At 44.6% G+C, this 57,671-nt stretch carries 54 protein-coding genes, 1 tRNA gene and 1 rRNA gene (1 of these 56 only partly in view); 12 read left to right on the plus strand and 44 right to left on the minus strand.

Going from position 1 to position 57,671, the window contains the following annotated elements; all coding sequences use genetic code 11:
• Positions 1 to 309: 309 nt before the first annotated feature.
• From A5867_RS17135 to pth, 14 genes are all read right to left on the minus strand, one after another.
• Positions 310 to 382, minus strand: a tRNA-Ala gene (locus A5867_RS17135).
• 76 nt (positions 383 to 458) lie between these two features.
• A 16S ribosomal RNA gene (locus A5867_RS17140) occupies positions 459 to 2,017 on the minus strand.
• 662 nt (positions 2,018 to 2,679) lie between these two features.
• Positions 2,680 to 4,173 carry a lysine--tRNA ligase gene (gene lysS / locus A5867_RS17145; RefSeq protein WP_034858661.1) on the minus strand — a complete coding sequence of 498 codons (1,494 nt, stop codon included), beginning with the start codon at positions 4,171 to 4,173 and terminating at the stop codon, positions 2,680 to 2,682.
• A 96-nt stretch (positions 4,174 to 4,269) separates the two neighbouring features.
• Positions 4,270 to 5,283, minus strand: a complete 1,014-nt coding sequence (gene dusB, locus A5867_RS17150) for a tRNA dihydrouridine synthase DusB (protein WP_087628086.1) — start codon at positions 5,281 to 5,283, stop codon at positions 4,270 to 4,272.
• Entirely contained in the window at positions 5,284 to 6,165 is an 882-nt protein-coding gene (gene hslO, locus A5867_RS17155) for an Hsp33 family molecular chaperone HslO (RefSeq protein ID WP_005230756.1), read from the minus strand. It lies immediately after the preceding gene.
• 142 nt (positions 6,166 to 6,307) lie between these two features.
• Complete coding sequence (ftsH, locus tag A5867_RS17160; protein ID WP_010749000.1) at positions 6,308 to 8,416, minus strand: ATP-dependent zinc metalloprotease FtsH; 2,109 nt, start codon at positions 8,414 to 8,416, stop codon at positions 6,308 to 6,310.
• 73 nt (positions 8,417 to 8,489) lie between these two features.
• Positions 8,490 to 9,035 (minus strand): hypoxanthine phosphoribosyltransferase, encoded by a 546-nt coding sequence (gene hpt, locus A5867_RS17165; RefSeq protein WP_005230750.1) that lies wholly within the window; start codon positions 9,033 to 9,035, stop codon positions 8,490 to 8,492.
• A gap of 19 nt (positions 9,036 to 9,054) precedes the next feature.
• Positions 9,055 to 10,455, minus strand: coding sequence for a tRNA lysidine(34) synthetase TilS (tilS, locus tag A5867_RS17170; RefSeq protein ID WP_087628087.1), 1,401 nt, complete (start codon positions 10,453 to 10,455; stop codon positions 9,055 to 9,057).
• A gap of 100 nt (positions 10,456 to 10,555) precedes the next feature.
• Entirely contained in the window at positions 10,556 to 10,999 is a 444-nt protein-coding gene (locus A5867_RS17175; RefSeq protein ID WP_010748998.1) for a S1 domain-containing RNA-binding protein, read from the minus strand.
• 74 nt (positions 11,000 to 11,073) lie between these two features.
• Positions 11,074 to 11,520 carry a septum formation initiator family protein gene (locus A5867_RS17180; RefSeq protein WP_005230746.1) on the minus strand — a complete coding sequence of 149 codons (447 nt, stop codon included), beginning with the start codon at positions 11,518 to 11,520 and terminating at the stop codon, positions 11,074 to 11,076.
• An 83-nt stretch (positions 11,521 to 11,603) separates the two neighbouring features.
• Positions 11,604 to 11,870 carry an RNA-binding S4 domain-containing protein gene (locus A5867_RS17185; protein ID WP_005230745.1) on the minus strand — a complete coding sequence of 89 codons (267 nt, stop codon included), beginning with the start codon at positions 11,868 to 11,870 and terminating at the stop codon, positions 11,604 to 11,606.
• Positions 11,857 to 13,488 carry a polysaccharide biosynthesis protein gene (locus A5867_RS17190; protein ID WP_087628088.1) on the minus strand — a complete coding sequence of 544 codons (1,632 nt, stop codon included), beginning with the start codon at positions 13,486 to 13,488 and terminating at the stop codon, positions 11,857 to 11,859. The genes A5867_RS17185 and A5867_RS17190 overlap by 14 nt, the downstream gene beginning before the upstream one ends.
• A 15-nt stretch (positions 13,489 to 13,503) precedes the next feature.
• Complete coding sequence (mfd, locus tag A5867_RS17195; RefSeq protein WP_016608449.1) at positions 13,504 to 17,022, minus strand: transcription-repair coupling factor; 3,519 nt, start codon at positions 17,020 to 17,022, stop codon at positions 13,504 to 13,506.
• 11 nt (positions 17,023 to 17,033) lie between these two features.
• Entirely contained in the window at positions 17,034 to 17,594 is a 561-nt protein-coding gene (pth, locus tag A5867_RS17200) for an aminoacyl-tRNA hydrolase (RefSeq protein WP_087628089.1), read from the minus strand.
• Positions 17,595 to 17,949: 355 nt separating this feature from the next.
• On the opposite strand from pth, the gene A5867_RS17205 reads away from it, so the two are divergent.
• The 3 genes from A5867_RS17205 to A5867_RS17215 all read left to right on the plus strand — a co-directional run bounded on the left by A5867_RS17205 (position 17,950) and on the right by A5867_RS17215 (position 21,070).
• Positions 17,950 to 18,933 carry an L-lactate dehydrogenase gene (locus A5867_RS17205; RefSeq protein WP_005230720.1) on the plus strand — a complete coding sequence of 328 codons (984 nt, stop codon included), beginning with the start codon at positions 17,950 to 17,952 and terminating at the stop codon, positions 18,931 to 18,933.
• A gap of 284 nt (positions 18,934 to 19,217) precedes the next feature.
• Complete coding sequence (locus A5867_RS17210; RefSeq protein WP_087628090.1) at positions 19,218 to 20,615, plus strand: L,D-transpeptidase family protein; 1,398 nt, start codon at positions 19,218 to 19,220, stop codon at positions 20,613 to 20,615.
• A 155-nt stretch (positions 20,616 to 20,770) separates the two neighbouring features.
• Positions 20,771 to 21,070, plus strand: a complete 300-nt coding sequence (locus A5867_RS17215; protein WP_087628091.1) for a hypothetical protein — start codon at positions 20,771 to 20,773, stop codon at positions 21,068 to 21,070.
• Positions 21,071 to 21,132: 62 nt separating this feature from the next.
• On the opposite strand, the gene A5867_RS17220 is transcribed toward A5867_RS17215, so the two are convergent.
• Positions 21,133 to 21,501: a helix-turn-helix domain-containing protein gene (locus tag A5867_RS17220; RefSeq protein ID WP_016608452.1), complete on the minus strand. Its 369-nt coding sequence runs from the start codon at positions 21,499 to 21,501 to the stop codon at positions 21,133 to 21,135.
• A 133-nt stretch (positions 21,502 to 21,634) separates the two neighbouring features.
• On the opposite strand from A5867_RS17220, the gene A5867_RS17225 reads away from it, so the two are divergent.
• From A5867_RS17225 to A5867_RS17235, 3 genes are all read left to right on the plus strand, one after another.
• Entirely contained in the window at positions 21,635 to 22,477 is an 843-nt protein-coding gene (locus A5867_RS17225) for an aldo/keto reductase (RefSeq protein ID WP_087628092.1), read from the plus strand.
• A gap of 39 nt (positions 22,478 to 22,516) precedes the next feature.
• Complete coding sequence (locus A5867_RS17230) at positions 22,517 to 22,999, plus strand: VOC family protein (RefSeq protein ID WP_087628093.1); 483 nt, start codon at positions 22,517 to 22,519, stop codon at positions 22,997 to 22,999.
• A gap of 160 nt (positions 23,000 to 23,159) precedes the next feature.
• Entirely contained in the window at positions 23,160 to 23,489 is a 330-nt protein-coding gene (locus tag A5867_RS17235) for an SdpI family protein (RefSeq protein ID WP_016608455.1), read from the plus strand.
• Positions 23,490 to 23,522: 33 nt separating this feature from the next.
• Here the strand turns inward: A5867_RS17235 and A5867_RS17240 are convergent, their stop codons facing one another.
• The 8 genes from A5867_RS17240 to arcA form a co-directional block, all read right to left on the minus strand.
• Complete coding sequence (locus A5867_RS17240) at positions 23,523 to 24,218, minus strand: YoaK family protein (protein WP_015510508.1); 696 nt, start codon at positions 24,216 to 24,218, stop codon at positions 23,523 to 23,525.
• Positions 24,219 to 24,281: 63 nt separating this feature from the next.
• Positions 24,282 to 24,797, minus strand: coding sequence for a VanZ family protein (locus A5867_RS17245; protein ID WP_015510509.1), 516 nt, complete (start codon positions 24,795 to 24,797; stop codon positions 24,282 to 24,284).
• 204 nt (positions 24,798 to 25,001) lie between these two features.
• Positions 25,002 to 25,517, minus strand: a complete 516-nt coding sequence (locus A5867_RS17250) for an ArgR family transcriptional regulator (RefSeq protein ID WP_087628094.1) — start codon at positions 25,515 to 25,517, stop codon at positions 25,002 to 25,004.
• Between the two features lie 77 nt (positions 25,518 to 25,594).
• Positions 25,595 to 27,046: a YfcC family protein gene (locus A5867_RS17255; protein WP_010748979.1), complete on the minus strand. Its 1,452-nt coding sequence runs from the start codon at positions 27,044 to 27,046 to the stop codon at positions 25,595 to 25,597.
• A 63-nt stretch (positions 27,047 to 27,109) separates the two neighbouring features.
• Entirely contained in the window at positions 27,110 to 27,799 is a 690-nt protein-coding gene (locus A5867_RS17260; protein ID WP_005230704.1) for a Crp/Fnr family transcriptional regulator, read from the minus strand.
• Positions 27,800 to 27,840: 41 nt separating this feature from the next.
• Positions 27,841 to 28,776, minus strand: coding sequence for a carbamate kinase (gene arcC / locus A5867_RS17265; RefSeq protein WP_087628095.1), 936 nt, complete (start codon positions 28,774 to 28,776; stop codon positions 27,841 to 27,843).
• A 17-nt stretch (positions 28,777 to 28,793) separates the two neighbouring features.
• On the minus strand, positions 28,794 to 29,813 hold the full coding sequence (gene argF, locus A5867_RS17270) for an ornithine carbamoyltransferase (protein WP_087628096.1): 1,020 nt from the start codon (positions 29,811 to 29,813) through the stop codon (positions 28,794 to 28,796).
• Positions 29,814 to 29,832: 19 nt separating this feature from the next.
• Entirely contained in the window at positions 29,833 to 31,056 is a 1,224-nt protein-coding gene (arcA, locus tag A5867_RS17275; RefSeq protein ID WP_087628097.1) for an arginine deiminase, read from the minus strand.
• A 416-nt stretch (positions 31,057 to 31,472) separates the two neighbouring features.
• Between arcA and A5867_RS17280 the strand changes: the two genes are divergently transcribed.
• Entirely contained in the window at positions 31,473 to 33,278 is a 1,806-nt protein-coding gene (locus tag A5867_RS17280; RefSeq protein ID WP_087628098.1) for a M3 family oligoendopeptidase, read from the plus strand.
• A gap of 48 nt (positions 33,279 to 33,326) precedes the next feature.
• Here the strand turns inward: A5867_RS17280 and A5867_RS17285 are convergent, their stop codons facing one another.
• The 9 genes from A5867_RS17285 to A5867_RS17330 form a co-directional block, all read right to left on the minus strand.
• The gene (locus tag A5867_RS17285) at positions 33,327 to 33,794 is read right to left on the minus strand and encodes a TspO/MBR family protein (RefSeq protein ID WP_010748985.1); all 468 of its coding nucleotides are present in this window, start codon (positions 33,792 to 33,794) and stop codon (positions 33,327 to 33,329) included.
• Between the two features lie 126 nt (positions 33,795 to 33,920).
• Positions 33,921 to 35,276: a PTS cellobiose transporter subunit IIC gene (gene celB, locus A5867_RS17290; protein WP_015510511.1), complete on the minus strand. Its 1,356-nt coding sequence runs from the start codon at positions 35,274 to 35,276 to the stop codon at positions 33,921 to 33,923.
• A 7-nt stretch (positions 35,277 to 35,283) separates the two neighbouring features.
• Complete coding sequence (locus A5867_RS17295; RefSeq protein ID WP_015510512.1) at positions 35,284 to 35,787, minus strand: hypothetical protein; 504 nt, start codon at positions 35,785 to 35,787, stop codon at positions 35,284 to 35,286.
• 15 nt (positions 35,788 to 35,802) lie between these two features.
• Positions 35,803 to 36,117, minus strand: a complete 315-nt coding sequence (locus A5867_RS17300; RefSeq protein WP_015510513.1) for a PTS cellobiose transporter subunit IIA — start codon at positions 36,115 to 36,117, stop codon at positions 35,803 to 35,805.
• A gap of 13 nt (positions 36,118 to 36,130) precedes the next feature.
• Complete coding sequence (locus A5867_RS17305; protein WP_087628099.1) at positions 36,131 to 38,164, minus strand: BglG family transcription antiterminator; 2,034 nt, start codon at positions 38,162 to 38,164, stop codon at positions 36,131 to 36,133.
• 54 nt (positions 38,165 to 38,218) lie between these two features.
• Positions 38,219 to 38,536, minus strand: a complete 318-nt coding sequence (locus A5867_RS17310) for a PTS cellobiose transporter subunit IIB (RefSeq protein ID WP_015510515.1) — start codon at positions 38,534 to 38,536, stop codon at positions 38,219 to 38,221.
• A 296-nt stretch (positions 38,537 to 38,832) separates the two neighbouring features.
• On the minus strand, positions 38,833 to 39,672 hold the full coding sequence (locus A5867_RS17315) for a glycosyltransferase family 8 protein (protein ID WP_016608464.1): 840 nt from the start codon (positions 39,670 to 39,672) through the stop codon (positions 38,833 to 38,835).
• 226 nt (positions 39,673 to 39,898) lie between these two features.
• A complete protein-coding gene (locus A5867_RS17325; protein ID WP_010748987.1) occupies positions 39,899 to 40,420 on the minus strand; it encodes an NAD(P)H-dependent oxidoreductase in 522 nt (173 codons plus the stop codon).
• A gap of 36 nt (positions 40,421 to 40,456) precedes the next feature.
• Positions 40,457 to 41,062 (minus strand): NAD(P)H-dependent oxidoreductase, encoded by a 606-nt coding sequence (locus A5867_RS17330; RefSeq protein ID WP_074934160.1) that lies wholly within the window; start codon positions 41,060 to 41,062, stop codon positions 40,457 to 40,459.
• Positions 41,063 to 41,263: 201 nt separating this feature from the next.
• Between A5867_RS17330 and A5867_RS17335 the strand changes: the two genes are divergently transcribed.
• Together A5867_RS17335 and A5867_RS17340 are read left to right on the plus strand one after the other, a co-directional pair.
• Complete coding sequence (locus A5867_RS17335) at positions 41,264 to 42,136, plus strand: MarR family transcriptional regulator (protein WP_087628100.1); 873 nt, start codon at positions 41,264 to 41,266, stop codon at positions 42,134 to 42,136.
• A gap of 59 nt (positions 42,137 to 42,195) precedes the next feature.
• Positions 42,196 to 43,947: an ABC transporter ATP-binding protein gene (locus A5867_RS17340; protein WP_087628101.1), complete on the plus strand. Its 1,752-nt coding sequence runs from the start codon at positions 42,196 to 42,198 to the stop codon at positions 43,945 to 43,947.
• A 41-nt stretch (positions 43,948 to 43,988) separates the two neighbouring features.
• On the opposite strand, the gene A5867_RS17345 is transcribed toward A5867_RS17340, so the two are convergent.
• Entirely contained in the window at positions 43,989 to 44,354 is a 366-nt protein-coding gene (locus A5867_RS17345; RefSeq protein ID WP_081116429.1) for a hypothetical protein, read from the minus strand.
• Positions 44,355 to 44,516: 162 nt separating this feature from the next.
• Here A5867_RS17345 and A5867_RS17350 point away from each other — a divergent pair, with 162 nt between their 5' ends.
• The gene (locus A5867_RS17350) at positions 44,517 to 44,849 is read left to right on the plus strand and encodes a helix-turn-helix transcriptional regulator (RefSeq protein WP_015510522.1); all 333 of its coding nucleotides are present in this window, start codon (positions 44,517 to 44,519) and stop codon (positions 44,847 to 44,849) included.
• Positions 44,850 to 44,854: 5 nt separating this feature from the next.
• Entirely contained in the window at positions 44,855 to 45,331 is a 477-nt protein-coding gene (locus tag A5867_RS17355) for an ImmA/IrrE family metallo-endopeptidase (RefSeq protein ID WP_087628102.1), read from the plus strand.
• A gap of 68 nt (positions 45,332 to 45,399) precedes the next feature.
• Here A5867_RS17355 and A5867_RS17360 read toward each other — a convergent pair whose 3' ends face one another.
• The 5 genes from A5867_RS17360 to A5867_RS17380 all read right to left on the minus strand — a co-directional run bounded on the left by A5867_RS17360 (position 45,400) and on the right by A5867_RS17380 (position 49,631).
• On the minus strand, positions 45,400 to 46,212 hold the full coding sequence (locus tag A5867_RS17360) for a metallophosphoesterase (protein ID WP_010748973.1): 813 nt from the start codon (positions 46,210 to 46,212) through the stop codon (positions 45,400 to 45,402).
• 4 nt (positions 46,213 to 46,216) lie between these two features.
• Positions 46,217 to 46,999, minus strand: a complete 783-nt coding sequence (gene phnE, locus A5867_RS17365; protein WP_010748972.1) for a phosphonate ABC transporter, permease protein PhnE — start codon at positions 46,997 to 46,999, stop codon at positions 46,217 to 46,219.
• Positions 46,996 to 47,775 carry a phosphonate ABC transporter, permease protein PhnE gene (gene phnE / locus A5867_RS17370; RefSeq protein WP_010748971.1) on the minus strand — a complete coding sequence of 260 codons (780 nt, stop codon included), beginning with the start codon at positions 47,773 to 47,775 and terminating at the stop codon, positions 46,996 to 46,998. Before phnE (A5867_RS17370) ends, phnE (A5867_RS17365) begins: the two co-directional genes overlap by 4 nt.
• Positions 47,747 to 48,538 (minus strand): phosphonate ABC transporter ATP-binding protein, encoded by a 792-nt coding sequence (phnC, locus tag A5867_RS17375; protein ID WP_005230661.1) that lies wholly within the window; start codon positions 48,536 to 48,538, stop codon positions 47,747 to 47,749. Before phnC ends, phnE (A5867_RS17370) begins: the two co-directional genes overlap by 29 nt.
• 160 nt (positions 48,539 to 48,698) lie before the next feature.
• A complete protein-coding gene (locus tag A5867_RS17380; RefSeq protein WP_005230658.1) occupies positions 48,699 to 49,631 on the minus strand; it encodes a phosphate/phosphite/phosphonate ABC transporter substrate-binding protein in 933 nt (310 codons plus the stop codon).
• Positions 49,632 to 49,827: 196 nt separating this feature from the next.
• Here A5867_RS17380 and A5867_RS17385 point away from each other — a divergent pair, with 196 nt between their 5' ends.
• The gene (locus A5867_RS17385) at positions 49,828 to 50,499 is read left to right on the plus strand and encodes a cyclic nucleotide-binding domain-containing protein (RefSeq protein ID WP_087628103.1); all 672 of its coding nucleotides are present in this window, start codon (positions 49,828 to 49,830) and stop codon (positions 50,497 to 50,499) included.
• Positions 50,500 to 50,686: 187 nt separating this feature from the next.
• Here the strand turns inward: A5867_RS17385 and A5867_RS17390 are convergent, their stop codons facing one another.
• The 6 genes from A5867_RS17390 to A5867_RS17415 all read right to left on the minus strand — a co-directional run.
• Positions 50,687 to 52,558, minus strand: a complete 1,872-nt coding sequence (locus A5867_RS17390) for a beta-glucoside-specific PTS transporter subunit IIABC (RefSeq protein WP_087628104.1) — start codon at positions 52,556 to 52,558, stop codon at positions 50,687 to 50,689.
• 137 nt (positions 52,559 to 52,695) lie between these two features.
• The gene (locus A5867_RS17395) at positions 52,696 to 53,538 is read right to left on the minus strand and encodes a BglG family transcription antiterminator LicT (RefSeq protein ID WP_087628105.1); all 843 of its coding nucleotides are present in this window, start codon (positions 53,536 to 53,538) and stop codon (positions 52,696 to 52,698) included.
• Between the two features lie 278 nt (positions 53,539 to 53,816).
• Entirely contained in the window at positions 53,817 to 54,722 is a 906-nt protein-coding gene (rarD, locus tag A5867_RS17400) for an EamA family transporter RarD (protein ID WP_005230654.1), read from the minus strand.
• 156 nt (positions 54,723 to 54,878) lie between these two features.
• Positions 54,879 to 56,315 (minus strand): MDR family MFS transporter, encoded by a 1,437-nt coding sequence (locus A5867_RS17405; protein WP_236550388.1) that lies wholly within the window; start codon positions 56,313 to 56,315, stop codon positions 54,879 to 54,881.
• Positions 56,312 to 56,752, minus strand: coding sequence for a MarR family transcriptional regulator (locus A5867_RS17410; RefSeq protein WP_005230651.1), 441 nt, complete (start codon positions 56,750 to 56,752; stop codon positions 56,312 to 56,314). Before A5867_RS17410 ends, A5867_RS17405 begins: the two co-directional genes overlap by 4 nt.
• Before the next feature lie 150 nt (positions 56,753 to 56,902).
• Positions 56,903 to 57,671: the 3' portion of a tRNA-dihydrouridine synthase gene (locus A5867_RS17415; protein WP_087628106.1), read on the minus strand. It continues 218 nt past the right edge of the window; the window shows 769 of its 987 coding nt (coding positions 219–987); the start codon falls outside the window, past its right edge; it ends in the stop codon at positions 56,903 to 56,905.

The raw sequence follows: 57,671 nt of genomic DNA on the forward strand, positions 1-57,671 counted from the left end.
TGGGTTCCCCCATTCGGAAATCTCTGGATCATAGCTTACTTACAGCTCCCCAAAGCATATCGGTGTTAGTCCCGTCCTTCATCGGCTCCTAGTGCCAAGGCATCCACCGTGCGCCCTTATTCACTTAACCTTTGACCTTACGGTCGGTTTTGAGTACTTCTTCTAGCGATAGAAGGTTGCTCAAGAAAATAAGCGTTGAACTTATTAAAAAACTCTTTTAACATTTCAACTCGGTGTGTGTTACTTGTTTTGATTATTTCTTCGATATCCAGTTTTCAATGAACAAAGCTTAACGACCATTGTCGTTAATGGAGCCTAGCGGGATCGAACCGCTGACCTCCTGCGTGCAAAGCAGGCGCTCTCCCAGCTGAGCTAAGGCCCCGGGTATTTACTTGAGAGTAGACCTCTCAAAACTGAACAAAGGCAAACGATGTGTAGTCTTCCGAAATATTCCTTAGAAAGGAGGTGATCCAGCCGCACCTTCCGATACGGCTACCTTGTTACGACTTCACCCCAATCATCTATCCCACCTTAGGCGGCTGGCTCCAAAAGGTTACCTCACCGACTTCGGGTGTTACAAACTCTCGTGGTGTGACGGGCGGTGTGTACAAGGCCCGGGAACGTATTCACCGCGGCGTGCTGATCCGCGATTACTAGCGATTCCGGCTTCATGTAGGCGAGTTGCAGCCTACAATCCGAACTGAGAGAAGCTTTAAGAGATTAGCTTAGCCTCGCGACTTCGCAACTCGTTGTACTTCCCATTGTAGCACGTGTGTAGCCCAGGTCATAAGGGGCATGATGATTTGACGTCATCCCCACCTTCCTCCGGTTTGTCACCGGCAGTCTCGCTAGAGTGCCCAACTAAATGATGGCAACTAACAATAAGGGTTGCGCTCGTTGCGGGACTTAACCCAACATCTCACGACACGAGCTGACGACAACCATGCACCACCTGTCACTTTGCCCCCGAAGGGGAAGCTCTATCTCTAGAGTGGTCAAAGGATGTCAAGACCTGGTAAGGTTCTTCGCGTTGCTTCGAATTAAACCACATGCTCCACCGCTTGTGCGGGCCCCCGTCAATTCCTTTGAGTTTCAACCTTGCGGTCGTACTCCCCAGGCGGAGTGCTTAATGCGTTTGCTGCAGCACTGAAGGGCGGAAACCCTCCAACACTTAGCACTCATCGTTTACGGCGTGGACTACCAGGGTATCTAATCCTGTTCGCTCCCCACGCTTTCGAGCCTCAGCGTCAGTTACAGACCAGAGAGCCGCCTTCGCCACTGGTGTTCCTCCATATATCTACGCATTTCACCGCTACACATGGAATTCCACTCTCCTCTTCTGCACTCAAGTCTCCCAGTTTCCAATGACCCTCCCCGGTTGAGCCGGGGGCTTTCACATCAGACTTAAGAAACCGCCTGCGCTCGCTTTACGCCCAATAAATCCGGACAACGCTTGCCACCTACGTATTACCGCGGCTGCTGGCACGTAGTTAGCCGTGGCTTTCTGGTTAGATACCGTCAAGGGATGAACATTTTACTCTCATCCTTGTTCTTCTCTAACAACAGAGTTTTACGATCCGAAAACCTTCTTCACTCACGCGGCGTTGCTCGGTCAGACTTTCGTCCATTGCCGAAGATTCCCTACTGCTGCCTCCCGTAGGAGTCTGGGCCGTGTCTCAGTCCCAGTGTGGCCGATCACCCTCTCAGGTCGGCTATGCATCGTTGCCTTGGTGAGCCGTTACCTCACCAACTAGCTAATGCACCGCGGGTCCATCCATCAGTGACGCAAAAGCGCCTTTCAACTTTCTTCCATGCGGAAAATAGTGTTATACGGTATTAGCACCTGTTTCCAAGTGTTATCCCCTTCTGATGGGCAGGTTACCCACGTGTTACTCACCCGTTCGCCACTCTTTTTCTTTCGGTGGAGCAAGCTCCGGTGAAAGAAAAAGCGTTCGACTTGCATGTATTAGGCACGCCGCCAGCGTTCGTCCTGAGCCAGGATCAAACTCTCATAATGATTTGTTTGAATGACCATACGGTCATTAAGCTCATAAAAATTAACTTTGCTAGCTATTGCTTGCATGTATTTGTTTCAATAAATTGAAACGTCCTACACATTGGTTCGTTTGCTTGCTTTGTTCAGTTTTCAAAGGTCTACCGTGCTGTGTTAGCAACTTTTATATCATATCAGAGTGACATTTAATTGTCAACTCTTTTTTTAAAGTTTTTTTCGCTCGTTGTTTTTCAACTTCGTAGCGGCTGTCTCAGCGACTTAATTAGAATAACAAATGATTTGTTATTTGTCAACAACTTTTTTCAATTAATTTTGTTGATCTATCAACATCAATTAACTATTTTAAAATTGCGACTTCGTTATAATATCATCTGTCGAGCTGTGCGTCAACTACTTTTTTTCAATTCTTTTTAGGAATTCATTTAGTCATTTGGCACATGTAATAATATACCAACTAAATCCCTTGCGGTCAATCATTTTCTATGGCTTTTTTCAATTTTTACAAACCCGTCTAATCGCATTGGATCCAGCTTTTATCGTTCGCATTTAATCCGTTTTCTGGCAACTTTCGTGGCGTTTTTCCCTCTAATTCCTCGCTGTTTTTCTCCCTGATCCAGCAGACAAGAAAAAAAGCCGCCCACCTCTTGCGAGTGGACGGAGTTTTTTTATCTCATTGTTGGGAATAATAAAACGTCGCGAATCGATTGCGCATCTGTCAACAGCATCACTAAGCGATCGATCCCGATCCCTAATCCACCAGTTGGCGGCATACCGTATTCAAGTGCTTCTAAGAAATCTTCATCCACCCCATGGGCTTCATCATTTCCTGCTTCACGCTCTTTTTCTTGCCCTTCAAAACGTTCTCTTTGATCGATTGGGTCATTTAGTTCCGTGAAGGCATTCGCAAATTCACGACCAACAATAAATAATTCAAAGCGGTCGGTAAAGCGTTCATCTTCTGGATTCTTTTTCGCTAATGGCGAAACTTCCACTGGATGACCGAAGACAAAGGTTGGCTGCTGTAACGTTTCTTCAACAAATGTCTCAAAGAATTCATTGATGATATGGCCAACAGTCATGGCATCATTGATTTCGACATGATGTTCTTTCGCTAAGCTGCGGGCTTCTTCAACGGACATTGGTTGCCAGAAATCAACACCTGTTTGATTTTTGATTGCATCGACCATATGGATTCGCGCAAAGTCGCTAGCTAGATCGACTTCTTGTCCATCGTATTGGATCGTTGCTGTGTGCAAGACTTTTTCAGCAGCATTACGGATAATGCCTTCGGTCAGATCCATCACATCTTTGAAATCTGTATATGCCGTATACGCTTCTAACATCGTAAACTCAGGATTATGGGTCGTATCGATGCCTTCATTTCGGAAAACGCGGCCGATCTCATAGACTTTTTCCATGCCGCCCACGATCAATCGTTTTAAGTGAAGCTCAAGAGCGATCCGTAAATACAGATCCATGTCTAAGGCATTGTGGTGGGTAATGAAGGGACGAGCCGCTGCACCACCTGCTTGATTATGCAATACTGGCGTTTCGACTTCGATATACCCATGACCGTCAAGGTAACGACGAATTTCGCTGATGATTTGGCTTCGTTTCATGAAACGATCAAAGCTTTCTTTATTACTGATCAAATCCAAGTAACGTTGACGGTAACGTTGTTCTACGTTCGTCAAGCCATGGTATTTGTCAGGCAATGGACGCAATGCTTTTGATAAGATCACGATTTCTTTGGCTTTGATGGTCACTTCACCGGTATCGGTCTTCATGATTTCACCAGATACGCCGAAGAAATCACCTAAGTCTGCGTGTTTGAATACTTCGTAAGGTTCATCCCCTACTTGGTCTTTACGTACATATATTTGAATACGGCCTTCGCGGTCTTGTAAATGCGCAAAACCAGCCTTACCTTTTCCACGTTTTGTAACGATTCTTCCTGCAATGCTTGCTGAAAGATTCATTTCGGCTAATTCTTCTTTGGTTCTTTGATCAAATAACTCATGTAACTCGGCAGAATTATGGGTGCGTTCGAATCGCTTGCCAAAAGGATCAATGCCTTCTTCCCGTAGTTTTTCCATCTTTTCACGGCGAACCAACATTTGATCATTCAATTCTTCTTGTGTTTGTCGTTCCTCTGTCACGAGTTTTCCTCCATTCTTAACTTGGGTTTCCTTCTTATAATGCCAATGATGACGCAAAAAATCAAGCCGAACTTTCGAATCGACTTGATTTGTTTCTTATTCCTTAAGAGTTGCTAGCGGCTGTTTTTCGATCTTTTCCACAAATGCATCTAATAAATCAAAAATCGTCTGCTTATCTTCCGCTTGGTTAATTGCCGCTTTGACTTTGGCTGCCCGCGAAATACCTTTTAAGTAGTACGCAGCATGTTGACGAAATTCTCGCGAAGCGATTTTTTCCCCTTTTAGCTCAGCCAAACGTTCTAAATGAAGTTTCGCTGTCGAAATTTTTTCTCGCGGTGTTGGTTCTGGCAATAACTCGCCTGTCTCCAAGTATTGCTTGGTGCGGTGGATCATCCATGGATTGCCTAACGCTGCCCGTCCGATCATCACTGCATCTGCACCGACTTCTTCCAACATTCGCTTGGCATCTTCAGGGGTTTTGACATCGCCATTGCCCATAAAGGGAATCGTGATACTTTGCTTCACTTGTTTCAACACGTCCCAATCTGCCGATCCTTCATACATCTGTACACGGGTTCTGCCATGCATACCGATCGCTGCGGCACCCGCTGCTTCTGCGGCTTGGGCATTTTCAACCGCAAAGATGTGCTGCTCATCCCAGCCGATCCGCATTTTGACGGTAACGGGCTTGTCGATCGCACTGGAAACAGCATGGACCATTTCATAAACCTTGTCGGGATCTAAAAGCCACTTCGCACCAGCTTCTGCTTTGATGATTTTGTTTACAGGACACCCCATGTTGATATCAATGATATCGGCAGTTGTGTTTTCTGCGACAAATTGCGCTGCTTCTACTAAGGATGCTTTATTCCCACCAAAAATCTGAATACTAAGAGGATGCTCGGTCTCGTCAATAAATAGCATCTCAAGGGTCTTCTTGTTCCGCAGTTGAATCCCTCGATCACTGATCATCTCACAGACGACTAAACCCGCGCCAAATTCTTTGACTGTCACACGAAACGCAGAATTGGTGATCCCTGCCATTGGCGCAACGACGACGCGGTTGGGAATCTCAACCGAGCCGATCTGCCATGTTTGTCTATCTTTCACTTACGCTTCCGCCTCTTTCTTCAATGCCGCCAATTCCGTTTCATCAAAATGATACTTGTTGCCACAAAACGAGCAGACTGCCTCTGCCCCGTGGTCTTCATCGATCATCGCTTGGATCTCATCAGCCCCCAAGGTAATGATCGCCGTCGCAAATTTTTCTTTCGTGCAATCACAATGGAACTGGACTGGCATTTTTTCTAGTACTTCGATCGTCGTGTCTGGCAACAATGTCGCTAAGATCTCTTCTGGTGATTGTCCTTCATCGATCAAGGTTGATACTCGAGGCAATTCTCCCAAACGTTTTTCGATGGCATCAATGATCTCTTCACTGGCACCAGGCATGATCTGCAGCATAAAGCCACCGGCTGCCCGAATTGAATCATCGGTTTCTACTAATACACTCAGACCAACAGCAGAAGGAATCTGTTCTGACACTGCTAAATAATAAGTAAAGTCTTCCCCAAGCTCCCCAGAGACGATCGGTGTTTGTCCAGAGAAGGGTTCTTTTAGCCCTAAGTCTTTGATCACGGTAAAGATCCCTTGGTCACCCACTGCGCCCCGAACGTCCAATTTCCCTTGAGGGTTCAACGGCAGACTGATCTGCGGATTTTTTATGTATCCTTTTACGTCCCCACGGCCATTGCTGTCTACGACGATTGCCCCAGCAGGACCATTTCCTTGAATTTTGACGGTCAATTTGTCTTCCCCTTTTAAGGTACTGCCTAATAACAAACTTCCCACCATCGCTCGCCCTAAAGCAGCGGATGCCGTATTCCATGTTTCATGGCGTCGTTGTGCTTCGGCGATCGTTTCTGTTGCCGATACTGCATATGCTCGGACGAAGCCGTCATATGCTAGTGCTTTTACTAAATAATCCTTCATCTTGATTCTCCTTTTTATTCATTAATGAATCATACTAGGAAGCGCCGCTTTTTTCAACTGAATGTGTTTGAATTTAAGGAAAGTCTTCTTAAATAGAAACAAAAAGGCACCGAGTTTCCTCGGTGCCTTGATACGTCTTGTTTTAGGCGTTATCATCTTTGTTTTCTTGATCAGTCGGTTGACTTTCGCTATTGCGGCGAACGTCTTCCAATTGTTGATCAAAATCGTTTGATGGTGCATCTTCGCTGTGTTTTTCTGCAGCTTGCTTCTCTGCATCTTTTTCTTCCAGCGCACGTTTCGCTTCTTCAAACGTTTGAGCTTTTTCACTAGGATACTCAGAGCTTTCGGTTCCTTCAGGCATTTTGCCTTCTTCAAACAAGGATTTGATTGCTTTGGCATCTAATGTTTCATGTTCAAGCAGTTTTTCAGCGATCAATTTGTGCTGTGCACGGTGTTCTTCAATGATTTCATGGGCTTTTTGATGAGCATCCATTAAAATCTTGCGAACTTCTTGATCGATTTCAAAGGCAACTTGTTCAGAGTAAGCTTTTGTTTGACCATAATCACGACCAACAAAGACTTGATGGTTTCCTTCATATTGAACTGGACCTAACTTGTCACTCATTCCATATTCTGTCACCATACTTCTTGCAAGCGCAGTTGCTTGTTCAAAGTCATTGGAAGCACCCGTTGATTGTACACCGAAGATGATTTCTTCAGCCGTACGACCACCAAGCAACCCAACGATTTGTTCAAACATATCTTCTTTGGTCATCAAGAATTGATCTTCTTTCGGCAAGGCGATCATATAACCACCCGCACGTCCCCGAGGAATGATCGTTACTTTGTGTACCACACGGGCACGACTTAAGACTAACCCAACAATGGTATGTCCTGCTTCATGGTAAGCAACCATTTCACGTTCGCGTTTGTTGATGACCCGGTCTTTCTTCGCAGGACCAGCGATCACGCGGTCTTCTGCTTCATCGATATCTGAAGCATCGATTTTTTTCTTGTTACGACGAGCAGCAACTAATGCCGCTTCGTTCAAGACGTTTTCCAGATCCGCACCAGCAAAGCCTGGTGTTTGTTGGGCAACGACTTTCAAATCAACATCATCTGATAAAGGTTTGTTGCGGGCATGGACACGGAGGATCGCTTCACGACCTTTCACGTCTGGACGACCAACCAAAATCTGACGGTCAAAACGACCTGGACGTAGCAACGCTGGATCTAAAACATCCGAACGGTTCGTTGCGGCAATGACGATCACGCCTTCATTCCCATCAAAACCATCCATTTCAACCAACAACTGGTTCAATGTTTGTTCCCGCTCATCATGTCCGCCACCCATACCGGCACCACGTTGGCGACCAACTGCATCGATTTCATCGATAAAGATGATGGCTGGTGCATTTTTCTTCGCTGTTTCAAATAAGTCACGCACCCGGCTTGCACCGACACCGACAAACATTTCAACGAAATCTGAACCAGAGATCGAGTAAAACGGTACGCCAGCTTCACCAGCAACGGCTTTGGCTAGTAACGTTTTCCCGGTTCCTGGAGGCCCCTCAAGTAAGACACCTGCTGGGATACGAGCACCTAATTCAACAAAGCGTCGAGGATCTTTCAAGAATTCCACGACTTCGACAAGCTCTTGTTTTTCTTCTTCTGCACCGGCTACGTCTGAAAAACGCACGCGGTTGGCTTTTTTATCCGCTTCTTTGGCTTTTGATTTGCCAAAGTTCATCACACGGCCGCCACCGCCACCGCCGCCACCTTGTTGGCTCATCATCATGTAGAAGAAGAAAATGATGATCACAAGTGGTAAGAAGCTAACCAAAAGCGATAACCAAATGCCGCTGTTGGATTCTTCTTCGATCGTGGTTTTGACCCCTTCTGCCGAGGCCAAACTGGTGACTTCGCTTAGTGTGGAATCATTCGGTAAAATGATCGTTGAAAAGCGGGTCGAACTCGCCTGTGTATTACCTAAAACAGACAAGCTGTTGTCATTGCTGACGGTTTGTTCTTCATTGTATTCACCCACGATTCGATACACACCGTTAGCGGGTTGAACAGTAAACTGTTTGATCTTCCCGTCTTTCAGCTGCTCTGTAAACGTGGAGTACTCGATCGTTGGGGTCTGCTGATTGCCATTTCCAAAAATGAAATATACGACCATGACCATCGCCAACAAGACAAGTACATAATATAAGGTATTTTTTACCATACCGTTATTTTTCTTATTCATGCGTACCTCCCTGGCTATTTTGTTTTATCAATCCTGACCATTTAATTGTATCACAATTGATTTAGAACAGTCACTAATTTGACTGATAAACACTAGGTTTTAAGACGCCAACGTAAGGTAAGTTTCGATATTGCTCTGCATAGTCCAGTCCATATCCAACAACAAACTCATTTGGCACATCGAAGCCGACATAATCTGCATCGATCTCAACGACACGACCTTCTGGCTTATCTAATAACGTTACGATTTTCACTGATTTCGCTTTACGGTATTTGAATAGATCCACCAGATAAGCCAATGTGCGACCGCTGTCAATGATGTCTTCAACGATCAAGAGATCACGGCCCTCAACATTTGTATCTAAATCTTTGATGATCTTGACTTCCCCAGATGAAATCATGGCATTGCCATAACTTGAGACATCCATGAAGTCTAACTCCAAGTAACAATCCATCTCACGAACGATGTCTGCCATGAAAGGAACGGCACCTTTCAGCACACCTACGACTAGAGGATTTTTATCCGCATAAGCCGCCGTTAATTCTTGACCAAGTTCCACACAACGATTTTTGATTTCGTCACGGGAAATCAAAATTTTCTCAATATCTTTATCTAGCATAAAGTTCTCCTTCCAACTCTTACTCCTGGTATTTATAAAGAAGTATGTAGTGTATTTTATCAGTTTCTGGCGCAATACTCAAATAGGAAAATGTATGAGGTAGTAAGGCAATCACCTCTTTTTCAAGGTTTGTGACGACCCAACTTTTTTCTCGCACTTCATTAGGAATTTTTGAATCGATAAAAAAACGACTGATCTTTTTGGTCAGACCACGCGCCAAGCGGATTCGGTCTCCCGGCTGGCGCTTACGCACCACCAGCTCAGAGGAATAGTTTAGCGGTAAATCTTGGGAAAACTCTGACCAATTTGTGATTTTTTTGGGAATATGCTGTTCATTTATCGGAAAATACCCAATCCATTCCTTTTCAGAAAGATAGATCCCCTCCCCTAAAACCAGTCGCTGACTAACTTCTGTCAACGGCGCTGCAGGCTTTTGGGGAACAGTAACAGGTTCCAATAACAATTGGTCATAACTGCGCCGCAGCTGCCACTGTTTGTGCAACGCCAATTGCCATTGCCCTTTCTTTTCATCTAGCAGACGCAATAACTGCGGCAGCTGTTTTTGATTGAGGGGCTGTTTCGTAAAAGCCTCTGCTTGCTGTAAAAAACCCGCATAGAAAAAATAGCGTTGCGCTGGCGAAAACGTCGGCAGCTGCTGCAGATTGATCACTAAGCGAGCAGCTTGCTGTTGAACGAATGCAGACAACCATTGCTGCTGCTCTTGTTGGATCAGCTGATTGGCGAACTGTACTTCTTCAGAAAGCTGTTGAAAATGCGGCAGCAGCTGCGGATTTTCCGCTTTTAAGGCTGGCACTACTTGCTGGCGTAGTCGGTTTCGCAAATACAGCGGTTCGTGATTGCTTTCGTCTTCAAAGTAGGGAATCTGCTGTGCTTGCGCATAGTCGTAAATCGCTGCCTTGCTGACAGTAAGCAGTGGACGCAACAAGATCCCTGTGTGAAAAGGCTGCTGCTGTTTCATCCCGCCAGCCGATCGCAAGCGACCTTCTCGCATCATCTTCATCAACATCGTTTCTACTTGGTCATCACTGTGGTGAGCAGTCAGCAAAACATCATAGCCTTCTTGAGACATGACGTCGGCAAAAAATGTATAGCGAAAGTTTCGAGCGCTAGCTTCTACGCCGGTTTCTGGCGGATTTTCCCAGCACCGTTCATAAAAAGGAATACCGCGTTCTTGGCAGTACTGCCGTAAAAAAGCCGCTTCCTTGGCAGATGCTGGACGCAATTGATGGTTCACATGCGCCACACCAAAACATGGCTCTTTTTGCATTTCAGGAAACAACTGACAAAAGATCTGCAACAAGACCATCGAATCGACGCCCGTCGATACCGCCAGCAAAAAGCGGCGTTTTTTTTCAGGATCGATGGCAGTGAGTTGCGCTTGAACGGTTTGAATGACCATCGTTTGACCTCCTTCTCATTTGGTAATCCCACAAGAAAGAAAGCTGAAACAAAACGAACCAACAGTTTTGTTCCAGCTTTTTCCAACTTGCTATTCATGTTTAGTTACGGCGTCCGCCGCGGCCACCGCGTTTTCCTTCTGTATTTCGACGTAATGACGAAAGACGATCATCACTATCTTTTAGAAAAGAACTCATCAATGAATCGAAGTCTTGTTTATTTACATTCGTATTTTGATTGCGTGAAAAAGATTTTTTCGGATTTGGTCGATTGAATTCTTTTTTCGGGTATTCACGTTTTTCTTCCGGTTTATCTTCTGCTTTGCGGATCGATAGGCCGATTTTTCCATCGTTGCCGATTGCCGTAACAAGTACTGTCACTTCATCCCCAACAGACAACACGTCGTGAATGTCTTTGACGAATCCGTTTGATACTTCACTGATATGCACCAAACCAGTTTTCCCTTCACCAAGATCAATGAACGCACCAAAATTTGTAATACCAGACACTTTGCCCTTTAGTTTCGCTCCAACTTCGATTGACATATAAAAAATGTTCCTCCTAATTTTTACCCATTTAAAATAATTCAAACTACTGCGCTGAGTAGGTATGACATTGCTTAATCTTGTGACTCTGTGGATGATGATTCTTGTCCGCTTTGCGAAGAACGCTCATTGGTGTTTTGAGAATCCGTCCCGTCTGGCAAGACTGGATAGATTTTTTCGCCATCTTTTGAGTAGAAGAATCGGCTGCGGGCCAATTTTGCCACATACTCATCGTCTTGCAGCAAGGCAACGTCTCGCTCCAGTGAAGCCACCTTTTGTTCTGCCTCTTTTTGTTCGGCGACTGTTTCCGCCTTATATTCCTTTAGCTTTTGCAGGCGCATTTGATCGTTGAACATTTGAATCCCTACGATCGCAAATATCGCTAATGCCGCCACGAAAAACGCCACCAGCCGACGTCGGCGAAACACGACTTGCCGCCGCTCTTTTTCAAACTTGGCAAATTGCTCTTTCGCATAATCGGTCTGCAATAGTTCTATTTTTTTATTTGATTCTTTTGCCACCTGAACTCGCTCCCGTCGCTGTCTTTGTTTTTTACATTATACCAACATCCGCAAAGCTTGTCTAACTGAAAATGCCGTAAAAATCAAGCATTTTCTGAGATTCTTTCCTCTGAAACGATCTCATACATTTTTGCAGCGTCTTCTTTTTTCGTCGATTCATGCAATTCATTGACTTTTACTTCCAAGACCTTATTCCCGAATTGAATGCGCATGGTATCGCCTACTTTGACGTCACTGCTTGACTTGGCTAATTTGCCGTTGATCTGAATGCGTCCCTTGTCTGCCACTTCTTTGGCCACAGAGCGACGCTTGATGATGCGGGAGATTTTAAGAAATTTATCTAATCTCATGTTTTTCACCTCTTCTTAATAGTTTCTTTCCAAATGGAACTAACAGCCATTCGCGAATCGTTAACAATTTGATTTTGATCGCTGCCCCGATAAAGGCTGCGCCTCCCAGACCGACACCGCCTAGGCAAAAAAGCAGTGCCTGTAGTCGATGGGTCAAAGGACCGTTCAATAAGATCGCAACGAAGCTATAATATAAGAATAGCACGCTTGCCATGATCCCTAAACAAATAAATAGTTTTTTTCCATAATTTCCTTCATGCCAAAAGTGATTGATGCTGCTTTTTGCTCGACGCTGTTCGGAAACCACAAAACAGCATAAGGTCGCGCCTAACCCCAACAGCGTACTGATACTCGCTCCTGCAGTCCCATAAGAAGCAGTCAGCGGCCACATCGATAGACATTTGATCAAAAGACCGATCCCCGCAGCCAGCAAGCCGAAGGTATAGGTATTGCGACTTTGTTGAATGCTTTGATAGGCTTGGATCGTCGCCATCAGAGCGATGGAAAAGACAAACAATACCAGCGCCGCATTGCCAGAACCGTCTTTGAATAAGGCAAAGTTAATATAAGGCAGCAAAATCGCTAAGCCCACGGCGGAAGCCGAAGCAATCCCGATCGTCAGGCGCAAATACATTTTTGCCGACTTTTCAAACAGCTGCTGATTTTTCACCGTCAAATACTTGGTCAACGTTGGCAAAAACGTCGAGCTTAACGCCATCGCCACCACAAGACCTAGTTGGACGAGGGGTTGTCCGCGATCATAGATCCCTTTTGAAATTCGGGCTGCTTGTGCCGTCATCCCCCCCGCTTCCAGCGCATTGGTCAATAAAAACGAATCCGCTAACTGGAACAAGATCAAATAGCCGCTATAAATCGTCAACAGACCGCCTTCTAAGAAGAACCGTTTCTTCAACGAGGCGGATAAACCAGCGGGATTTTCTCCTGTACTGGTGACTGGTTTATGCCATAGCGATAGGCGTTTGCCGTTGATTTGTCGGCTATAATAACTTAAGATCCACCACGCCGCAAGGCCCCCGACTAAGGCACCCATCATGGCGACAGTCCCCGTTTGATAAATCGTCCAGCCCAATTGCTGGAAAGCTGCCGCAGCACCTAAAATCACACCAACTCTAAGCAGCTGCTCTACGACTTGGGAAACTGCTGTCGGCACCATTTGCAAATTTCCTTGAAACATTCCTCGATAAAAGGTCAAAGGCGGGACAAATAAGAAGGTAAAAGAAACGACTCGAATCAAGCCCGACAGTTGGTGGTCCCCCATCACTTGTGCGATCGGACCAGCAAATAAAAAGGTCACCGCCCATAAACCGATCGCAGACCAAAGCACGAAAGGCGTCAACGCTTGCAGCCGTTCCTTGCTTTTCAAAGGATCGGGTTCTTCAGCGACGATGCGGGAGATAAACTGTGGCAACCCTGACAACGCTAACGTCATCGCCAATCCATAAATCGGATAGACTTGTTGATACACATAAAACCCTTCGTCCCCTACCAGGTTCTGAAAAGGGACCCGATAAACGGCACTTAAGATTTTTGCGATAAAGGAAGCGATCGTTAAAATAAACGCCCCTTCCATCGTACGCTTCAATTGTGATTTCGGCATCCCGCTGGTTCCTTTCTAGCCTTGGCTGGCGTATTTTTGTTCCCGTAACGCTTTGACAAAATCTTGGATTTCTAATAGCCAGGTGCTTTCCTTCATCACTGGCGGAATCTGTAATTTGATGGTCATTTGCTCATGATCGACACCCATCGTGGCTTTTAATTTAGTAGCTTTCAATGCTTCAAACAGCTGCTCCACCGAATAATTTTTCGTGCCGACTTTACTCAAAGTAAACGACACCGTCTGCTGCTGCTTGCGGATAGTTTCTAACAAGGCACGATCGCCGTTCATTTTGATCTCGCCCACCGTTAAGAGATGCGCCACTTCTACAGGGTATTCACCGAAACGGTCTAACAGATCATCTTGAAGTTCATCAACTGCTTCTTGGGATTCCAGCTCACGAATTCGTTTGTAGATCTCGATTTTTTGCCGTTCGTCTTCAATATACGAAGTCGGTAAGTAGGCATCGATCCCCAGATCGATCTCGACGGTCGTTTTTTCTGTTTGGGTATTTTTCCCTTGTTTCCGAGTGACTGCTTCAGAAAGCATTTGCGAGTACATGTCAAACCCGACTGCATCGATAAAGCCGTGCTGCTGCGCCCCCAATAGATTTCCCGCTCCACGAATCGAAAGATCTCGCATCGCGATTTTGAAACCTGAACCTAACTCGGTAAAGTCCTTAATGGCTTGCAGCCGTTTTTCACTGACTTCATTCAACACTTTTTGCTGTTCATACATGAAATACGCATAGGCGACCCGATTGCTCCGACCGACACGGCCGCGCAGCTGATACAACGTCGAAAGCCCCATGTAATCGGCATTTTCCACAAACAACGTATTGGCATTGGGAATATCCACACCGGTTTCAATGATCGTCGTCGTCACCAACACATCGTATTGCCCTTCAATAAAGTCAAACAAGGTGTTTTCCAATTGGATCTCGGTCATTTGCCCGTGGGCATAAGCGATTCGTGCGTCTGGCACTAACGCCTGCAGTTCTTCGACTTTCCGCTCGATCGTATCGACACGATTATAGAGATAAAACACTTGACCTCCCCGTGCCATCTCCCGTTGGATCGCTTCTCGCACCGCTCCTGGATTCATCTCCATCACATAGGTTTGGATCGGGTAACGATTTTCTGGTGGTGTTTCGATCACAGATAGGTCCCGTACCCCCAGCATCGACATATGCAATGTTCGTGGGATCGGCGTTGCCGTCAACGTCAACACATCGACTTGCGAACGCAGTTGTTTCAAGCGCTCTTTGTGTTTGACCCCAAACCGTTGTTCTTCATCGATCACCAACAAGCCCAAATCAGCAAACTCGACATCTTTTGACAATAATCGGTGGGTCCCCACCAAAATATCGACTTGCCCTTTGCGCACTTGCTCGATCGTTTCATTCTGCTGTTTTTTCGTCCGAAAACGACTCAGTACCCCAACATTGACGGGGAATCCTTCAAAACGATCGACCATCGTTTCATAGTGCTGCTGCGCCAAGATCGTTGTCGGTACTAAGAAAGCCACTTGTTTGCTTTCTTTGATCGCTTTAAAAGCAGCCCGCAGCGCCACTTCTGTTTTCCCAAAACCGACATCCCCGACTAACAAGCGGTCCATCGGCTTTTCTTTTTCCATATCCCGCTTGATCTCTGCCGTACTGCGCAGCTGATCATCAGTTTCCGAATACGGAAAGGCATCTTCAAATTCTTTTTGATAGGCATCGTCTGGTTGAAAAGCATAGCCTTTTTCTGATTCGCGTTTGGCATACAATAAAATCAAATCATCTGCGATGTCTTCAATTTTAGCCGTCACTTTGCGCTTGGTCTTCGCCCACTCGCTGCCACCTAATTTATTGATTTTCGGTGTTTTCGATTCGGAAGCCACATATTTTTGAATCAAATTCAATTGGGTGACTGGAATAAAGAGCTTGTCTTCGTTTTGGTACAAGATCGTCATGTAATCTTGGTGGACGCCATCGACTTCTAAGGTTTCCATGCCGATGTACTTCCCGATCCCATGATTCGCATGGACGACATAATCGCCCGCTTTTAACTCATTGTAGCTTTTGAGCCGTTCCGCATTAGTGACATTTTGCCTGCGGGCTCTTTTTTTGTTCATCTTTTGGAAAATTTCTTTTTCCGTAACCACCACTAGCTTGTCTTGCGGCATTTCAAAGCCGCTTTGCAAACGTTCCACCACGATTTGGGTGCGTCCCGTAAACAGGCGATCTTGTTGCGTCTGCACGGCATAGATATCATGATCTCGCAGATCTTGCTCTAACTTCTTGGCCCGCTCTTGATCACTGACCAGAAAAATCACCGTCTGCTGCTGCTTCTCCCAGCGATCGATTTCAACTTTCAAGAGACCCATTTGGCTGAAAAACTGCTGCATCGGCCGGTATTGGAATTGATGGATCGCTTGGAAGCGAATGTTCCCCATTCCTTTTTGGAATAAAGAAAAGAAGCTGGTCACAAAGGTTTCTTTTTGCAGCAGCTGATGGACATCGATCCCGAATTGCTGTTCAGAAAAGACTCGCAGCTCCGCTAATTTTTGGGTATGCCACTCCGCCTCTTCCCGTTCGATCTCACGATTGGTCTCCATGATCCGAGCATAATCATCGATCATCAAAAAGGCATCTTCAGAAAAATAATCTAAGACACTCGTTTGCTGACGATACAGTAAATCCGTGTAATAACGGGCACTTTCACCAGGAATCCCCGCTTGCCATTGAGAAGCCAACTGGCCAAAATAATCTTCTAAAAAGGCGCGATCGGTTGCTTCTTTGGTGACTGCCAACCGTTTGTTCAATAATTCTTGCAGCTGCTTTTGCCCCGCAGCTAAATCTTCCGCTGAGAAAACCAATTCGGTAGTGGGTAAAATAGCCACTTGCTGCAGCGTTTCCACTGAGCGTTGCGTTTCCACGTTGAAAGAACGCATCGAGTCGATTTCTACATCGAATAACTCGATCCGTACGGGATATTCGGCGTTTAATGGATAAATATCGAGGATGCTCCCACGAATACTGAATTCGCCAGGTTTGCCAATCATTGACTGACGTTCGTAACCCATCAAGATCAATTGTTGCGGCAAACGCTCTAAATCGATCTCATCGCCGATCTGCCATTGAAATTGATTGGCTAACCAGGTTTTCTTTTCAGGCAAATACTTTCGCAAAGCCGCCACCGGCAACACATAGATCCCCGTTTTTCCTTGAGAAACAGCATTCAGCGCTGCCACGCGTTCTTCTCTGGCTTCTGGTGAAGAAAAAGCCATTTCGGCTGACAACACTTCATCCACTGGAAAAACGTAGACATCTTCCGTCACATTGCGCAGATCTTCGGCTAGTTGATTTGTATAATAGAGATTTGGTGTCACGACGATCACTTGTTTTTGAAATGCCTGATACACACCAGTGATCGCTAATGTTTTTGCCGATCCAGCTAGACCGGTCAGTAATTGCCGGGGGGCCTGTTCACGTAAACCTGTATGCCAAGCCGCCACTGTCGGCACTTTATTTATTAATTCAATTAAATCCATCTCGGCCCTCCTTAGTTAAATCGATTCATTGTGGCAAGAAAGTCGCCGTTGGTCAAGTAATCACTACTTGCCTCGACCGCTTTATCAATACTTTGTAAAACGATGGGCAGATCGTCTTTTGCAAAAGGACTCAGGACATGATTGACCACGGTTTGTCCTGAACGTGGACGATCGATCCCGATTTTGATACGGTTAAAGACTGTTGAATCCAAATGAGCGATCAAACTCTTGATCCCATTGTGGCCACCTGCACTGCCTTTTTGGCGCAAACGAATTTTCCCTAATGCTAAATCGAGGTCATCATAGACCACCACTAGTTCTTCTTGGTAGATGCCAAAATAGGTCATCAACGGGCCTACCGCACGACCGGATTCATTCATGAAAGTTTGTGGTTTGACCAAAAGGATTTTTTCACCATTCAAGAAAAACTCTGCCACCTCTGCTTCAAAAGCCGACTTTTTAAAGGTTGCTTGGTACTTTTGTGCCAACGCATCCACTACCATAAAGCCAACATTATGTTTGGTTTTTTCATATTTTTTGCCAGGATTTCCCAAGCCTACAATCATTTTCATTTTTTATTTACGCTCCATTATTTCTAGTTTCAAGCTGATTCTTCATCTATTTTATCGGTTTTCTTATCCAAACACAAAATACTGGGCACACAAATGCGCCCAGTTCTTTTGCTTAGGTAATTATAACACGAAATGGACTGTTATGGTGGCACCCTCTTGCTCAGTTTTTATCTTTCTTAACGAATCTTAATAAAACCTTGATATATCTTCTTTTTGACGTAATAACAAAGAAAGCATTTACAACTGAAACAGCGATATTTTGTGTAATATTGTTGTGCAAATCACATGACAAACATACTTGAAAATGGTAGGATGATAGCGAGTAAAACAATTATGCGGAAGGAATGATACACAGATGACTGCAAAAACGAACAAAAAAGATCACCAAAAGGTAATTCTTGTTGGAGACGGTGCGGTTGGTTCTAGTTACGCGTTTGCGCTGGTGACCCAAAACATTGCGCAAGAAGTCGGAATCATTGATATAAATACAGCAAAAACAGAAGGCGACGCAATTGACTTGTCCCATGCTTTGGCATTTACTTCCCCTAAAAAAATCTATGCCGCTTCTTATGAAGATGCACATGATGCTGATTTAGTCGTTATTACTGCTGGTGCGCCTCAAAAACCAGGCGAAACCCGTTTAGACTTAGTTCATAAAAACTTGAAAATCAACCGTGAAGTAGTTACCCAAATCGTTGATTCAGGCTTTAACGGAATTTTCTTAGTTGCAGCAAACCCAGTCGATATTTTGACTTATTCTACTTGGAAATTCTCAGGCTTCCCGAAAGAACGCGTTATCGGTTCAGGTACCTCATTAGACTCTGCCCGTTTCCGTCAAGCATTGGCTGAATTGGTCGATGTCGATGCCCGTAACGTCCATGCCTATATCTTAGGGGAACACGGCGATTCAGAATTCCCTGTTTGGTCTCATGCCAACGTAGCTGGCCTACAAATCTATGAATGGGTCAAAAACAACCCAGACATCGATGAAGAAGCAATGGTCAACATTTTCTTTAGTGTTCGTGATGCAGCCTACACCATCATCGAGAAAAAAGGTGCGACCTTCTACGGGATCGCGGTAGCCTTAGCACGGATCACTCGTGCGATCTTAGACGATGAAAATGCTGTTCTCCCATTATCTGTGTACATGAACGGCGAATACGGCTTAAACGACTTGTACATCGGTGCGCCTGCAGTCATCAATGCCCAAGGGATTCAAAAAGTAATTGAGATCCCATTAACAGATGGTGAAAAAGACCGGATGGCCGCTTCGGCAAAACAATTAAAAGATATTCTTGATGAAGCTTTTGCAAAATTAGATGCGGAAGACAATCAATAATTTCTTTTCCCTCGTGTTAGATAGTCAAATTTAGTTAGTCAATTATGCGACTGAACGAATCCTCTAGCTCACTCTTTTTCAGAACCCTTTGATCAAGATGGCTTGCTGCCGATTCGTTCAGTTTTTTTATCGTAAGAAATGCGTTTCTACAGCTTACCTAAAGATAGTTTAAGAATTTTCTATTTTTCATGGAAGTTTCATTTGCCATATTCGCTTTCCCGTGGGAATATGGTATGATTTAAGCGTTATTATCTATTATGCCATTAGAAAAAAGGAGTAGTTGAATGACTCGTTCAAACAAACATACTGACGCCAAGAATAATACGAAGAAAATTGTTCTGATCGTTGTGGCTGCTTTACTCGTCGTGATCGCTGGCGGCTATACCTACCGAAGTACATATTATGCAAACCGTTTTCTACCAAAGACTGAAATCGATGGGATCGACATCAGCAACAAAACCGTCGCTGAGGCCAATGCCCTGCTGCATGATCGCTATTCACAAGAAGACTTTACCATCAAAGATGGTGATAGCGAATGGAAAACAGTCAACCTTGCTCAATTTGGTTTGCAGACGGATTTCACCGATGAGCTGCAATCATTAAAAGATGAACAAAATCAGTGGAGCTGGGGAATGGCTTATGTTTCGGCTGCCGAAGAAAAGAAGCTAGACAATCTCTCAGTAGACCAAGACACCTTGACTAGCGAGACCAACACGATCCAAAAAGAACTCGAAACCTTAAATGAAGATCGTACCAAATCGGCTGATGCCACGTTGGAAAAAGGCGAAGACGGTTTTTCTATCAAACCAGAAGTTGACGGCGATGCCATCGATGTTGACAAAGCAGTGGCAGACTTGCAAGAAGCCATCGTCAGCGGCGAAAAGGAATTAAATCTCGTTGATTATGTCACAAAACCAAGTGTGACCGCCGATGATCCAGACTTAACGAAAGAAATGGATTCGTTGAATAAAATCGCCAAAGTAACTGGCAATTATACGATCAACGGAAATACGTTTCAAATCCCAAGAGAAACGATCATGGATTGGCTCTCTTATAAAGACGGCAACACAACGATCGACGAAGACAAAGTAAGAAGCTATGTCACATCGATCGGCGAACAATACAATACTAGCACCAATTCTTCGACCTTCAAAAGTACCAAGCAAGGCGAAGTGACCGTCCCAGCCGGTACTCTTAGCTGGACGATCCAAACCGATGCAGAAACAGAAGCCTTGATCGAGGCGTTAAAAGCTGGCGAAGACTTCACCCGCACACCGATCGCTCAAGGAAGCACCGATGCAGGCAGCCCGCTGTTTGGCAACACCTATATCGAAGTTGATCTAAAAAACCAACACATGTGGTATTACAAAGATGGCGAGTTAGTGTTGGATACGAAAATTATCTCTGGGAAACCAGCCACACCAACACCAACTGGCGTCTTCTATGTCTGGAACAAAGAAGAAGATGCAACCTTGACTGGTGAAGATTATGCATCCCCTGTTGATTACTGGATGCCCATCGATTGGACCGGTGTCGGTATCCATGATTCTGATTGGCAGACGGAATACGGTGGCGATCTTTGGAAAACCCGTGGTTCTCACGGCTGTATCAATACTCCGCCAGGCGTGATGAAAGAATTGTACAGCAAAGCCGAAGTCGGTACACCCGTGATCGTGATTTAATCAAAAAAAGAATCAAACCTTTTTATAGACGAACCAAAAGCTGCAAAAGAAAAATCTTTTGCGGCTTTTTTGTTGTCTCCCAAATGTTCCTATTTACAAAGAACGTTTTAATTAATATACTTAATTAACCATTTTAATTAATAAGGAGAATCATTTTGGAAAAAGTCGTTTTTATTGATCGTTCTACTTTGGCTGGAAGTCTGATCAAAATTTTCGCCCGCAACATCCAGCTGCTGTCCGAGGATCAAATCAGTGTAACTGTTGTGACACCAGAACGTCTGGCGAATTATCGTTTTGCGCAAGAAAAACTCGTTTTGGTCGATCCCTTGCTTTCTTTAACAGATCCGATGATCAAGCAGGCCATCCCACCACGCATCAATCGCCTTTCGTTTCCCGTCAATCATTACAGCGGGATGAATACTGAAGCCATTCTAGAATTGATCCAACAAGCATAACCTAAAAAGGCGGACGGAAACCAATGGTTTCTGCCGCCTTTTCTCATGCCACTTCCCCTTTGTTAGACAATCGCTTCTTCTTGTTCTAACAAAGTAACTTGCTCTCCTTTGTCTTGCAGTGCAGCAACGTGCATCGTGCCCCACTGGCAAAGAGTATCCAATAAGCCGCCTAAGGTTTCTCCATATTCACTCAAGGAATACTCAACTTTAGGTGGTACTTGATTATAGGACTTGCGAGTAACGATGTCAGACTCTTCTAATTCCCGCAATTGCTGGGTCAACATTTTTTGACTGATGCCAGGGATCTTCCGCCGTAAATCACTGGGACGTAATGCCCCATGGCGTAAATTACAAAGAATGATTGGTTTCCACTTCCCGCCGATGACATCCATGGTTGCTTCAACACCGATATTATAAATTTTTTCTGCCATTTTTTTCACCTCATTACGCTTGATACCACACAAAGGTTACCAAAAGGTGGGTATCAAACAAAAAAGTACGTACTATACAGTATTACCACCTCATTATATGATGATACCAGAAAAAAATAAAGGAGATGTTTTTATGATCGAAAAATTATCAGATACCGTCACCCTGAACAACGGCAGCGAAATCCCCGGGTTGGGGTTAGGTGTCTTTCAAATCCCTGAAGCTGACACAGCAGAGGTCGTGAAGCAAGCGATTATCAATGGCTATCGCTTGATTGATACAGCAGCGATTTACGGCAATGAAATAGGAACAGGGGCAGGAATCAAACAAGGCTTACAAGAAACGGGGTTGGCTCGTGAAGAACTCTTTGTCACTTCCAAACTTTGGAACGATCATTTAACTTATGATGAAACGATCCACGCCTTCAATGAAAGTCTGGCACGCTTAAACCTCGAGTATCTCGACTTGTACTTGATCCATTGGCCAGGAAATCAAGCATTTCAAGAGTCCCGGCGTGCCTTGGAAGACCTCTATGCGGCAGGAAAAATCAAAGCGATCGGGGTCAGCAACTTCCAGATCCATCATCTGGAGCAATTATTGGCCATTGCTAAGGTCGTTCCTGTTATCAATCAGATCGAGCTGCATCCCAAACTGACGCAGCAAGACCTGCGGGCTTTTTGTGGCGAAAAAGCAATTGCGATCCAAGCTTGGTCGCCATTGATGCAAGGCAAACTGCTGAAAGATGACACCGTCTTGGCGATCGCCGATGCACAGCAAAAATCAGCGGCACAAGTGCTTTTACGCTGGGCTATTCAACAAGGGATCTTAGTCAACGTCAAATCGACGCACCCCGAGCGAATGATCGCTAATGCAGCGATTTTTGATTTCCATTTATCAGAAGCTGACATGGCCCGCTTGAACGCATTAAATGAAGACTTACGAGTGGGTCCAGATCCAGACACATTCGATTTTCATTAACCAAACGATATACTAAACAAAACCTTAGGAGGAAGTATAATGACAAAAACAAACACAGGCTTTTCAATGGTTAACCACGTGGGAATCACCGTCAGCAATCTCGAACGTTCCATCCAATTTTATGAAGCATTAACGGGAAAGAAAATCGCCAATCAAGATACGATCGGTGGCAAACGCATGGCGCAAACGCAAGGATTAGCAGATACACTGATCAAATATGCCAATCTTCATTTAGACAATCTCAACATCGATCTTTTAGAATACGTCGAACCAAAATCCAACAAAGCTAGCTATTCCAATGAGCAAATCAGCGCGATGCATCTTTGTTTTGAAGTCGAAAATATTGATGAAGCCGTTGCTCGTCTAAAAGCCATTGGCGTTGAGCCTGACGGCACCCCCATCGTTTTTGAAGCACAAGACGGTTTGAAAAGCGGCTTTGGGACAGGCGTCGCCTACTTTACAGATCCAGACGGCACCAATCTTGAATTGATTGCACCAAAAGGCCCTTTTCAACGGGGATAAAAAAACGGATGGCGCTGCAAATCGCCATCCGTTTTTTTTGCTAGAAGCACGTATTTTTCGATTGTTCCCCTTCATAGAAGCGTTCATAGCGGATACAATAAGTATGTACTCATCTTTAGCGGCTTCACTTACTTATCCAACAAATCGCACGTGAAAGGTAGTGATCTCGATCGATATTGGACTTTTGTTGTTGATTTTTACGGGTATTTTTTTCATCGTCTTCTGGTGCTTTTACCGAGAAGAACCCAATTATGTATTCGGCTTTCGCACCAAGCGCAGTACAGCCAGTGTCAGCAATTGGCGTTTTGCCCAGCAGTGGTTCTCCCTGTTAGCGATGCTCTTTCTAGGCGGGGTCGTTTTATTGCAGCGCAACGAGCTGATCGCAGAGGCTTTTTACCAAGTAGCCGTTTTTGGCAGCTATCTTCTAGCAGCGCTACTCGTAGAAACGGCACTGTATCTCAAAGATTCACGCACAAGCACCAAAAAGTAAGACAAAAAAGACATTCCAGCGAATGTCTTTTTTCTATTGTTTATTTTGATGATGGATCGTGATCCCCAACACCAAGGCTAAAATCCCTGAAACCACCCAGATGGTGCGGTGGAATAAGAAAATCCCTAGCAAGCTGCTTAAGACTGCACCAAAAAAGAAGCCGCCGATGATCAAGGAAATAGAAATGATCTTGGGTGTCACTGATCGGTCCTTCTTAAACCAGCGCATGTACAAATAATCAGCCAGTGAACGTAAGTTGCCGGTGGTCATCGTGGTGGCATAGGGCATCCCTGCCAATCGACGATAGGCGGCATATTGAATCGCTGCAAAAAAAGATAACCCCGAATCGATCATGACATTGGGTAATGATCGAGCAAAAAAGCCCAGAACCAAAATACCGATTGCTTCAAAGATTAATGCGGCATTTTGCCACACGATCCAGCCCCCTGTCGGAAAATGATGCTGCAGATAATTCGTCACTACGATCCCCACTAAAAACATGAAGATTGGTGGCAGATATCGAAAGGCTTGTTCAAACTGCCCCGTTGAAAGATTGATCCCTAACAAAATGACATTCCCCGACTGCATACTTGCAAACACTTCCCCGTGAAACAAGTAGGTATACGCATCTAAAAAACCGCCCGCCATAGCAAGAAGAATCCCCACCGGTAAACTTTCATGCACGACAAACTCCGATTTGCTTTTGACACTGCTCAAACTTTTTTCCATTGGTTTCGCCTCTTGTTTTTATACTTTCTGACAGCTTACTGCTTAAAAAACGTCGACAACTCGTTATGTTTTGCGGCGTTTAGGTGACTTTTTCGATAGCTGACAAATCAACCACCCCAAAAGAACGGCGGTCAGTGCTCCCGCTGAATCCAGCATGACATCTTGAAAAAGCGGCGTCCGTCCTCCCGTCAGCATTTGATGGTATTCATCGATCCCAGCGTAGCCGGTGGCTGCCAACCAAGCAAAAAAAGCGGCTAGCCAATAGGGCGTACGGCGATAAACGAGAACGAAGAACAAACTGCCCCCTAAGACAAAATAAGTGAAGAAATGCGCACCTTTGCGAATGAAAAATTCCACAAATGAGAAATAGCCTTTTTCCGCAATACTGATCTCCGACCCAGCATAGGAAAAAGAGATCGTCTCCAACCAATCTTTCAATGGTTCGTTTTTTAAGATACGTGAAAGCAACCCGATTTGAGATTGCTGCTCATAGGTTTGTGAAGAGCTGATAAAGAGGATGACCATTACCGCAATTGCGATACAAAAGTAAAAGTTCGGTTCTTTCAGTAATTTTTTCATAGTTTTCACTCCTCATTTTCCTATCTTACCATTTTCATTTGGTGATGCAACTGTTTTTCCAGCAAACCGTGGAGACATTGCACACACAAAAAGAGTGCTTCCGTCAAGTTTAGAAGCACTCTTTCTTTTTAAAAATAGCCATCGGTATGAAAAGCCGTCCCCCGTTTGGTTGTGAGATCTTTGGGCTTGTGACGTTCAGCTTCCTCAACGATTCTCAGGGCTGTTTTGCGTTTTTTCTCCAGTAAATAATGACGAACCCATCTCGTAGCCTTCTACATAATGATTCAACCGCTCGACGACCTCTGCTGCCGCTTCTTGTGACGGCGTGATGATCAATAAAATATCAAACCCTGCAATCGTGCCGACAATTTCTGGCAGCTCCATTTCATCAAGATAATTGGCGATCACATCGGCGCCATTTTCAGCCGTATGAACGACAACTAAAAAGTCAATCTGCGTAATCTTTTTTAGATACTCATACATCGAAAACGCAATTCTGTCTTCTAGATCCTGCTCTTTGGATTCAAAGATTGAATAATACGGTCGGCCATTTTTGGCATACGTTTTAGCGATGTTCATTTCCCGCATGTCTCTAGAAATCGTGGCTTGGGTAGCTGAAACATTTTCTTTTTTTAATAAATTCATCAATTCTTCTTGAGACTCAATCCGATGTAGGACAAAAAGTTTTTTGATAATTGCTTGTCGCTCTTTTTTTTTCATTTACTTGATCCGCTCCTCTCAAGTCGCCTCGCTTACTGAAATAGTTGATCCGTCTCGTTCACTTCTTGAAACGCAGCTTACAAGAACAACATCGAGAAGATTAAAATGGCAAGATTGGAAATTCCGATAACCAGTAACGGTTTGCGCATAAAGCGAGTCCAAGTAGAATAGTTGACCCGAGCCAGCTCCAATCCGCCCATCACGACGCCAGAAGTTGGTGTGATCAAATTCACTAATCCGCAACCAGCAGTAAAGATCATGACCATGACGTTCGGATTGAGTCCGATGCTTTGTGCCAAGGCACCCATGATAGGGATCGATACATATGCCAGTCCTGAAGTCGATGGAATCAAGAACGATAAGAGCAGATACAAAATATAGGCGCCAATTACGAACAGGACAGGTGATAACCCTTCTAAAAGATGGGAAGCCCGATCCAAAATAAACAGATCCAAGTACGTCGTTTGCATAATGTAGGAAGCCCCCCGTGCCACAACGATGATCAAGACAACGGATAAAATGTCTTTGACCCCATCGATAAAGTTGGTCACGATTTCTTTTTCTGAGAATCCTTGAATCAATGCAATGATGATACTGACGTAGAAGAACCACATAGCCAAATCACCAAAATACCATTCACCGAAGCTATTCCCGGTCAAAAAGGCGGTCCAACCGTCAAACACATGGATATCAAAGTCGCCCCAAGGAATCAAGGAAACCACCATGATCACAAAGGATAAGCCAAAAATCGTCAAAATCAGGCGATGCTTTTGCGTAAACGCCAAGGCTTCGTTCGTGTCTTTGACAAAATGCTCTTCCATTTCTTTTTGCTCTTGCAGCGATAAGATCGTGGAGCCTTTGTCAGCTTTGACTTTTTTGGCATAAGACATCACCACAAAGATACAGTACGCGGTCGTGACTAACCAAAGCAATGCGCCAACTACTAGGATCGTGCCATTATTCGGAGCAATATCAATGCTTCGTAAGGCATCCATTGCCACCCCAGTAGCGAAAGGGTTAACGGTGGAGCCGATCACACCGGCACCCGCCCCCAACATGACGGTTCCTGCTGCGACGATCGTATCAAAGCCCGATGCCACCATTGTGATTGCTAATAAGGAATAGAACGGAATCGTTTCTTCCGCCATTCCATAAGTTGAGCCACCAATTGAAAACAACACCATCAAAATCGGGATCAAAATCAACTCGTTGCCTTTGAGTTTTTTGACCAAATGCTGAATACCAGCTTCTAAAGCGCCTGTTCGTGTGACAATATTCAAAAAGCCACCCAAACAAAGAATAAACACACAGATCTCGATCGCATCACGAAATCCGTTAAAAGGCGCCATAAAGAAATCAGAAAACTTGGCACCGACGACTTGGCTGACCATCTCTTCTTGGCCTGCTGGTAATGAAGGTGCAAAGGGCTGACCGGCTAGTAGCCAAGAAGCGACCGTCAACGCAATAATGATCAGAAATAAGATACTGAACGATGTCAGCGACTTTTTTTCTTTTTGCTTTTTTTTCATCTTCGTTCCTCCTCTATTGAATCAATCTTAGGTGCAAATTGCCAACAGCTAGTCTGTCTGTGGTCAATTCGCAACATGGGAAAAATAATCTTTGTCATAAATAATGAGTTCTTTGTAACGATAATAAATCTTTCTTTTATGCACGAGCGCCTTGATGGTTTGACTGACCGTCTCTCGCGTCGTTCCACTGTATTTAGCAATATCATTGATAAAAACTGGAAAAGGAATGCGAATCTGCTCTCCTTGTGACTGTCCGTGCTCGATCATCAAGAGACCGATCGTATTGACGACTCTTGTCTGCGCGCTAGAGGTGACACAGTACTCCACTCGGCGTCTTTGCTTCTCCAACTGCTGGCTCATTTGCTGATTCAGCCACAGCAACTGACTTGTAGATGAAACAACCAGCGGTTCAAACAGCGACATCGCTGCAAACTGCACGACAATGTCTGTTGCAGCGAATGCCGATACATCATAGTTGTCTCTTTCAAACAAGCCAATCAAAGGAAATAACTGATCAGGCCCAACAAAATCTACATAACAATAGGAATCAGTTCCGTCGGTTTTTTCGATCCGTACGAGACCTTCGATCACATGGAATATCCGATCCCTTACGTCGCCTTCATAAAAAAGCACTTGGCCTTTTTTGTACGTACGGCAGTAAATATGCTCCTTCAATCGCTGTTGATTTTCTTCTTCCAGCCATTGAAAGCTATTCGCTCTTGTTGATGGATCTTTTATTTGGTAGTCGATCATTTCTCTCACTCCAATGTTTTGGACTTGCTTTGCTACTTCGCTTATTTCCAGGTGATATGTGTACCAGCGTCTTCAATTTCTGCCAGCTTATCTAAGGAAGTAATCACTGCCCGTTTTTCCGTGCCCATTTTGACAAAATTCAAAGCTGCTTGTACTTTCGGTAACATGCTTCCCGGTGAAAAATGCCCTTCATCGACATAGGTTTCCAATTCAGCGGCGGTCACATGATCCAACCACTGCTCATTTTCCTTGCCAAAGTTCAAAGCGATTTTTTCCACGCCCGTCAAAATGATCAGCTGATCCGCATCGACTAAACGAGCCAATTTTTCAGAAGCAAAATCTTTATCGATCACGGCTTCAACCCCCAGCCCATTATCTAACACGGGAATGCCCCCGCCGCCTGCGCAAATAACGATCGTGTTTTGTTCAATCAGCGCCTTGATGCTGGCAACTTCTTGAATCGCTTGTGGCGCTGGACTGGCAACGACTTTCCGCCAACCACGACCAGCATCTTCACGATAGATGGCATCTGTTGCCGCCATGGCTTCTTTGGCAGCTGTTTCCGTTAAGAAAGGACCGATCGGTTTGGTCGGATGGGCAAATGCTGGATCTTGGGCATCGACTGTAATTTCCGTCACCACTGTCACCACCGGCTTAGCCATTTGGGCTTCTTTCAACTGGATTCTCAGCTCATTTTGTAACCAATAGCCAATACTGCCTTGCGTCATTGCCACGCAGGTATCTAAAGGCATCGCTGGGTTTTTGCTAGAATCACTGGCTTGTTGCTGCAAAACCAAATTTCCCACTTGAGGCCCATTCCCATGGGTAATGATCAAATGAACGTCTTTTTGGATCAGGGGAATTAAATACTCGACGGTCTGTTTAAGCCGTTCTTTTTGCCCTTTGGCACTGGCATCATCTGCTAGGATAGCGTTGCCGCCAAGGGCGACAACGATCGTTGGTTTCTTTTCACTCATCTGCTCACTGCTCCTTCTTACACTCTAGGAATAAAGAGATCGCCTAAGGTTACTGCCATGATTGCTTTGATCGAGTGCATTCGGTTTTCCGCCTCTTCAAATTGACGGCCCCATTGACTGCGGAAAATGTCGTCTGTGATCTCCATTTCAGAAATGCCGAATTTTTCTTCGATCATTTTTCCATACGTCGTATTCGTATCATGGAACGCTGGCAAGCAGTGAAGCACGATCAAGCCATCGTCTTGTTTTCCAGTCGCCATTACCATTTCGCGGTTGATTTGGTAATCTTTCAACAGCTTCACCCGTTCTTCAAACTGGTCTTCTTCCCCCATTGAAACCCAAACATCGGTATACAGAACATCGGCATCTTTGACGCCTTTTTGAATATCGTCTGTTACCATCAGCTGACTGCCAGATTCTTTGGCAAATTTGTTGGCATAGTCTGTCACTTCTTCAGCTGGGAAAAGTTCTTTTGGTGCACAGATGCGAACATTGACACCTAAAATCGCCCCCGTCACTAACAAACTATTCGCCATATTGTTTCGGCCATCGCCCACATAGACTAACGTAATGTTTTCTAATGTACCGAAGTTTTCTTTGATCGTCATGAAGTCAGCGATCATTTGGGTTGGATGCCATTCATCGGTTAAGCCATTCCAAACAGGAACGCCAGAGAATTTGGCTAAATCTTCAACGACTTGTTGGCTGAACCCGCGGAACTCAATGCCATCAAACATGCTGCCTAAAACTCTGGCGGTATCTTCAACGGATTCTTTTTTGCCTAGCTGGATATCATTCGCGCCTAAAAATTCTGGATGGGCACCAAGATCGATGGCAGCCGTCGTAAATGCCGCCCGTGTCCGAGTCGACGTTTTTTCAAATAAGAGGGCGATGTTCTTGCCTTCCAAATAGCGATGAGAAATATTTTGCTTTTTCAACTTTTTCAAATAGATTGAAAAATCAATAAGGTATTCTAACTCGGCTTTCGTAAAATCTTTTTCTGCTAAAAAGCTTCTTCCTTTAAATACTTGTTTCATTAGTAATTCCTCCTCTAGATTAAATATCTTCTCTAATAAATGGCATGCTCATGCAGCGAGGGCCGCCACGGCCGCGAACCAATTCACTGCCGGAGATTTTATGCAATTTGATGCCGGCTTCAGTTAATTTTTGATTGGTGATCGTGTTACGGTCATAGACCACGACTTCACCAGGTGCGATCGTCAAGGTATTGGAACCGTCATTCCATTGTTCCCGAGCTGCAGCGACCAAATCGTTCCCCCCACAGCGAATCAATTCCACTGCATCTAATTCTAAGTAGCGGCACAAAATGTTTTCTAACGTATCTTTTTCTTCTTTGATGGTTACGCCATCCCCGTCACGTGAGATTGAATAAACGGTCAGTTCTCCTTCAATTTCTGGATGGATCGTAAATTTGTCATAATCAACCATTGTAAATACTGTATCTAAATGCATGAATTTGCGTTCTTGACCAATATCAAAAGCTAAGACGTACTCAAAACTTGGTTCATGGTGGAACACATTACGAGCCAACTGTTCAATGGAAGTGGCATCTGTTCGTTGGGAGATCCCGATCGCTAACACTCGTTTTGACAGAACCAATTCATCGCCACCTTCAATTCGTGTTGGCTGATCACGGTCATAAAGCAAGTGTGGTGGCTGTTGTTGGAACATTGGATGATGAGCAAAAATGTATTTGCCATACAATGTTTCACGACGTCTTGTTTCTGAATACATGCGATTCAAGGAAACCCCGTTACCGATCGTCGCAAACGGATCACGAGTGAAATACAAATTCGGCATTGGATCGATCAAAAACGGATACTGGTCATCCACAGCACCAGCTAGGCTTTGACTATGGGGCAATTTCAATTCATTTTTCGCTAGACCTGCCATCGTTTTATCGATGAATTGACGGTTATCTTCAAAAGATAAGAAATAATCGGTAATTTCAGCAATGATTTCTGGGCTTTGTAACGTTGTTTCTTCTAAATATTCCTTGATAAACTGCTCTTTGATTTCTTGACTAGTTAACGCTTCTGCTGCTAAATCTTCTAAATACAACACCTCCACATTATTATTACGCAATACATCGGCAAATTGATCATGTTCAGCCCTTGCTTGTTCCAAAAAGGGAATATCATCAAATAACAAGCGATTTAAATGATCCGGAACGAGGTTTTCTAATTCTCGACCAGGGCGATGGAGCATGACTTGCTTCAAGCGGCCGATTTCTGAAAAAACATGAATAGCATTTGACATTTCTTTACATCCTCCTTTGTTTTGATTACGCCTACATAGTACAAGAATGTATGCGCTTACCAAGCGACGTATTTCGCCTTCATTATGCAAAGCATTTGTCATTATGCAATAAAGAGTGAATATCTTCTTGCGAGCGTTTTTTTACTCGTTGTTATTTTTTTTTATGTAATTTTTTTTTATGTAATATTTATTCAGCAATTTTTAAATAAGAATTTGATGAGAATTGAAATTTGATCGATTTTGTTCTTTTCTTTTGTTTTTGACGTCCCCACCCAATGCAGGCAAAGCTTACGAAAGAAAAGAACTTTTTCAACCAACAGCTTTCCTTTTTCGATTAAAAAAATCCGATGGTTGCGACTAAATGTGGCTATGCTATACTTAATAAGATCGTAGGAAAAGAAAGGGGTTTGATAGGAATGACCTATTCAATCAATTGGGATCTAGAAACAATTTTTCCAGGAGGCAGTGATTCTGTTCAATTAAAAGAACGCATGAGCCAGCTGGAAGAAGAAATCAAAACTTACCGTGAAAAAGTTGACGCTTGGGTACCAAACGCTTCAGACAATGCGACAAAATTAGAGGAATTAATCGAACTTTCTGGCACAATCAATCAAGGATTTTCACAATGTGGCAGCTTTATCAATGCCTTGCTTTCAGCGAATGTCAACGACAGCAAAGCCAAAATCCTGACAGGCGACCTCTACGCAAAACTGCCAGCACTGCAAGCAGCACAAACCGTTTTCTCGAAAAAATTGACAGAAATTTCTGAGGATGATTGGACTGCGTTACTTACTGCGGAAAACTTAGCACCAATCGCCTTTCGTCTAAGCGAGATTCGTCGCGACGGCAAAGAATTGTTATCTGAAGCAGAAGAAACCATCATCAACACGTTAAATTTAGATGGCTTAAATGCTTGGAGCCAACATTACGATACGATCGTTGCCTCGATCGAAATTCCTTTCCTTCAAGAAGACGGCACGACGATCAACTTGTCCGCTGGTCAAGCCTTCAATAAAATGATGGGTGATCCAGATCCAGAAGTTCGTGCACGTTTATTTGACACTTGGGAAAAGACTTGGGCAGAAAAAGAAGACCTCTTTGCAGATACCTTGAACCATCTAGACGGCTTCCGCCTTTCTACTTTCAAGCTTCACGGTGTCACTGATTACTTGAAAGAACCATTAGAATACAATCGTCTGCAAAAAGCGACATTGGATGCTATGTGGGGCACGATCCAAAAGAACAAACAGCCGATCGTTGATTTCTTGACCCGCAAAGCCCAGCTTTTCGGCAAAGAAAAAATGGAATGGCAAGATCAAGATGCGCCGATCATCCTTGGGGACATGGAAGAAAGAACCTACACCTTTGATGAAGCAGCTGACTTTATTTTGACAAACTTCCGTAAGTTCAGTCCTAAAATGGCTGACTTTGCCCAAGTTGCTTTTGAAAAAAGCTGGATCGAAGCAGAAGATCGTCCTGGCAAACGTCCTGGCGGCTATTGCACCAGCTTGCCAGAAACCAAAGAGTCACGTATTTTCATGACCTACAGCAATTCAGTCAACGAAGTAGCGACGCTTGCCCATGAGTTAGGTCACGCGTTTCACAGCAGCGTTCTTTGGGAGCTACCAGAATTAAACCGCAACTATGCCATGAACGTTGCCGAAACAGCAAGTACCTTTGCTGAATTGATCGTTGCTGATGCAACCCTCAAAGAAGCGACAACGACGGAAGAAAAAATCAATCTATTGGATGCCAAAATGCAAAATGCGATCGCGATGTTCATGAACATCCATGCACGCTTTATTTTTGAAAATAGCTTTTACCAAGCCCGTCAAAACGGCTTAGTTTCAGCGGAGCAAATCACGGAAATGATGACAGCGGCGCAAAAAGAAAGCTATGCAGATGGGTTAGCGACTTATCATCCACATTTCTGGGCAGCCAAATTGCACTTCTTTATTGATGATGTGCCGTTTTACAACTTCCCTTACACCTTTGGTTACCTCTTTAGCATGGGGATCTACGCGTATGCCAATGAAAAAGGGTCTAGCTTTGAAGAAGAATACATTGCTTTATTGCAAGATACTGCTTCAATGACGACGGAAGAACTGGCACAAAAGCACCTTGGTGTTGATTTAACAAAACCAGACTTCTGGCAAGCAGGGATCGATATGGTCCTAAAAGATGTTGCCAGCTTTATGGAATTGACTGAAGACTATATCTAAAAGAAAAAAACCTCTTCCAAGCGTCGTGTTGGAAGAGGTTTTTTTCTATCAGGCATTCAATAAAGTTAAGCCAATCGTTAAGTAGCCTGCGTACAGACACCAAATCAAATAAGGAATAAACAAGTACATTGCTTTTTTGTCGATGCGAGCAAAGAGGATCATACAAATAATCACTGATAGGACTAACAAGACAATAATGACCGTTCCTGCCCAGTAAGCATTCCAGCCAAAGAAAACGATACTCCACAAGAAGTTTAGTACTTGCTGGATCGCAAAGAAGATATAGGCATTCTTTTTAAGCGCTGGATTGACTTTGGCTACGATCAACAGATACAACGCTGTTCCCATAAAGGCATACAAAATCGTCCAAACGATCCCAATGATCCCACCAGGAGGGGCTAAAAAGGGTTTTTCCATTTGCGCATACGTTCCAGCGATGTCTCCTGCAAACAAACTCGAGATGATTCCTGTTGCTTCGATGCCGATCACACAGACCAGCCAAATCAAAAATTTCATGTTCTCCACTCCTTCTTTTTTTCATGACTCTCTCATTTAATCGTACCATCGAATCGAAAAAAAGCAGAATAGAACGCTTAAAAAAAGAAACGCCCGTGTGGAAGTTTCTTTCTTGTTCCTTTCAATTTATGCTGCTTGCTCCCCTTCTTGGGCTTCTTGCTTGACTAGTCCTGCATCATAAGAACGAGCGAATGGGAAGTAGATCAAAAAGGCAACGCCTGCACATAAGAACGCACAAACTGCGGCTTTCCAATCGCCTCCACTTCCAATGAATGCGCCGATACCGATTGGAGAAGGCCATGGCATTTGGGCGATCATTGGTCGAATGATCTCCAATTCGATCGCAAAATAGGCAATCGATGCGGATGCCATCGGTGCTAAGAAAAAGGGAATCGCTAAGAAAGGATTATAAATCAAAGGAATCCCGAAAATCAACGGCTCGTTAATATTGAATAAGGCTGGAATGATCGAAGCTTTTCCTAACACTCTCAATTGTTTTGATTTTGCCAGATAAACCAAGAATAAAGCGAGACCTAGCGTTGCTCCTGAACCTCCGACGGTCACATACGCATTGTTAAACTCACCAGCTAATGCAAAATTGGCGCCCTCAGCATTGGCTGTCAAATTACCTAAGGTAATTGGCGTCAATACAGAGAAAATGATATTTGCGCCATGGATCCCTACTAACCATAATGCACTGACTAAAAAGTAAATCACCATCAACCCTAACCAACTATTAGTCAAGTTCGTCACAAACCCAAAAGGCACGGCAATGATTTGGAAAATATCCGTTCCCGCTGCAACCAAAGCCCCATTGATAATAAGGACCGTGAATGCGACGACAAAGGCAGGGATCAATGCTGTAAAGGCACGGGCGACTCCCAATGGTACTTCTTCGGGCATTTTAATGACCCATTTTTTCGTTACACACAAGCGGTACAACTGAACAGCCAACACCGCCATGATAATACCGGTAAATATCCCGGTCGTTCCTAAACGCTCCACCCCGTCGCCACCGATCGCCCAGCCATTGATGATGGCATTTTCTTGATCGGTGATTCGTGACATGCTGCCATCCACGATCATCAATTGTGGGATCGACATGAAAAAGGCAAACATCGATAGTAACGCCCCACTCATAGGCGCAAGATCCAACTCTTCTTCTTCCGCATAGATCTTGGTGTATTCATAGCCGAGAACGATACAAAAATATAATGCCAAAAGTCCCATTGTCGTGCTGTTTGCCAGCATATACAAATCACTGACTCTGAAAAAAGTATTATTGAAGAAATCTTCTAAAAAGGTAAAGGTCTGCGGCAATACATTGATAACTAAAAACATCGAGCCAACGATCGTAAAAGGAATCGAAGCCATCCCAGCAGCCATGATGGCACGTACGATTTTGAACTGTGCCACTTTTCCTAACGGTCCCATGACGGCCGTTTCTAAGAGACTGAACAACTTGCTATTTGATTGTTCCATAATGTAACTACTTCCCTTCAATGAGTTTTTGGTATTCTTTAATATATCCATAATACGTATCTTTTTTGCGACGGATCTTATTGACACGCTGCAAACATAACGCAGCTAACATTAGCCCCACACTAAGCCAGAGTGTAAGAATGCCTCGATTGATCGGCGTATTTTCAAGAAAAGGAAAAACGAATGAAAACAGATGAGAGAAGCAGCAGATGGCGATTAACAGGAGATTCATCGTCAGTTGACAAAGATAAAACAAGCGCGTCCAGCGCAGTTTTCCAGCTATTTGCTCTGAATAGCTGCCATAAAGACGCACGTATTCCCCGATCGCCGAAATGGCCAAAATCAGCAGTGCCAGCGGGAGGATCAAGAGTACGGCATTGCTGACCATCGCTGCTAAGAACCAATAAAGATTTGCAAAGAAAAAGACTGCTAATACATACCTTAGAAATAAAAAGCGGTGAAACCGAAACGTTTTTTCTGCCATTTTTTTCTGCTGTTCTCGATTGGTCATTTGATCCCTTCCTTTCTACCGCTCTCGCTGGTATAACGCCAGCATTTCAATCGCCACTTCTCGCAAAGTCATCGTTGTCATTAGATGATCTTGTGCATGGACCATGATGATCTCCATGTCGATTTTTTCGCCGCTGGCGTATTCTTGTAATAAGCCCGTCTGTGCTTTGTGGGCCTCTACTAGTGCTTCGTTTGCTTGATCCAGTTTTGCTTGTGCTGCTTCAAAAGTTCCTTGACGCATCTCTTGGAATGCTTCATGAACGATCGTCCGAGCATCTCCGCTGCTAAGAATAATTTGAAAGGCTGTCTCTTGTAGTTTTTCTGATTTCATTGTTCTTTCTCCCTTACATGTGCGATAAATGTGTTCCTAGGTGATACCCGATAAAGCATTCCATAAAATGTTCAAAATCACCACTAGCTATGAGTGCATCTTTAAATGACTCATCTTCAATGATCGGTACTAACAGTTGGCTGATTTTGTTCAATTCTACTTGCCCCAATCGATCAGGGGAAAGTAAGAAAATCAGCTGGATCTGGTCATGCTCGTCATCCCATTTTATGCCTTGTTCTAGTATAGCAACGGCCGCATAAGCATCATTGGTGATCGGTTCAATAGGGTGCGCCACCGCCAAATGATCGGAAAAGGCTACTGAGCTATAGGCTTCTCGTAAAGCAAGCTGCTTGCCTAGCGCTTCTTTCACCGCACGCTTTTCCACGCTTTCGATCCTCGTCAGCAGCTGGTCTAAAACAGCCTCTTTATCGGTCTCTTCGGCGAGCCAAAGAAAAAGTTCTGGGCGAAAGCTAGTCTCAATCAGTTCCCGCTCTTTGTCAGACAAGGTCTTCGGTCGCTGTTTCAGAACGCTACGGTACTGTTTTTTCGTTTTATACTGTTTCAATTGGCGATTGATTTTTTGGATATCTTTTTTATCTAAAAAAACACTGACTGTGACGATGGGGATATTTAGAACCACATCTGGTACTTTGATAGATGAAATGATCAAATCGATCCCTGCTAGTTTTTGTTCACTGATTTCGTAATAGCTGATCATCTCTTCAATCACGAGTTTTGAACCAAGTTCATGTTCCAAACGATTTTTTAACATTTGTGAACTACCGATTCCTGTTGCACAGATCACTAAGACCCGTGCTTTTTGCTGATTCGCTAAGCGTTCCATCGCAGCAGTCAAATGGATCGTCAAGTAGGCGAGCTCTCCTTCAGTCACTTTGTAGGGTGCAAAGAAGGGAACATCAGAAAAATGCCGAATCGTTAGCTGAAAAAAGTCACTGTAATCTTTTTTGATGGTCTCTAACAAAGGATTTTCCATACTCGTACCGTTATTCAATCGTTGCAATAAGGGGGTGATATGCATCATCAGCCCATCTATCAATAAGGGATCTTCGGCTAAGCAAAAGCCCGTTTCTTGATCGATCTTTTGTAAAACGACTAGCAGCTGTTGTTTGACCTCGTTATCGTCTAAATCGATCTGTTCACGAATGGTTTCAGAAACTAGTTTGTTTTTTAAATGAATGGCGATATAGAAAGCCTCTTCTGGTGGCAAGACGATGCCCATCTGTTGGCGAATCTTCTCGACGATCTCTAAAGCTGATTGGTATTCCACTTCCTGCGCTAAGTTTGCCTCTTGTGGATGCAGCTGGATCTCAAAGCCCGCCTGCAGCCGTTTTATTGCTAGACCAATATGAAGGACGATCGTATAGATCATAAAATCAGAGAGTTTCAAAAAATACTTGCGGCATGTATCCAAAACGATGATCACGATTTCCTCGATCGCTATCCCCTCTAATAGATGTTTGTACATGGAAAAGGCATACAAATTGTCTTGCAGGCGATTCATGAAAAAGTAATTCATGATGAAATGCCGTAGACTATTTTCAGATCCTGCAACGTAGATCCCCTGACTGGTTCGATGTTTCAACTCGATCGTATAAGGCTTTAACAATTGCTTGATTTCAACGATGTCGTTGGAAATCGTTGAACGAGAAACACATAGATCCGCCGCCAAGTCATCAACAAAAACAGGCTTTTGCCCAAATAACAATTGATTTAACACAAAATATTGGCGGTCATTGGCTTCATTGATCGTCGTAAGGTCGGCAGCTGTTGGTCTGGTGTTGGTTTTCTCAGTATAAAAACGATCAAAGGAACGCTGGTCGGTGATGTTTAGCCGATAGCCCTGCCCTTGCTTGGCACAAATCTGACCAAGCTTATGGTTCTTCAAGATAAGCCCCAACCCTTGAACATACTTGCGCGCAGTCCGATCTGAAACCCCCAGTTGCTTTGCGATCTGTTTACTACTGGTATACGTGTTACGATTTTGGTAAAGCATTTTTAGCATGATGATCTCTTTTTTACTCAACATTTTTCATCAACCTTTTTCATCAACCTATTCTCATGAAGCTTTTTGTTTGAACGACTATTGTATATTTTGCTCCACCACAGCAGCTAATTTTTCAATGCCCATCGGTATCGGCACATAAGCTTGGGGCGGAATATTTACGATGGGTCGTTGGTACTTGATGGCAGCTTTTTCAAGATTCGCAAAGTACATTTTGGTTTGCGGGCTGACTAAGTATAAGTCGTATTCATCTTTGGCGATCGTGGCTGCTCCTTGAGAGGCAGACGTTGCATCTAGTTCAATTTCTTTTCCTCGCTCTTTAAAATATTCCGTCGTTTTTTTGGCAATGACTGATGAAGACATACCGCCTGCACAGATGATTAATGCTTTTTTCATATAGTTTTCCTCCTTAACGATGACACTCTATTTCACTATCTATGTTCAGTAGTTGCTAAATGATGGCGTGGTTCTGACCATTCTTCCGCTGAATAAAAAAGTTGTTCACTGACTTAGCATTGCGATGGGTTGATACTGTCATCATAATAGATAGCGCTTTCTTTTTGAACACAAGGTGTTTCCTTATCGATGCGGAAACAAACTAGATGCGTCTACTTGATTTTACAAGAATTCCCTTCAAAAAATGATCGAAAAAAAAGCTTTACTTGTCTTTTGTCCAAGTAAAGCTTTTTTAATCATACGCTCTTTGATTGTTTTTCTTCAAACTTCCGTCGTTCATTTTCCACATACTTGTATAGCGCCCCGTAGCGGCTGCGGTAGCCTTTTTTCCATGGCTTCTCTTTGCCGCAAAAATGTAACAAAACGGTATGCTCAATGACCCAATCCAAGCTCCATTCCCCTAAACTGATCGTTTCATAGGTACGGTTTTTTCGTACGTCATAGTTGTAGAGCTGATCAGGGATCGCCAGCACCCGATCGCCGTACAACCCATTCAAAATGTCTTGATCTGGCAAAAAGAGGTTCAAATGATTTTTCTCAATGAACGCTGCGATCTCTGCTTCTTTGACCTCTTGCCGCAGCTGGTGCACATTCATCAGCAAAACGCCTGAATTATAGTAGCCTTCCGACTCATAATTACGCAAACGGACTTTATTGATGACTGTTGTTACTTCTGTCAGCTTAGAATGGCTGGCGGCGGCATACAGAAAATCCCCTAACGTCAGCTCATACAAGGGGCGCAAATCATTGATGCACAAAATATCCGCATCCAGATACAGGATTTTTTCCACCTGCTGCGGCAAGTAATTTTGTGCCAATAATCGATAGTAGATCGACTCAGGGTAGCGATCACTGACTGGCGCGGTTTTAAAAATCGAGCCAGAACCGATGATGATGGGATGATAGGTCATCGCCAGCTTTTGACAAAAAGCCTCCAGCTCTGCAGCATGGCTCAATTCTTTTTCTTGTAAGACATAGACATCAAAGGATGCTGCTGTCGTATGACGTTTGATTGAATATAACGTTGTTTTTAATTGTTCACTGAATCGATCATCAATCGCAAAAAGTAGATTCATGCTCTTGTTCACTCCTCTGTTACTGGCAGCGTGCAGGTTTTTGGAAAAAAATCGATTGCTATTGCACGCAGCTTCTGTTCTTCTAGTATACCCGATTTTTGGTCTTTCTTTCAGTGAAACACCCTTGCCAATCGAACCCTTGCTTGGCAGACGCCAAAAAAGCTGTTCCATCCATGGGATGAAACAGCAAAGGATCGCTTATAAATGATTGTGTCTTAAAAACAGATCAGCGGATCGTTGCAAAAGCTTTTGACCACAACAACAATTCATCTAGCATATCATTGACACCCGCAGCCATGTGCGCACCGGGTTTGAAGGTACTGAAACTTTCAAAATCAGTAAATAAGTTGAAGGCTGGGTTGGTCCGCACGGTGGCAACTTTTTGTTCAGCTAATACGTTGCGCAATTGTTCAGCGGCCCGAATCCCACCGCCAGAACCGTAGCTGACGATCCCAGCAGCTTTATCAAACCATTCTTCCCGAGCAGAATCTACGGCATTTTTCAAGGAAGCTGCAAAACCGTGGTTGTATTCTTGCACGATGAAGATATAGCCATCTAATTCAGAAATTTTTTTGTTCCATGCCAGGTTTGGCTCAGCCGTTCCCATAAACGGTAAATCAAATGCCTTTACATCAACGATCTCGAACTGATGCTCTGACCGTTGATTAGCAATTTCTTGAATATATGCTCCGACTTGCGGACTTACGCGTCCTTCTCTTGTACTGCCTAAAATAATACCAAATTTCATGATAGGTTCCTCCTAAGATTGTTTTCGTTTGTTTTTTTAACGATTGGCAAATGTGTCTGCCCAGTCCAATAATTCCGTCAACATGTCGTTCATTCCTGCAGTCATATGCTCGCCAGGGGTAAAGGTGGCAAAGTTTTCAAAATCAGTAAATAAGTTGAAGGCAGGATTGGTGCGCACCGTGGCTACTTTTTGTTCCGCCAAAATCAAGCGAACTTGCTCAGCGGCACGAATCCCTCCTGCCGAACCATAGCTGACGATCGCTGCTGCTTTGTTGAACCATTCCTCTCGAGCGCTGTCCAACGCATTTTTCAAGGAAGCTGATATGCCATGATTGTATTCTTGTACGATGAAGATGTAGCCGTCTAACTCAGCGATTTTTTCGTTCCACGCTTGGTTCACTTCACCTGTCCCCATAAATGGCAAGTCATAATCTTTGATATCAATGATTTCAAACGAGCGGTCGCTATGCGCGCGTGCTGTTTGTAAAACATAATTGGCTACTTGCGGACTCACGCGGCCTTCTCTCGTACTGCCAACGATGATCCCGATTTTTTGCGCTTTTTTCTTTTCCGGGGTGCGATACACCTCTTTAATTACTTCTTTTTCAATTATTTGTTCTTTTTTCCCAAATCCAAAGACCATTCTTTTGTACTCCTTTTGTTGTGGTTTCTTTAACGATGGACTCAGCATACCAAACTTACTTTTAGTAAGTCAATCATTTTGCTTACTTTTTGTTAGAAAAAAATCTCAGCTGCTTCTTATTGACATTCGTTCGGTACCGAACTATAATCAACTCATCGATATCGTTAGGTACCGAACGATAAACCAAAAGGAGTGTACACCATGAGTACAATGACCGACCACTTAATGAAACAGCTTCGTTTTATCAGCGAAGCCAGCAATGCCTTTATGAGTCAAAACAACCAGCGCCTTTCGGGACAGCAACGTGTCCTGGCCGTTTTAAATTTAGAAGACGGCTTGGTGCAAAGTTATCTTGCAGAAGTCTTAGACCTACGGCCAAGCTCTCTAGCGGAACTATTGAAGAAAATGGAAAATAGTGGCGATATTCATCGCAAAGAAGATGCTGCTGACAAACGGATCAAACGAATCTACCTGACAGAAACTGGAAGAAAAAAAGCGGAAAAATTACTAGCACAAAAAGAAGCCACCAGCAGTCAGTCGTTTTTTGCTGGGCTCTCAGAGGAGGATCAAACCGAGTTTGCTCGTCTGCTTGAAAACATCGCCGCTGGGTGGGAGACGGACTTCCAACAGCAGGCACAACGCTTTATTGACCCAATGGATCGTTTGCAAGCCATGCAAGAGATTCGGGAAGAAATGATGAAGCAATGGGGCGGAAATTGGCAGGAAATGACGAATGACGAGCGCCGAAAAATGAGGCAACAAATGAAAGATACTTGGCAAGAAATGGGCGTTGATGAGCGACGCAAAATGAAAAAACAGATCAAGGAAGCCATGCGGCAAATGCCGTTTCCTGGACATCGCGGCATGGTTGGTAATCGACCATTTGAGCCGTTTGGGCCGTTTGGGCCGTTTGGGCCGTTTGGGCCGTTTGATAGTAGCGAGGCGAATGATCCACGGTACACATGGGTAAAAGGCAACTTTTTTGATGCCTACGGGTTTGGACAAGACCGCAAAGCAAGACCGACTTCCGCTTCTAAAGACGAAGCAGCCGAGGAGGATTGGCAGGATTTCTAATAACACCTAATTAAAAAGAAAAAGCGGTGAGCCATCTTGCTTGCTGCGGAGGAAAACGAATGGAAACAACGACACCAACAGTGAACAAAAACAAATTTAAAATGAAAGACTTTATCCACCTGATCGTCAGTGTCAATCCTAAGAAAGGCTTGTTTCTTTTAGGGATGCTCTTTAGCCTGATCACAAGTGCCGCCAGTTTGGTCGTGCCGCAGCTGACGAAAACGCTGGTCGATGCCAGCGGCACCCCCACGTTCAGCACCTCCATGCTGGTCGTTTTGATCCTAGCCTTTGTGCTGCAATTAGGCGTAGGGACTTTAGGCGGCTTTCTCTTGCGCTATGTGGGAGAAAGTGCTGTGAAAACGTTGCGGGAACGTCTTTGGAAACATCTGCTGCATTTGCCAGTCAGCTATTTTGATGACCACAAGTCGGGGGAAAGCAGTTCGCGACTCGTCAATGATACTTCCGTGATCAAAGAGCTAGTCACCTCGCAATTTCCCAGCTTTGTCACTGGCTTGATCCAATTGGTCGGTTCGATGATCATCTTGTTTTTGATGGACTGGAAGATGGCTGCGATCATGTTCAGTGCGGTGCCTTTGATCACCTTGATCATGTGGCCAATCGGCAAGATCATGTCGAAACTAGGACGCCAGTTGCAAGCAGCGACCGCCGATTTCAATGCGGATGCCAGCGAAAAACTCTCAGAGATCCGTTTGATCAAAGCCAGCAACGGAGAAGCCAGTGAACAAGAAAACGGTCGGCGCAACATTGGGGCAATTTTTACCCTCGGGGTCAAGGATGCGAAAGTCAGTGCGATTTTGCAGCCAATCATGACGACGGCCATGCTGGGCTTACTCGTAGGTATCCTCGGTTATGGCGCGATCCGTGTCCAAGCCGGCACCTTGACGAGCGGCGCATTGATCGCTTTTCTACTGTATCTCTTTAATATTATTGCGCCTGTGACGACGTTTGCGATGTTCTTTTCACAAGTCCAAAAAGCGATGGGTGCTACGGAACGGATCCAAGAAATTTTGGATACGCCGCTAGAGCCGATCCAGGCAGCACCCAAAGCCGCCATCAATGGAACAGTCTTACGAGCAGAACAGATCGATTTCAGTTACGATCCCAAACGGCCGATTTTGCAAAACATTTCTTTTGAAGCCAAACCCAACACCGTGATTGCTTTTGCAGGACCAAGCGGCGGCGGAAAATCCACGATTTTTGCTTTACTGGAACGCTTTTATGAACCCACCAGCGGGCGCTTGCTGATTGGAGATCAGCCGATAGCTGACATTGATCTGCAAAACTGGCGGGCACAGATCGGCTATGTTTCCCAAGACAGTGCGGTCTTTGCTGGTACGATTCGGGAAAACTTGCAATACGGATTGGGCCGGACGCTGTCAGAGGAGGAATTGTGGCAAGGACTGGCATTGGCTTATGCCGATCAGTTCGTCCAAGAGTTCCCCGAAAAACTAGAAACACAAATCGGTGAACGCGGCGTCAAACTATCTGGCGGGCAAAAACAACGGATCGCCATCGCTCGAGCATTCTTGCGGGATCCCAAGCTGCTGATGCTGGATGAAGCGACTGCCAGCCTAGATTCTCAGTCAGAAGAAAAAGTCCAGCGGGCGTTGGATCATTTGATGGAAGGACGTACGACATTAGTGATCGCTCATCGCTTATCGACCATCGTGGATGCCGACCAAATCTACTTTATAGAAAAAGGCACCATTACCGGTCAAGGTACCCATGCACAATTGATCAACAACCACCCGCTTTATGCTGCCTATGTCAATGAACAAATGATCAACTAATCGAAAAAACTGCTTATTGACGGATAAGCAGTTTTTTTCTATTAGCCAACGGCTGAATGTTGCTTCTCTTCACGCGTGCCAGGCACTTGATTTACTCGCTGTAATTCTTTCAGCACCTGATTTTCTGCCCGCAAAAAATCCCGTTCGCTTTGGGCAGTAGCAAGCTTTCCTTGATAAACTAAGACTTCTTCTTGGTAGGTTTTGGCGGTCTTTTGGACTTCTTCTTCTAACTGATCGATTTTATGGGTCAATTCTTGATTGATCTGTTCATATTTTAGGTAAAGCTTCTGGGCATTTTCGATATTCGTTTGTTCCAAATTCGCTTTGCTGGATACTCGGGTAGCCAAATAAGTAAGTACACCAGTAATGAGTGACGGCAAGACAACTGTTACGATCGATGTATCCATGATCCTCCCCCATTCTTTTGATACGATTCATATCATCTGTTTCCAGTATAAAAGATACGATTCGTATCGTCAACTGATGTGATATTTTTTATATCAAATAATACAAAAATAGATACAAATTATATCTAACGTGCTATACTACAAAAAAGGAGGCGATCACTCATGCTTGGCGAACGGCTAAGAACACTCAGACTACGAACCAATCAAACCCAACAGCAGATCGCAGATCAGCTGGGAATCACCCGCGCAGCGTATTCTCATTTCGAAAATGATCGTAACGAACCCGATGGCGAGACCATCGTCAAACTCGCGGAGATTTTTCAAGTATCCACCGATTTTTTACTAGGCAGACAAGTCCCGGCAGGCTTTACGCAGCCCTCTGCAAAAGTTCAAACCGTTGCGGCCCATATTGATGATGACGTCACCGATGAGCAGATGGAAGATATCCTCAGCTATATTGAATTTATAAAACAGCGGCACGCCCAAAAGGAATGATGGAAATGGATAAAGTAGAAGAACTGATGGCCGCCTACCCAGACTTGCAATTTATTTTCGATAAAAATATGCCTGATGGTCAGCAAGGATTGTACATCGATCACCATATTTACTTGAACCCTGACCAATCACAAGAAGACCTCTTGAGCACCATCGGTGAAGAAATCGGTCATTATCTGACCAGTGCTGGCGACATTACCGCCCAAGACACCAACGAAAAACGCAAACAAGAACGCAAAGCCCGCGACATTGGTTCTGCGATCGTGGTCACGCCCTATGATATCATCGCTTGTTTTGAAGAAGGCTGCAAAACATTGGCGGCATGCGCTGATTTTTTAGGGGTTCCCCCACAAACCTTCAAAGACGCGGTCACCTATTATGCCCGCCGTTTTGATGGCATCAAAACCGAAGAAAATTATACCTTGTTTTTTCATATCGACGGCACGATTGAAGTTGTCAAAACCTTTGGCAATCAAGGCTAAGCCTTTTTCACACAAAAACAGACGTTCCTTTCCTGCTGCTAAAGGCAGCGTTGACGGAACGTCTGTTTTTATCCTTGCATGTTGACCCGCATCAATACACGGTTCGGTCGATAGTTTTCTGAGGATTGATGAACCAATGCACCTTCCTCAAAACGATACAAATTGTATCCATAGCGTTCTTCAAAACGGACCATTCCATCGCCTTCATCTTCCCCGACAAACGACATACTTGCCACAGTATAGTAAGGAATCCCTGCGATCGTTCCCGTAAACGCATGATGGGTATGTCCACTGAGAATACAAGAGATTTGATACTGCTGCAATAATGCCACCAAACGATTGGCACCGGCCCATGCCGGCGTGCTTGCTTGGTCGGGCAACAAATGATGGTGCGTCACAAAAACGATTTTTTTCTCTTTGAGCTGCGCCAGCGTGGCTTGCAGCCATTCAAACTGTCGCTCATCTACGATACCGTCGGCATAGCCATAGCAGGAATTATCGAAAGTCACGATCGCCAATGTCTCCGTTTCATAGACTTGATTAAAAGGTGTATCACTGGCGGTTTCTACTGACTTGCCTTGCCAGCCTTGGCGAAAATGCCGTTTGATATCATGATTACCTAGCGTTACTACGATGGGCACTGAGCCAAAGGCTTTTTCTAAATACTGCTTCAAAGAGGCATAGTCGGCAGGCGCGCCATCTTCGGTCAAATCGCCGCTGATCACCACCAAATCGATCGCTGCTCGCGCCTTGGCATCTTGGATACACTCTTCAAGAGGAATCAAGGGATTTTGCATGGCTGCCAGCATTCCTTGATACCCTTCTTCACAAGGCAGGTAACTTTCTCGAAAGTGGATATCTGATATATGCAATACATTCATAGGCTTATCTCAATTTCTTTCTGATGATTCCAGTCAACTGGTCTAATAAGAAGACGGTCACAACGACGCCCAACAAAATAATACTTACCTTGCTCCAGGTTCTGGTTTGAATAGCAAAAATCAATGGTGCACCGATCCCGCCAGCACCGACTAACCCTAACGTTGCCGCACTGCGGACCGCAATTTCAAAATGATTCAATGCAAAGGAACTATAGATGGGTGCTAAGTAAGGGACCCGCACGAAAAACATCGTCTGCCAAAAATTGGCACCGACGGCTTGCATCTCTTCCGTCAAGCGCTCATCCATGGCTTCCATTTCTTCGGTAAACAACTTGCCTAGCATACCGATCTGGTGGACACCGATCGCCATAACTCCAGCAAAAGGTCCTGGACCTACCACACGGACAAAAATAATCGCATAAACCAGCTCGGGAAATGCCCGCAAGATATTGCAGATCATTTTGCCGATTTTTGCGACCCAGGGTGTCGAGGTCCATAGGTTGGCGGCACTCAGCAAGGTCACTGGAATCGCGCAGACTGTTGCGATCATCGTTCCTAGACAAGCGATCCCGATCGTCAGTAACAACAAGCTCCACAGATCTTCCCCACTGCCGTCATAAAAGAAAGACCAGTCTGGCTGACTCAGCCCTTGCAAGACATCTCTTCCCATCGCTAAGGAAAAGGTGCTTAATCCAGAATAATCCAGCGTCGCAGCAGATAAAACTAGTAAGACAGCAAAGAGCCCCCATAACAGCCAAGTCGTTTTCTTCACTTCTCTGATCATCATAGGAAAGACCTCCTTACCCGCTCACTGAGAAAATCAACGATCGCTACCGTCAGCAAAATCGTCAAGATAATGATCGAGACCCGCTCATAATTCAACAATGCCAATGAGGCGTTCAAGATGACCCCGATCCCGCCAGCACCCACATACCCTAACACCGTCGAAGCTCGAACATTGACTTCAAAGGCATAAAAAGTATAGCTGGCAAACTGGCTGATGACTTGGGGAATGATCGCCCAAACGGTCACTTGAAATTTATTCGCTCCTACCGCCGCTGCTGCTTCAATCGGCGCAAAATCAATGGTTTCGATCGCTTGGAACATCAACTGTGAAACCATACCAAAGGTAAAGACCGCAATGGTCAAAACACCAGTGGCTTCACCGATCCCAAAAATCGCTACGAACAATGCCGCCAACAATAGATTGGGGATCGTCCGCACCAGCCCTAAGAGAAAACGCATCGGCACCGAGACCCAACGGCTTTCTGTCACGACTGTTGTCGCCAACAGACTCACCGGTATCGCTGCGACTACTCCTAAAACGGTGCCTAAAAAGGACATCTGCAATGTCTTGATCAAGGGCATCATCAGTTGCGGTAGATAACTAAAGTCTGGGTGCAAAAAGCGAGCCATGAATGCCGTCATCTGGCTGCGATTCGACCACACTTGTGCAAAATCAGCCCCTGTGATCCAGGCACTACTTTGAAAAAAGAGCAGCAATAAAAGAACCAGCAGCAGGTGTTTGTACCAATTAAAATGAACTGTTTCTTTCAGTTTCATCGATTTCTCCTGCCTTTTCTTCAAAAATTGCTTTGCCATAGATTTGTTCTAAACGCTGATCTGTCAAAGCGGCTGCGTTGCCGTCAAAAACGATCGCACCTGCTTTTAAGGCAATGATCCTTGTCGCATACTGACGAGCCAAGGGAATCGAATGCAGATTGATGACAATCGTTTTGCCCATTTCTTGATTGATCTTCTTCAGATCCTCCATCACTTTCTCTGTCGTGATGGGATCTAGTGATGCCACAGGTTCATCTGCTAAAATCACCGGCGCTTGTTGGACCAAGGCACGGGCGATGGATACCCGCTGCTGTTGCCCCCCACTCAACTGGTCGCTTCTCGTTTGCAGTTTGTCTGACAAGCCGACAGTCGCTAGCGCTTCTTTCGTTCTTTCGTAGTCTTCTTTCGTAAACAACCCTAAAATACTTTTCCAGGTCCCGTAATACCCCAAACGCCCAGACAAAACATTTTTTTGAACGGTACTGCGTTTGACCAAATTGAAGCTTTGCGAGATCAATCCGATTTGTCGACGAATCAAGCGCAATTCTTTTTTATTGGCTTTCGTGACTGATTTGCCGTCTACCCGGATATCTCCTTCAGTGATTGGCACTAAGCGATTGATCGAGCGTAAAAAGGTACTCTTACCAGCACCGCTCAAGCCAATGATAGCCACAAATTCACCTTGCTCAATCGTCACATCTATGTTCTGTAATCCTTTGACCCCATTTGGGTAGACTTTGGATACATTCTCAAAAGTTATCATCTGTTTTCTCCATTATGTAGGGACCGCGGCAAAGTTTCCCCAATCGGTCACGGTCTATTTCACTAAAAAATGCACTGGTACTGCGTATTCCACCTATTCCCCTAGTAAATCGCTGCACATCTCCGTGTCCCGTTATCCTTCTACCGCAATCCCTGATTTTTTACTCTGCTGCTCGTTGTGTATAATCGCGAATGGTATCGTAAGCAGAATCTGCTGCTTCTTCATACCCTTGGTGTCCCCACAAGCTCATTGCTTCGGCGCCCTCTTCATCATCTGCCATGTTCAAGAATACTTCTTTGATCTGCTCTTTTAGTTCAGCATCCATTGATGGTTGGACGGCAATGGCGTCATTTGGAATATCCCCTTCAGTCAAGTAAAGGACTTTTAGGTCTTTGAATAAATCGTTGTCTGGAAAGCTTGATGCAAAGACATTTCGTGCCCCTTGGAACACAAAGGCGGCATCCATCTGACCGTTCAAGACTGCAGTGATTTCACTTGGAATATCATTCACGGTCGTTAATGTAGCATCCGTCGTTGGATCAACTCCTGCATCTTTCAACTCGGCAACTGGGTAAATATAGCCGCTGGCAGAGTTTGGACTCAATGTGGCGATTTTTTTCCCTTTTAAGTCCGTCAATTCTGTCATATCGCTATCCGCACGGACCAAGATTTCCCCTTTGAAGGTATTGGTTTTTTCCCCTTCTAATGGCAAGCCCGTCTCTGGATCATAAGCACCTAATTGAGAAGTCAAAATCGCTTCAGCTGCATCCATGTCTTTGGCTTGAACATAAGCGGCTGGCGGCATGATCCCTAAATCAACTTGTCCAGAAGCCATCGCTTCTACGATCGTCGAATAATCCGTTGCTAACGTTACTTCTACTTCACGGTCTAATTTTTTTGATAAATACTCAGCAAACGGTTTTGCTTTGGCTTGCATCGAGCCGTCATTATTGGTCGGTACGAATTGTACCACCAGCTTTTCTTTTTCGGCTGCGGCACTGCTGTCGCTGCTGCTGCTCCCATTCCCACAGCCGGTCAATGCGGCAACTAACGCAATTCCTAACATTCCTTTAACAATTCGTTTCAATGGCATTTTTTCTCCTCCTAATGGTTTGACGCTTTCTTACATTCAAATCATACCAAGTATCCCGTCAAAATGAAGTGACACATGTCCTATTTTACCTTATTTTTACATACAATTTACATTAGATTTTATTTATCGTTCGTGTTGAGTCAAAAGGGGAACTAAGCTATACTTAAAGAAAACCATTCAGGAGTGGCTGATTTCCATGAAAAAAATCGATGATACCGTACGCCTCAATAATTACATTGACACCTTCGATCTGCAATCTTATATGGACAATGATTTGTTAGCGATGGCCACTTTGCATTCCTTTGAAAAAGAAGAGCACCTGATTCGAACAGGCACGCCTTCTGAATACTTGTATTTTCTCGTAGAAGGAACCGTGATGGTCTATTCCTTCTCTTCGGATACCCAAACGATTTGTATTGATTACGCCAAGCCAGCTGCACCTTTAGGAGAAGCTTCCTCTTTGTGGGAACTCCTGCCGAAAAGCAGTGTCAAAGCCGCTTCTGCTTGCGTCTGCGTCTGCATCCCTTTGAATCGCTACCGCAACACCTTGCAACAAGACGTCCGCTTTTTGCAAACCATCTGTCAGTTGCTCAGTTCCCGCTTGAATTCGGGGATCAACTTAGCGAATTCATTGACGGAACCTGTAGAGACACGGTTGGCCAAATTTATTCTTGCGCATCAAGAAAATCAACACTTTTCCTTTCAGTTGACCACCTGTGCGGCGATCTTGAATGTCAGCTATCGCCACCTGCTGCGAACCTTTACCAGCTTTCGAGAAGACAAGCTGATTGAAAAACAAAAACAGGGCTATGCAATTCTCGATTTCCCCGCTTTAGAGTCGCTTGCCGAAAATTTAAGCCATGTGTAAGGAGCAGTCCCCAAGAATGTTCGGGTTTTCCCTGAGTAGGCGTTCCTGATGTTGGTCTTGCTCTTAACTCGCGCTGTGACAAGCGTTTGCTACCGTGTCAGGCAAGCGAGAAGGGCAAATGCGCCTTATTTTCTTACAAAAAACCCGATCCTTGCTGATATTCAGTCGAGGATCGGGTTTCTTTTGCTTATTTCACGATGGCTAAGAAGTCTTCTCCTTGCAAGACATCGGTTTGGTTCATATCCATCACATCTAAATATTGCGGGGTGTTCGTCACAACGATCGGTGTGATCGTGGATAAGCCAGCTGCTTTGATCGTATCTAGATCAAACTTCACTAACAAATCGCCGCGTTTGACTTGATCGTCTTGTTTAACAAAGACCTCAAAGCCTTTGCCCTCTAGTTCCACAGTATCCATACCAATATGCATCAAGACTTCGGCTCCATCCGTGGTGGTCAAACCAACGGCATGGCCAGTAGGAAAGAGCGTCGTGATGGTGCCATCTGCTGGCGCATATAAAGCCCCGACAGTTGGTTCGATAGCGATACCTTTTCCTAATGCACCAGAAGAAAAGACTTGGTCTTTGACTTCTGCTAAGGGAACCACTTTGCCTTCTAACGGACTGCTGAGGATCACTCGTTCTTTAGACGAACTTTCTGTGGGTGCTGCTGGCTCTTTTGCTGGTGCTGCACTGGCATCAGTTGCTGGCTGATCTTCAAAACGTAAGAAGAAGGTCAAGACAAACGCTGCGCCAAAAGCGATAGCCGTGCCGATCGAAGCTGCGATCAGACCACTTAAATCTTTCGTATCTTGTGGGATAAAGGACGGCAGACTTAGTAAGCTGACTAACCCAAAGGTATAATTTTCGACTTGGCTGAAGCCAATGAAGGCACCACCGAGGGCACCACTGATACACGCGGCGATAAATGGTTTTTTCAATGGCAATGTCACCCCATACACCGTCGGTTCTGTGATCCCAAAAATTGAGGTGATCGTTGAAGAAAGGGCCAAGCCTTTCAATTTCACATTTTTTGTCATAAAGAACACTGCTAGCGCTGCACCCCCTTGAGAAAGGACAGCTGGCAATAGCATTGGTACCATGGTATCGACACCAGTTTGGCTGAGATTCAACATGATGATCGGTACAAAACCCCAGTGCATGCCAAACATCACAAAGACTTGCCATAAACCACCCATGACAGCGCCAGCGATCAGTGGGCTGAAGTGGTAAATGCTGTCATAGGCACTACCTAACAAGTTTCCTAAAATCGTTCCTAGTGGACCGACGACAATAAAGGTCAATGGCGCCATGATCAAGAAGACCGCTAAAGGCACACAGATGATCTGTAAGAAGCTAGGAATGACTTTTTTAAAGAAACGCTCCACATAGCTTTGTAAAAAGACCGCTAAAATAATCGGAATGACGGAAGACGTATAAGCACTCGCACCAATAATGACCGGAAGGCCTAAGAAACTCAACGTTTGCCCAGCCAAAGCGGTGATGTCTGGATGAACCAACGCCATCGCTAAGGAAACCGCTAGAAATTCATTGGTACGAAACTTCTTCGCTGCAGTAAAAGCCAATATCACTGGTAAATAGGTAAATAACCCATCAGCAATCGCATACAATACGGTGTAGACCCCAGAATCAGCTGCTAACCAATTCAAGGTGACTGCCAGCGTCAAGAATCCTTTTAAGACCCCAGCACCTGCCATTGCGCCTAAAAATGGCGTAAAGATCGACGAAATAATATCCACCAGTTGATTCAACAAATTGCCTTTGTCGCCTTTGCTGTCTGCTTCGCCATCAAAGTTCGCTACTCCATTCAATTCACGGTAAACGTCGCTGACATGACTGCCGATCACCACTTGGTATTGACCGCCGCTTTGAACGACTTGGATCACATCGTCGTCTTGATTCAAGCGTGCCGTATCCGCTTTGTGCTCATCTTTTAATTTGAAACGCAAGCGGGTCGCACAATGCACCACGCTGTTGACATTTTCTTTGCCGCCCACCGCATCAAGGACGCGAACTGCAATATCTTTATTTGAACTCATTTTTTCAACACTCCTTTTTTAATAAAAAAACCCAGATTGAAAAAACGACCGTCTAACGAGTTTTTTCCTCGCTGACTGTTGTCTTTTCAATCTGGGTATTGCCTGCCTGACAGTAACAATCCGTTAATGATTGAATGTTAATTGGTTTGATCATTGACGACACGTTCGATGTGGATCGTTAAGTAGATCATTTCTGATTCACCGATCGATTTGTCGTAGGTTTTGATCAAGTACTCGTTGATCCGTTGGACCGTTTGAAACGCTTTAGGGTACTTCGATTGCACAAGGGCAAATAAAAACTCATCTTTTTCCCCTGAAAGTCCATCGCTTAAATAACGCTGCGCAAAATACTGCAAATGCGTGGTGATCCGTTGATAATTCAAGGAATCTGGGTTAAAGACCCGTCCATAAAAACGACTGATGATCGCCAGTACGTCACGAACGATCTCTACCGCTTGCATCGTGGTTTCCATCGTGCCATTGGCTTGTTCGCTATTGACGATATGAAAAGCGATAAAGCCGATCTCCGATTCTGGCAATGTAATCCCGAAGACTTTTTCAAAATAAGCAACGGCATCTGCTGCAACTGCATACTCTTTTGGATAAAACTTGCGGGTCTCAAACAACAATGGATTCGGCAGCTCAATGCCTTCACGTGCCCGAACCAGCGCATAATGGATATGGTCGGTCAGTGTCAAATAAATATTTGGCGACAGCTCGATCCCCAAGGATGCTTCCGCATCATCAACCACTTGCTTGACGGCTTCGACTTCTTCCACAGGAATGTCTGAAAACAATTGCTGAAACTGATTTGCAGTAAAGGTATCCTTTAACACAAATTCTTTTTCGACAAAGGCTTCATCCACTGGATCGCCGACTTTTTTCTTAAACGCAATGCCTCGACCCATATAGATCACTTCCTGACCGGCATCATTGGTCGAGATGACGACATTATTATTTAAAATTTTCCCAATAACCATCGTTTTCCCTCACTCCAAAATAAAAAAACCTAGAATCTCCCCATTAGCGCGCTACGGTCAATTCTGGTTTTGCCTGCCGAACAGTAACAATCCTTGTAACTGAAAGAATAATAACACACCCCTGTGGCAGATGCAACCCTTTTCAATCAGAATTTCTGCAACGTGCTTTTCCTTTGTTATACCATTGAACAATTCTCCTTGCAACATCCTTCACTACCTAAAATGCTTTGTTTTTTAATCAAAAAAGGAATGGCCCAGCTGCAGCCATTCCTGATGTATCAAAGTTGCTTTCTTTGCTGTCCCATGCGCCGCTCTTTCATCGCCGTTCCTAACGTACCATAGGTGAAGACAGCGATCCCCAGCCAAATAAACGCAAAGGCGGAAAATTGGGCCAGTGAATAGGTTTCGTGAAACAAAAAGATGGCTAACAAAAGCATGATTGTCGGGTTGACGTATTGAATAAACCCAAGCGTAATGTAAGAAACATTTTTCGCGGCTTCCGCAAACAGCAGCAGCGGAATAGCCGTCACGATCCCAGCACCCATCAATAAGAGATTGGTTTGCAAGGGATAATTCATAAAGCCGACGGTTGAAAATCCTAAAATATACACGAGCGCAAAGGGGAAAATCACCATCGTTTCGATCGTTAACCCAGTAACCGAACTAATGGGGATCCTTTTTTTGATCAAGCCATACGTACTAAAGGAAAAGGCCATGATCAGTGAGGCATAAGGAATCGTTCCTGTTTGGATCGATAATAAGATCACCCCGATACTTGCCAGCAGACACGCCAGCATGCCAGTACGACTAAGACGTTCCTTCAAAAAAACGGTCGCTAACAAGACATTGACAAGCGGATTAATATAATAGCCTAAGCTGGCTTGCATCACGTGGCCCGCACTCACCGCGAAGATAAAGGTGAACCAGTTGATGGAGATCAGCACAGAAGCTAAAACGATCAGTCCAGCAAATGCTTTGTTCTTCCACAGCAGACGCGCTTCTTGTAAAAATTGCGTTTTCTTCCCAGAAAGCACGATAAACAACACCATAAAAACAAAGGACCACACGATTCGGTAGCACATCGTTGCTAATGGCGAAACCCCAACGATTATTTTCCAATATAGTGTGACCAAGCCCCACAAGACATAGGCAGACAATCCAAAATAAACGCCTTTATTCTTCATTTTCTCCCTGATTTTTTTCCATTAAAGCAAGCCTTTAATGAAAAAAAATACTCCTCCTAAACCATAAGTTATCTTATTATATCGAATTTTTTGGTTTTTCATAGAGTTTCATGAAATAAATCAAGAAAAGCACCCTTCAAAGAAAGGTGCCCCTCTTTATTCCAGTGGTTCTTCTGCCCCTTCTAGCCAAACGGCTTCTGGCTTCTGATCACGAATCAAGAATAGCCCCGTTGCAAACAGCAGTCCAGAAGCTATCGTCATCAATAAGAAAGAAACATTCATCCCATGAAGCAGTGCACTTGTTCCTGTTAAGGTCGTGCTTTTTTGCGCCACACTATTCATGATCCCGACAAATAGTGCTGTCCCGATGGCGCCTGCCACAGTCCGCAAAGAAGTCAATAACGCTGTTCCATGCGCCGTCAGCTGCGGCGGAATATTTTTATTTCCCCATGTCACGAAGGGCATCAACAAACAACCTGTGGCGGCACAGCGCAGCATGTTCAAAACCACTGCTACCCAAATACCCGTGTGCATATGGATAAAATACATGCCGATGTTGCTCAAGACCAGTGAGCCGCCGCCAAAAAGCGTCAACAAACGGATGCCGACTTTGTCATAGATTCGCCCAGCCACGGGACTTAAGAAAGCCGAGACCAGAGAGCCTGGCAAAACGACTAATCCCGAGATCGTCGCTGATTTGCCTAAAATCGACTGCACGTATAGCGGCATCAGCATCGCCGAACCCATCAAGACCAAGTAAAGCATGATACTGCCAAAGACACTGATGGCATACTCTTTTGTTTTTAAGACCCGCAGATCCAAAAATGGAGTTTCCGCTCTTAACTGACGGAAGACAAAGAAGATCCCTGCTACCAAACCGAGCCCTAAGGTTCCTAAAACGGGTAAGCTGAAAAAGCCATAGCTGCCGATATTGCCAAAACCTAAAGTAATCCCACCAAAGGCGAAGGCACTCAAAACAAAAGAGGTCTGATCAAATTTGCTGTTGCTTACTGGCAAAACATCATCAAAAACCTTTATGGCCCAAATCAGTGAAATCAAAACAATCACGGCAACGATATAAAAAATCGCATGCCAGTTCAAGCGGTCCACGATCACCCCAGCAAGAGTCGGTGCAATCACGGGCGCCGCGGTGATCGATAATCCATACCAGCCCATCACCACACCGATACGATTGATCGGATAGATCGATAAGAGGATCACTTGCGCCATTGCTGTCAAGATTCCATTGCCTACGGCCTGCAAAATACGAGCAAGCATCATGACTAGAAAATTGGGAGCTGCAGCACAAAGCAGCAAGCCCACCAACGCAATTCCTAAGGCAGCGAGATACAGCTTTTTGGTTGGCACACGATTCATAAGATATGCCGTCAAGGGCATAACGATCGCCATCGCCAAGGAATAACCGCTAGTCAGCCATTGTCCCGTAGTGACGGAAATCTGCAGGTCAGTGACGATGGCGGGTAAAGCCGTCGTCAAGGCGGTCGCCAACATGGATACGGCAATACATGTAATCATTAAATTAATAAAAATCAGCGTCCGCTGACGTTCCGTTCGTTGGACTGTTTCACTCAATCAACGTCCGCCTCCTTCTCAAGATAAAACTGTTCGATTTTTGCTAAGGCTTGACCAAAGGCTTGTTTTTCTTCTGCCGTCAAATAGGTCAGCATTTCTTGGTGCGCCTTGCTGCGTTTTTCTTTCATTCGCTGTGCCTCTTCTTTGCCTGCTTCCGTCAGCGAAATCAGATGGCTGCGTTTATCTTTCGGATCGACTTCTTTTTGGATCAGCCCTTTTTCAGCCAGTTTCTTTAGTAGTTCGCCAGTGGATGTCGAACGGATCGCTAAATACGCGGCGAGATCTTTTTGGGTCAACGTCCCTTTTTCGTCCAATACCAGTAGGCAATTGAACTGTCCCCGACCTGGCATAAAACGCCCATATTTTTGTTCCGCATACCGCCGATTTAATTTATACACTTCAAACAATCGTTCCACGATTTCTTGTTCGGAAACCATCGACCTTCAGCTCCTTTCGCCTCTTCACTATTTAGATAGGTACCTAGTTAAAAGTCCGCTCTCCATTTTACATAGGTACCTATCTATTGTCAAGGAAGGATTGACAATGAGAGCGGGTAGAGCAACCAAAAACAAAAAAAGCATTGAAACTTACGCTTCAATACTTTCCTCGTGGTTCTTTTTCTCAGCAAACTCTGACAGCAGTTGCCGAACTTCATCCGTTGATTTCGTATTCATCAATTTTGCCCGCAAATCACTGGCTCCAGGGAAGCCTTTGACATAGATTTTAAAGAAACGATGCAATCCTGCGATCGAGCGTGGCACCATTTTGGCGTAATGGTCCTGCAAGTCTAATTGCAGCTGCAACAAGCCTAATAGCTCTTCTGAGGTATGCTCTTTCGGTTCTTTTTCAAAGGCATAGGGATTCTTGAAAATACCCCGACCGATCATGATTCCGTCTACGCCATATTTTTCTGCTAGCTCTAAACCTTTGGTACGATCAGGGATATCGCCGTTGATCGTCAGCTTCGTTTGTGGGGCGATTCTATCCCGCAAGGCAACCACTTCAGGAATCAATTCCCAATGAGCATCGACCTTGCTCATTTCTTTGCGGGTTCGCAAATGGATCGAAAGGTTGGCGATATCCTGTTGCAGGACATGGGTCAACCAAGCTTCCATTTCTCCTAGTTCGGTATAGCCCAAACGAGTCTTGACACTGACCGGCAGACCGCCAGCTTTGGCTGCTTGGATCAGCTCAGCAGCAACGTCTGGTCGCAAGATCAAGCCGCTGCCTTTGCCTCGTCCGGCAACGTTTGGCACTGGGCAGCCCATATTTAAGTCGATCCCTTTAAAGCCCATCTCCGCTAAGCCGATACTCATCTCACGGAAATACTCTGGCTTGTCGCCCCAAATGTGGGCC

The sequence above is a fragment of the Enterococcus sp. 6D12_DIV0197 genome, assembly GCF_002174385.1.
In the GTDB taxonomy this organism is placed as follows: domain Bacteria; phylum Bacillota; class Bacilli; order Lactobacillales; family Enterococcaceae; genus Enterococcus_D; species Enterococcus_D casseliflavus.

Bases quoted from the DNA above. Each gene is read 5' to 3' on its own strand.
- hslO (WP_005230756.1), bottom strand. From the start codon at position 6,165: ATGAAGGATTATTTAGTAAAAGCACTAGCATATGACGGCTTCGTCCGA.
- ftsH (WP_010749000.1), bottom strand. From the start codon at position 8,416: ATGAATAAGAAAAATAACGGTATGGTAAAAAATACCTTATATTATGTA.
- hpt (WP_005230750.1), bottom strand. From the start codon at position 9,035: ATGCTAGATAAAGATATTGAGAAAATTTTGATTTCCCGTGACGAAATC.
- tilS (WP_087628087.1), bottom strand. From the start codon at position 10,455: ATGGTCATTCAAACCGTTCAAGCGCAACTCACTGCCATCGATCCTGAA.
- A5867_RS17175 (WP_010748998.1), bottom strand. From the start codon at position 10,999: ATGTCAATCGAAGTTGGAGCGAAACTAAAGGGCAAAGTGTCTGGTATT.
- A5867_RS17185 (WP_005230745.1), bottom strand. From the start codon at position 11,870: ATGAGATTAGATAAATTTCTTAAAATCTCCCGCATCATCAAGCGTCGC.
- A5867_RS17190 (WP_087628088.1), bottom strand. From the start codon at position 13,488: ATGCCGAAATCACAATTGAAGCGTACGATGGAAGGGGCGTTTATTTTA.
- mfd (WP_016608449.1), bottom strand. From the start codon at position 17,022: ATGGATTTAATTGAATTAATAAATAAAGTGCCGACAGTGGCGGCTTGG.
- pth (WP_087628089.1), bottom strand. From the start codon at position 17,594: ATGAAAATGATTGTAGGCTTGGGAAATCCTGGCAAAAAATATGAAAAA.
- A5867_RS17205 (WP_005230720.1), top strand. From the start codon at position 17,950: ATGACTGCAAAAACGAACAAAAAAGATCACCAAAAGGTAATTCTTGTT.
- A5867_RS17210 (WP_087628090.1), top strand. From the start codon at position 19,218: ATGACTCGTTCAAACAAACATACTGACGCCAAGAATAATACGAAGAAA.
- A5867_RS17220 (WP_016608452.1), bottom strand. From the start codon at position 21,501: ATGGCAGAAAAAATTTATAATATCGGTGTTGAAGCAACCATGGATGTC.
- A5867_RS17225 (WP_087628092.1), top strand. From the start codon at position 21,635: ATGATCGAAAAATTATCAGATACCGTCACCCTGAACAACGGCAGCGAA.
- A5867_RS17230 (WP_087628093.1), top strand. From the start codon at position 22,517: ATGACAAAAACAAACACAGGCTTTTCAATGGTTAACCACGTGGGAATC.
- A5867_RS17240 (WP_015510508.1), bottom strand. From the start codon at position 24,218: ATGGAAAAAAGTTTGAGCAGTGTCAAAAGCAAATCGGAGTTTGTCGTG.
- A5867_RS17245 (WP_015510509.1), bottom strand. From the start codon at position 24,797: ATGAAAAAATTACTGAAAGAACCGAACTTTTACTTTTGTATCGCAATT.
- A5867_RS17250 (WP_087628094.1), bottom strand. From the start codon at position 25,517: ATGAAAAAAAAAGAGCGACAAGCAATTATCAAAAAACTTTTTGTCCTA.
- A5867_RS17255 (WP_010748979.1), bottom strand. From the start codon at position 27,046: ATGAAAAAAAAGCAAAAAGAAAAAAAGTCGCTGACATCGTTCAGTATC.
- A5867_RS17260 (WP_005230704.1), bottom strand. From the start codon at position 27,799: ATGATCGACTACCAAATAAAAGATCCATCAACAAGAGCGAATAGCTTT.
- arcC (WP_087628095.1), bottom strand. From the start codon at position 28,776: ATGAGTGAAAAGAAACCAACGATCGTTGTCGCCCTTGGCGGCAACGCT.
- argF (WP_087628096.1), bottom strand. From the start codon at position 29,813: ATGAAACAAGTATTTAAAGGAAGAAGCTTTTTAGCAGAAAAAGATTTT.
- arcA (WP_087628097.1), bottom strand. From the start codon at position 31,056: ATGTCAAATGCTATTCATGTTTTTTCAGAAATCGGCCGCTTGAAGCAA.
- A5867_RS17280 (WP_087628098.1), top strand. From the start codon at position 31,473: ATGACCTATTCAATCAATTGGGATCTAGAAACAATTTTTCCAGGAGGC.
- A5867_RS17285 (WP_010748985.1), bottom strand. From the start codon at position 33,794: ATGAAATTTTTGATTTGGCTGGTCTGTGTGATCGGCATCGAAGCAACA.
- celB (WP_015510511.1), bottom strand. From the start codon at position 35,276: ATGGAACAATCAAATAGCAAGTTGTTCAGTCTCTTAGAAACGGCCGTC.
- A5867_RS17295 (WP_015510512.1), bottom strand. From the start codon at position 35,787: ATGACCAATCGAGAACAGCAGAAAAAAATGGCAGAAAAAACGTTTCGG.
- A5867_RS17300 (WP_015510513.1), bottom strand. From the start codon at position 36,117: ATGAAATCAGAAAAACTACAAGAGACAGCCTTTCAAATTATTCTTAGC.
- A5867_RS17305 (WP_087628099.1), bottom strand. From the start codon at position 38,164: ATGTTGAGTAAAAAAGAGATCATCATGCTAAAAATGCTTTACCAAAAT.
- A5867_RS17310 (WP_015510515.1), bottom strand. From the start codon at position 38,536: ATGAAAAAAGCATTAATCATCTGTGCAGGCGGTATGTCTTCATCAGTC.
- A5867_RS17315 (WP_016608464.1), bottom strand. From the start codon at position 39,672: ATGAATCTACTTTTTGCGATTGATGATCGATTCAGTGAACAATTAAAA.
- A5867_RS17325 (WP_010748987.1), bottom strand. From the start codon at position 40,420: ATGAAATTTGGTATTATTTTAGGCAGTACAAGAGAAGGACGCGTAAGT.
- A5867_RS17330 (WP_074934160.1), bottom strand. From the start codon at position 41,062: ATGGTCTTTGGATTTGGGAAAAAAGAACAAATAATTGAAAAAGAAGTA.
- A5867_RS17335 (WP_087628100.1), top strand. From the start codon at position 41,264: ATGAGTACAATGACCGACCACTTAATGAAACAGCTTCGTTTTATCAGC.
- A5867_RS17340 (WP_087628101.1), top strand. From the start codon at position 42,196: ATGGAAACAACGACACCAACAGTGAACAAAAACAAATTTAAAATGAAA.
- A5867_RS17345 (WP_081116429.1), bottom strand. From the start codon at position 44,354: ATGGATACATCGATCGTAACAGTTGTCTTGCCGTCACTCATTACTGGT.
- A5867_RS17350 (WP_015510522.1), top strand. From the start codon at position 44,517: ATGCTTGGCGAACGGCTAAGAACACTCAGACTACGAACCAATCAAACC.
- A5867_RS17355 (WP_087628102.1), top strand. From the start codon at position 44,855: ATGGATAAAGTAGAAGAACTGATGGCCGCCTACCCAGACTTGCAATTT.
- A5867_RS17360 (WP_010748973.1), bottom strand. From the start codon at position 46,212: ATGAATGTATTGCATATATCAGATATCCACTTTCGAGAAAGTTACCTG.
- phnE (WP_010748972.1), bottom strand. From the start codon at position 46,999: ATGATGATCAGAGAAGTGAAGAAAACGACTTGGCTGTTATGGGGGCTC.
- phnE (WP_010748971.1), bottom strand. From the start codon at position 47,775: ATGAAACTGAAAGAAACAGTTCATTTTAATTGGTACAAACACCTGCTG.
- phnC (WP_005230661.1), bottom strand. From the start codon at position 48,538: ATGATAACTTTTGAGAATGTATCCAAAGTCTACCCAAATGGGGTCAAA.
- A5867_RS17380 (WP_005230658.1), bottom strand. From the start codon at position 49,631: ATGCCATTGAAACGAATTGTTAAAGGAATGTTAGGAATTGCGTTAGTT.
- A5867_RS17385 (WP_087628103.1), top strand. From the start codon at position 49,828: ATGAAAAAAATCGATGATACCGTACGCCTCAATAATTACATTGACACC.
- A5867_RS17390 (WP_087628104.1), bottom strand. From the start codon at position 52,558: ATGAGTTCAAATAAAGATATTGCAGTTCGCGTCCTTGATGCGGTGGGC.
- A5867_RS17395 (WP_087628105.1), bottom strand. From the start codon at position 53,538: ATGGTTATTGGGAAAATTTTAAATAATAATGTCGTCATCTCGACCAAT.
- rarD (WP_005230654.1), bottom strand. From the start codon at position 54,722: ATGAAGAATAAAGGCGTTTATTTTGGATTGTCTGCCTATGTCTTGTGG.
- A5867_RS17410 (WP_005230651.1), bottom strand. From the start codon at position 56,752: ATGGTTTCCGAACAAGAAATCGTGGAACGATTGTTTGAAGTGTATAAA.